Genomic DNA, 55582 nt, shown 5'->3' on the forward strand with positions numbered 1-55582 from the left:
GACGACTGCTTCGCTATTTACTGGTGATGACGACGCGTTCGGACGGCTTCAGCTGGTCGGGATTCGGGGGCGGCTGCAATTCGCTGCGGCTCGCCGGCCGGGAGACGACTCCGGCGTCGGCGGCCGGCGTCTGATGCGCCGCGGCCAGGTAGATCACGGCGGCCAGGGCCACCGCGGCAACTGCGGCTCCGACGCCGATCGCTGCTTTCTTCAGCACGGAAGACCTCCGGTTCCCGCCGTGGCACGGCATGCTTGAGAAACCCTCGAATGGACGAGGGCAAAGAAAAGGAATGACTGTGGTTCAGCGATTCATTGCTGCGCCTGAGGGCGCGTGGATACGCACACCGGTACTCCCGCGGTAGTCACCTGAAAACGGGTCCGGTTTCGCCACTGGCTCCCCACCGGACCAAACTGGCGACCAAGGACGCCCGGTGGATCATCGCTTTCCCCGCCAGCCCTGAATGGCTGGTCCACTTAAGGTAGCCGCCAGGGTGCGGTGAGGTTGTCAGCAACCGAGTGGCACCCTGCCGACCCGGTCGGATGACACCCGGCGTCGCACCGTGCCGGAGCGGTTACGGAACGTGGCCGGCTCTGGGCGTACCATAGCAAAACGCCACGCAGCGGGCGCCCAATGACCGCACAGCGGCGTGACAGCCGACGGGCGTCAGGTCGCTTCGGGGCGCACCGGTTGCGCGGTTTCCTGGAGCAGGGCGAGGCGGGTCGAGCCGAGGGCGACCGCGGCGACGGCGAGCCGCCACACGACGATGCCGAACTCGGTCACAGTGACGTGCCCGGCGCCGAAGCGCCCGCTCACACTCTCCAGGCCGGGGAAGCTGACGATCAGCATGATCACGGCCGTGGCGGCGGTCGCCGGCGCCAGCCACCGGCGCTGCGCCCGCTCGAACGCGACCCAGGCGGCGATCGCGACCAGCACGGTGCCGGCGATCAGGATCATCGCCACGGTCAGCGACACCGGCCGGTGACCGTCGAGGCGGCTCGCACCGTAGATGCCCCAGCCGGTCCACTCGACGCCACCGCTCAGCAGCAGCGTCTCGCCGCTCGTGGCGACGCCGGTCTTGTCCTCGCTGGCCCACGGCATGCTCATCGCGAGCACCGCGCCCAGGGCGCCCACGAGCGCGACGACACGGGCCCCCATGCCGGCCGAGGTGAAATCGGCGCGCTGTGGTGCGGTCATGGTCGTAGACCGTAATGGATACACCGGGCATCCGGTCCAGTCAGGGCCGCCCTGCGTCAGCGCTTCCGCCTGCCGCCGAGCTGACGGTATCCAGGGTGGACACCCGGAGTGAGACCCTGCTGGTCGGCGATGCGCTGCAGGAGCCCGGCGAGTTGCGTGCGCTCCTCGGCGTCCAGTGCCGCGCAGAGGTCGTCGTCGTGGGCCCGCGCGAGCTGCCGCATCTCCATGAGCACCTGCCGGCCGCCGTCGGTGAGGTGCAGCGCGTGGTGCCGCCGGTCGGTCGCGCCCTGCCGCCGCTCGACCAGACCCTTGTGATCGAGCATGTCGAGGATCGCGACGACCCGGCTCGGCACCACACCCATGTCGGCCGCGACCGCCTGCTGACTGCGCCCCGGCGCCCCGGCGATCATGCGCAGCAGCCCGACCTCCGGCGGCGTCAGGCCGAGATCTTCGACGCGCTCGGCGAACCGGCCGGCCGCGTGCGCACCGACCTGCGCGATCAGGAACGCCGCGCCCTGCGGGGGTTGCCCAGGACTACTCACCCCGCTAGTGTACTGAATCATTCATCCAAGTGAACCATTCATCCGACTGAAGGAACTTCCCATGGTCACCGCCCCCCGCACCACCACCCAGGGCGGCCCGCCGCTCGGCGTCCTCGGCATCGTCGTCACCGCCCTGTTCATCGCCGGCCTGGTGCTCGGCACGGCGCTCGCGGGCGGCACCCCGTTCCCGTCACCGTTCGGCGAGGCGGGCCCGATCGTCGCGTACTTCCAGGACCACGACCTTGCAGTCCGCGTCGGCGGGGCGCTCCAGTTCGCCGCCGCCATCCCCCTCGCCATCTACGCGGCGACCGCCTCGGCCCGCCTGCACCAGCTCGGCATCCGCGCACCCGGCGCCACCATCGCACTCGCCGGCGGCCTGCTCGCCGCCGCGTTCCTCGCCTGCTCCGGCCTGCTCAGCTGGGTCCTGTCCCAGCCCGCCGTGACCAGTACGCCGGACCTCATCCGCCCCCTGCAACTGCTCGCCTTCGCCACCGGCGGCCCCGGCCACGTGGTGCCACTGGGCCTGCTGCTCGCCGGGATCGCCGTGCCGGGACTCCTCGTCGGCCTGCTGCCCCGCTGGCTCGCCTGGGCAGGCCTGGCCGTCGCCGCCGTCGCCGAGCTCGCGACCCTGAGCCTGCTGCTCGAGGGCGCCGCCTATCTCCTGCCGGTTGCCAGGTTCGCCGGTCTTGCCTGGCTGATCGTGGCCGGTTTCAAGCTCCCCCTCCACCGAAACCAGGCCAACGCCTGACGCTCCCCACCACACCCCGGCGCTAGCGTGCCCGCCATGGCCATCCCCGACCGCGTGCCGATCGCGCACGTCCGCGGCTACCGCACCAGCCACATCGGCCACTACGCCGGCGGCCAGTTCTTCGGCTCCGTCACCGCCACCCTGGAGCCCGGCGCCGGCGCCGAGCCGGACTGGCGCCCGCACAAGCGCTGGTATGCCGTCCTGCACCGCTTCGACCCCACCGGCGCGCACACCGGTTCGCAGATCTGGTTCGCCGGCACCAGCGAGCAGGAACGCGCCGCCGTCAAACGCGCCAAGGCCCACCTCACCGAGCAGATCAAAGCCCTGCCCGACCACAGGTTCGGCAACATCGCGATCGGCCTCTTCCACGTGGAGGTGGACGGCCACGTGTTCGGCCTGGTCGACGGCTCAGACCTGTACGACGGCCACGACCACGCCGAGTTCCTCCCCGACACACTCGGCTTCGACCCACCCTGGGACGGCGCGTACGACACCTGACCCCATCTCCCCACCGACCACCCTGGCCACCACCGGCTCCGGGCCAGACGCCCACCACCACACCCGTCCCCGCTCGTCCCTGTCGCGCCAGACCCGCCCGGCCAATGGCGCCCCGCATCACCGCACCCGCGACGTATCCCATCGCCGCAACGGCCTCGCACACCTCCCGCATCAACACGCCACATCGCACCACCAGCCCCGCCGTGCCGCCGTGCCGCCGTGCCGCCGTGCCGCCGTGCCGCCGTGCCGCCGTGCCGCCGTGCCGCCGTGCCGCCGTGCCGCCGTGCCGCCGCCAGCATGACGATGCCGCACACCACCGCGCCGCACCACGCTGCACCGCATCAATGTGCCGCGCCGCATCACCGCGTCACGTCGCGCACTCACGCCCACCGCCCCGTAACACCGCGCCGCGCCCCGGCGCTGCCATTGCCGCATCACGACGCCACACCACATCACCGCACCGCGCCCGTATCACTGCGCCGCCTCGCGCACTCATGCCCGCCGCCGCATAACACCGCGCCGCGCGCCGCTACACCCACATCACGACGCCGCGCCACTCACCGCACCCGCCGCGCCACGCTGCCGGCATCACCGCGCCGCATCACCGGGCGTCCTGCCGACGCCGTGAGGGTCAGTGGGTGCCGCCCGCACCACATCACCGCACGTGGCCGCACCTGCATCACCACGCCGCATCGCCGCATCGCCGCCCCGGCAACCCGAAGGATCCCCGGTGCCCGGACCCCGGGGATCCTTCGGGTTGTTCGGCCATCGGCGCCGTGCGGGTCAGCGGGTGCCGCCACACCCGCATCATGGCGCCGCAGCACGTCACCGCGCCGCACGGCCGCGCCGCCGCAGCCGCATCACCGCGCCGCGGCGCATCTCCGTGTCGGTCCTGAGCGGTGCTCTCACGTTGCGCGTCGCGGCCGGGCTCCCGATGAGGATCCGTCGAACCTCGCGGTGACATGCGGTCGCGAGGCTGGGCAGAGCAGCCGCTGCTGGGTAGGGCTGTTGCACAGGCGTCGGCGCTGCCGGCCGTAGAGCGGCAGCGCCGAGCCGCTGGAACGTCCGGGGGCGATGCCACGTTGCAGAGATTCCGCGACGCCGGGTTGTCGAGCTGCACGGTCGGCATGAGCAGCCGCGGTCGCGCGACCGGTGAACGCGCGACGGCCGTGCGTTCAGCGTGAAAACGGAGGCCGCAGCGGGCGGCTGGAGAGCGAGTGAGACTGGAACTCCATGATCGAAGTCGTCCCGTGGTCGTCCGGGCAACCACAGGACGACTTCGATCACGACACCCGGCGACACCCGGCGACACCCCGCGACACGCGGCGGCACGCGGGCGGGGAGCGCGGGGTCAGCGGGGCGGGCGCTGGCTGCCGGTGGGGCGGGCCGTGGGCCTGCCGGCGCCGGGGCTGGTGGACGGGCGCAGCTTCGCGTCGGTGATCGAGGTTGCGGTCACCGTCGAGCCGGAGACGAGGCCGACGACGGTGACCTGGTCGCCGGTCTTCACATCGGCGATCTTCGAGTTGCCGCCGTTGACCTTCGTGGTGGCGTCAACGGTGAACGTGGTCTCGTGACCGTCCTCGCTCTTCGCGGTGATCGACGTGGCGCTGACGGCGGTGACGGTGCCGGACTGGAGGCGCTGGGTGACGTACTTGCCGTTGCTGTCCTTCACCACGTAGTCGCCGTGCAGGGCGCGCGACAGCTCCGCGCCCCCACGAACGCCGGCGGGACCCCCGCCGCCCGGGCCCCCGCCGCCCGGGCCCCCGCCGCCCGGGCCGCCGCCGCCGTAACCGCCCGGACGGCCGTAGCCGCCCGGGCTCTGCTGTTTTGCCGAGGACGTGGCGGCGTTGGCAACCGCCACGCCGCCGCCGACGACGATCACGGCCGAGACCGCGGCGACCACGCCGACCTTCCAGCGCGACGGGCGGGTGGTGAGTGGCGACGGAGGAGGCGACGGGTCCGCCCAGACGGGGGCACCGGAGGTAGGTTCGGTCATCGCTCGAGCGTCATGGCCACACCTGTGCGCAGCGTGCCATGAACATTCGGATTGCCTGTGAATCGTGCGGGTGGCATTGGCGCGGGGGTCAGTGCGACTCCCGGCTGACCCGCGGGCCGGACGAGCCGAGCAGGAAGTCGCAGTCTGCGCCCGTGTCGGCGCCGAGGACGGTGTCGACGTAGAGGCGTTCCCAGCCGCGGCGGGGGCGGGCGAGACTGTCGAGGAGCGCCTGCGACGGCGGGCGCGCGTCGAACTCGGCCTGCGGCACGTCCACGGTGAGCGAACGGCCGGCCACGTCCAGCACGACCGGGTCGCCGGTGCGGACGCGGTCGAGGGGACCGCCGGCCGCCGCCTCGGGCGCCACGTGCAGGACGACGGTGCCGTACGCGGTGCCGCTCATGCGGCCGTCGCAGATGCGGACCATGTCCCGGACGCCGGCGCGCAGGAGCTTCTCGGGCAGCGGCATGTTGGACACCTCCGGCATGCCCGGGTACCCCTTCGGGCCGCAGCCGCGCAGCACCAGTACCGAGGACTCGTCGACATCCAGAGCGGGGTCGTCGATGCGGGCGTGGAAGTCCTCGATGGAGTCGAAGACCACGGCCGGGCCGCGGTGCTGCAGCAGCGCGGGCGTCGCCGCGGCGGGCTTGATGATGGCGCCCGCGGGCGCGAGGTTGCCGCGCAGGACGGCGATCCCGGCATGCGGCTGCACCGGCGACGACCGCGACCGGATGACCGAATTATCCCAAATTTCGGCCGCCCCCAACGGCGACACGAACGGCTCGCCGGTGACGGTGATCGCCGACGGATCGAGCAGGTCCAGCACCTCGCGAAGCACGGCCGCCACGCCACCGGCGCGGTACAGGTCCTCCATCAGGTACCGGCCGGCCGGCTGCAGGTCCACCAGCAGCGGCACCGCGGCGCCGATCCGGTCGAAGTCGTCGAGGGTGAGCGGGACACCGAGCCGGCCCGCGATCGCCAGCAGGTGCACCACGGCGTTGGTCGAGCCACCCGTCGCCGCGAGGGTGACGATCGCGTTGTGCATCGACGCGGCCGTCATGACGGTGCTGGGACGGCGATCGGCACGGACCAGGTCGACGGCGAGCGCGCCGGTCGCGTGCGCGCGGGCCAGCAGGCGGCTGTCGGCGGCCGGGATGCCCGCGGTGCCGGGCAGCGTCATGCCGAGGGCCTCGGCGAGCAGGCCCATCGTCGAGGCGGTGCCCATCGTGTTGCAGTGCCCGCGGCTGCGGATCATCGAGGACTCCGAGTCCAGGAACCCCTGTGAGCTGAGGGTGCCCGCCCGTACCTCCTCCGACAGCCGCCACACGTCGGTGCCGCAGCCCAGCGGCACGCCCCGGAACGTGCCGGTGAGCATGGGGCCGCCGGGCACGACCACGGCGGGCAGGTCGACCGACGCGGCGGCCATGAGCAGCGCCGGGATCGTCTTGTCGCAGCCGCCGAGCAGGACGACGCCGTCGATCGGGTTGGCGCGCAGCATCTCCTCGATCGCCATCGCGGCCATGTTGCGCCACAGCATCGCGGTCGGGCGTACCTGTGTCTCGCCGAGCGACACGACCGGCAGGTTGTGCGGCACCCCGCCGGCCTCCCAGACACCGCGCTTGACGTGCTCGGCGACCTCGTCGAGGTGGCGGTTGCAGGGGGTCAGGTCCGAGGCGGTGTTGGCGATGGCGATCTGGGGGCGGCTGCCGTCCAGCGCGTCGTCGGGGAGTCCGCGACGCATCCAGGCACGGTGGATGTAGGCGTTGCGACCGTCGCCCGCGTACCACTCGGCACTGCGCAGTTCTGACATCTGACCTGCTTCCCGGAAGATGGAACCCGTGCGCGCATTCGTCATCATCGGCCCCCGGCGGGCTGAGGTCCAGGACGTCGCCGAACCGGCCGCCGGTCCGGGGCAGGTCGTCGTCGACGTGGAGCGGGCCGGCGTATGCGGCACGGACGTCGAGTTCTTCACCGGCGAGATGTCCTACCTGCACGACGGCCAGGCGCAATACCCGATCCGCATCGGCCACGAGTGGTCCGGCGTGGTCCGCGACGCGGGACCCGGCGTCGACGCGGGGTGGGTCGGGCGCCGGGTCACGGGCGACACGATGCTCGGGTGTGGCGGCTGCGGCAGGTGTACGTCCGGCCGCCAGCACCTGTGCAATGCGCGACACGAGATCGGCATCCGCCACGGGTGGCCCGGCGCACTCGCCGAGCGGCTCCTGGTGCCGGCCGGCGCGCTGCACGCCCTGCCGCCGACGGTCGACCCGACCCTCGGCGCGCTCGTCGAACCCGGTGGCAACGCGCTGCGCGCCGTCCGAGGTGCCGCGCTGCGCCCAGGTGAGCGGCTGCTCGTCCTCGGCCCGGGCACGATCGGGCTGCTCGTCGCGCAGATCGCCGCGGCCCAGGGCGTCGAGGTGCACCTGCTCGGCGTCACACCGGCGTCGGTCGGGTTCGCCCGCGGGCTCGGCTGCGGGGAGGTCTGGACGGCGGACACGCTGCCGCCGCTGCGCTGGGACGCGGTCGTCGACGCCTCGAACGCCGCCACGTCCCCGGCCACGGCCCTGGATCTCGTCGAGCCTGGCCGGCGGGTGGTGTTCATCGGGTTGTCGGGGACGCCGAGCCTGCTCGACTCGCGGACCCTGGCGCTCAAGGACGTGACCGCGGTCGGTGTGCTCAGCGCGTCGGGTGGTCTCGCCGGCACGGTCGAGCTGTACGCCTCCGGTGCCGTCGACCCGCGTCCCCTCGTCGCGGCGACGATCGGACTGTCGGAGGCGGCGTCGGCGCTGTCCGGTGCCCGCCCGGCCGTGTGGGGCGCCGCCCCGAAGGTGCACATCGACCCGTCGCTGCCGTGACCCGGCCCGCCGCGGGACAGGGCCGCGCGGGGCAGGGGCCGCGCGATACCCTGTCGCACGTGCGGCACATTCGACGGATCGGCGCTCAGGCGGTCGCCGGGCTGGTCGCCGCCTGCGCGGTGCTCGCGGTCCCAGGTCAGGCCGCCGCGGCGCCGTCGGCGTGCGGGCCGAGCTACACCGACAAGCTGACCGAGACGCCGTGGCCCCTGACCCGGCTGCACCCCGAGCTGGCGTGGCCGATGACGAAGGGCGACGGGGTCATCGTCGCCGTCATCGACTCCGGGGTGTCCACGATCCACCCGTCGCTGAAGGACCAGGTCCTGCCGGGCAAGGACTTCGTGCAGAGCACGGGTGTCGGCGACTGCGACCAGGCGGCGCACGGCACGTTCGTCGCCGGGATCATCGCCGGGCTGCGCCTGCCGGGTGCCGGGTTCTACGGTGTCGCCCCCGGCGCGAAGATCCTGCCGATCCGGGTCATGGAGAACGACCAGGAGTCGTTCGACCGGGACCTGCCGAACATCATCGCCACCGCCATCGACTACGCCGTCGACCATGGCGCGGGCGTCATCAACCTCTCGCTGGTGACGCAGCCGACCCCGAAGCTCGCCGCGTCGGTGAGCCGCGCGCTGAGCCAGAACGTCATCGTGGTCGCCGCGGCCGGCAACGACGGCACCGCGCAGAACGCCAACCAGCCGGCGTATCCGGCGGCGTACGACGGCGTGATCGCGGTCGCGGGCGTCGACGAGCAGGACAAGCACGTCGCCACCTCCACGTCCGGCGACTACGTCGACGTCGCCGCGCCCGGCGTGCGCATCCAGGGCCCGGCACCGCAGGGCGGCGGGTTCGGCCTGCGCTCCGGCGGCGGGACGAGCTTCGCCGCGCCCTACGTGGCCGGCACCGCCGCGCTGCTGCGCGCCTACTACCCGGACCTGACGCCGCAGCAGATCACGGACCGGATCACCGCCACCGCCGACCACCCACCGTCCGGCCGCGACCCGCAGGTCGGGTTCGGCACCGTCAACCCGTACCGCGCGGTCGCCGCGCTCCTCGACACCGGTGCCGCGGGCGCGGCTCCCCCGGTCGGCCTCGTCCGCGAAAGCGGCGTCAAGCGGCCGGAGTCGCAGCTGCCGGAGATCTGGACCGCGTTCGCCGCGGTGCTCATCGCGGCGCTCATCTGGGCCGGGCTGCTCGTGCAGCGGGCCCGTCGCAGGCAGCGCGGCGTGCCGGTCGCCGCACTCCCCCGCGGCGAGCGCAGGCCAGGGTCGCGGGGCCGCGACGACTTCGAGCCGACGCTCAACGGCCCCCTGAACGTTCGCCCCCCAACGGTGCACCGCAGCCCGTCGTCCCGCGGCCAGGCCAACGCGTCCCGCCGGATGACCATGCCGACGTCCAGCACCGGCGGCGGCAACCGCTGACCACCCCGCTCCAGGGCCGCGTGATTTCACCGTTCGCCGGTGTACACCGTCCGCCACTCCCCTGGTCGGCACCACCCACCGTTCCGCCCGCTCCGACCCCGCCGTGGGGTGATCGAAGGACGGTTGTGGTCATCGGCGCGACCAGCACGCACCTTCGATCAGGACGCGCCGACGCCCGGCCTCGCACCTTCGCCCGGCTGGCCTGACCGCGGCCGTGGGGCCTGCTGGTCAGCGCTGGTCCTGCTGGCCCGGCGGCGGCTCCCACCGCGGAGGCCTGGGTGCCGGCGGACCGGCCGCGGGCTGCGCCCCGGTCGCCGGGAAGGCACCCGTGCCCGCGGGCGGCTGACCGGTCGCCGGGAACGCGGCCGTCCCTGCCGGCGGATATCCGGGCGGCTGACCGGTTGCCGGGAACGCGGCCGTGCCCGCCGGCGGGTGCCCGGGCGGCGGCTGACCGGTCGCGGGGAACTGTGCGGTGCCGCCGGGGCGGAACCCGGCCGGGTTCGTCGGCGGGTTGCCACCCGGGAACTGCCCGACCGGCGGCTGCTGCCCCGTGACGGGTCCCGTGGGGTACCCGGGCGGCGGCGGATACCCGGCCGGCGGATAGCCCGGCGGCGGATACCCGGGACCACCTGGCGGGCCGAAGCCGGACCGGGCCGCGGCGGCGCGTTCGCGGCGGCGGTTCATCGCACGGATCGGCAGCACGATGGCGAGGATCACGATGGTGATGACCACCAGGCCGACACCGGCGACGATGGCCGTGCGGATCGCCGGGGTGCCGAAGTCGTCGTCGCCGGAGCCGGGCGCGGAGGTGGCACCGGGTGCGGCGCTGGCCGTGCCCGCCGCGACGGGGCCGAGCGGGTCGGCGGTGACGGCCGGCACGTCGGCGGTGACGGCGGCCAGAGGGTCGATGAGCCCCCAGCCGAACCGGTCGTCACGGCCGGCCGGGCCCTTGTCGACGGCGGTCTTGAACAGGCGGTTGATGACGTTGGCCCCGTCGAGCTGCGGGTACTTCGACCAGATCAGGGCAAGGGTGCCGGACACCATCGCGGTGGCGCTGCTCGTGCCAGATCCGGTGCCGAAGCCGGAGGCGGAGACCTTCTTGGGCATGGTGCTGATGACGTCCTGGGCCGGCGCCGCGATCTCCATGGTGTCGTCCTGCAGCGCGCCGCTCCACAGGTTGCCGTCGCGGTCGGTGCCGTTGACCGTGATGACGCCCTTGTAGCTGCCGGGGTGCGGGACGTGCTCGTCGCCCTGGGTGGTGTTGCCGCCGGCGGCGACGAGGATGACGCCCTTCGACCGGGCCCACGCGATCGCGTCGAGGTCGTCCTGGCGGACGACGTCGTCCTTGCCGCCGAACGACATGTTGATGATTTTCGCGCCGTTGTCCACCGCGTAGTGGATGGGTCCGCTGATGCTGCCCGCGAACGGGACCGGCAGCGCGATCGGCAGGATCTTCGCCTTCGGCGCGACGCCCAGCATCTGCATGTTGCTGCTGCCGCCCCGGGCCGCGATGATCCCCGCGATGATCGTGCCGTGGCCGTGCGGGTCGTCCCAGCCCTTGGCGCTGGTGCTGCCGAGCATGCCGGTGCCGGGCAGCACGGCACCCTTGAGGTCCGGGTGGGTCGCGTCGACCCCGGAGTCGATGACCGCGACGACGACGCCGTCGCCCTGCGCGATCTTCTGCGTCTGCGTCAGCTTCATCGGAGCGATCCACCATTGCCGCTCGCGGACCGAGTCGGCGTACGCGGCCCCCGGCGCGACGAGACCGGACGCGACGCCGCCGGAGAGGCCGAACAGGATCCCGGCGGCGACGACCGCGGTCATCCGCCGGACGAACCCGCCCACCGTCCGCCGCACACCGACGGCCGGCACCGAAACAGCCGCCACCGAAACGGATCGCGCCGCCACCGGAGCCGACCGCGCAGCGGCCGGAGCCGGCAGGGTCGGAGCCGGCAGGGTCGGAGCCGGCGCGGCCGGTCGTGCCACGAACGCCGCAATACGTCGTGCCAACGCCGGAGCCGACCGTGGCGTGGCCGGAGCGGGCGCGGTCGCCGACCGGCGGGGCCTTCCGGCCGCCGCCGGCATTTCAGGGTCGGGCACAGGGATCAGCCCAGCACCGAAGGCGGTGCTTCGCTGTCGGAGCCCCACGGGTCCTCGTCCTCCTGGAGCCACGTCGTGTGGTCCTCGCCCTCTCCACCGCCGTGGGCGCCACCGGCGCCCGGCATCATCCCGCCGCGGAGGCCGCCCGCGCCGCCTCTGCCCGCGCCCGCACCGGCGCCGCGGACGCCGCCCTTGCCCGCGCCCGCTCCGGTGACGCCGCGGCCGGCACCACGGCCGGCACCCGCGCCACCCATGCCCATGCCGGGCATCATGCCTGCGCCCATGCCACCGCCCATGCCACCGGCGCCGCGGCCGAGGCCGCTCGCACCGAGGCCGCCGGCGCCCAGGCCGCCGCTGCCGGGGCCGATGCCACCGGCGCCGGCGCCGAGGCCGCCCGCACCGGGGCCGGCGCCGACGAGGCCGCCGCCCGCACCGGCCAGGCCGGTGCCGGGCAGGTCGTCAGGGTCGTAGCCGCCGGGGTTGGTCAGGTTGGGGTCGGTGAGGTTGGTGCCGGGCGGGTTGGTCATGTCGTCAAGGTTTGGGTCGCCGCCGAGCTTGGGGTCCAGGCCGCCCGGAATCTTCGTCTTGGGCATGCCGCCGCCCCCACCGCCGGGCGGGCCGCCGAAGGTGTCCGGGATGGCGGGCTCGCGTGGATCGTTGAAGCCGACGGGGTCGCTGCCGGGGATCTGGGCCATCGTGTTGACGTGCTGCTTGGCCAGCTGGTGGTAGGCGTCCTTGGCCTTGTTGTCCTGGCTGGAGATCCAGTCACGCAGCTTGTTGGAGGCCCAGTCCCAGGTGAAGAACTCGCGTGCCTCGTCGAACCACTTGTTGCCGTACACCGGCAGCAGGTACTGGTAGATCGCGTTCGGGCCCCAGGTGTCGGAGATCATCCCGTGGTCGATGTAGCCCTGCTTGGCCGCCATCACCTCGGCGATCATGTCGTCCGGGATCGGGATCTTCGCGATCGCGCTCTCCAGGTCACCGGCCGCCAGGTGCAGGTAGTGCGGCAGGTTCGTGTTGTCGTCGATGACCTTCTGGATGCTGGTGGTCATCATGTCCAGATGGCTGCGGTACTGGTCACCGCCGGCGCCCTTCCACGTCTCCAGGTCCGACTTGACCGCCTTGAGCACCCGCTCGACTTCGGCGAGGCGGCTCAGCAGCGCCGTCCACTCGTCCGCGGCCTGCTTGATGCGCGCCGGGCTGCCGGGGATGACGACCATCGCGATGACGTCTTCCCAGGAGGGGTCGCCCTCGTTGGCGTAGGAGTCGCCGAACCAGCCGCCGTCCTGGGACTTCGTCGGCTCCGTGTACTGCTTGTCGGTGAAGCTGCTGGGATCGGTCTCGTCGCCCATGTCCTAGACCACCTCCGTGGACCCGGTGCCGGAGCCCGGCTGCTGGCCGTCGAACGACGCGGGCGCGAGGGTCGTCGTGTCGTGCTTGGTGATCGTGTGAGGATCCTGCGCCGCTGGGTCCGTGTCATTGCGGTTGTCCACCGCGGTCTGGTCGATCGCCGTGTACTTGCCCTCGTCGAGCAGCTTCTTGATGTCGGCCATGCTGGCGCGGTTGCGCTCCTCGGAGGTGCGGTAGTTCTGCGCGATCTTCTCCGTCGGGCCGATCATCTTGCCGAGGTGCTTCGCGAGCTCGTGCAGTGACTTGTTCACCGACTTGTACGCCCCGTCGGCCTTCGCCTGGATGCCGAACGCGCTGTAGAAACCGCCGAAGGGTGTCGCCTGCCCGTTGAGCTTCATGTCGACGGCCTCCATGTCGAGGCCGGACATGTCCAGGTGCTCGCGGATGTTCGTCATCTGCCCGATGCAGTACGTCTCCACGTAGCCCTGCAACGTCTTGAGCAATGCGGGCAGCTTCTCGATCTGCTCGACATTGACGTCGGAGTCCTTGGGCAGTGCAGGTGGCTCCCCCATGGCGGCCTTCCTCTCATGCGTGCGGACCGCGACGGCACGCGGCCCGCGAGACGGGACCGGCGTGGCACCGATGGTGCCACGCCGATCCGTTCAGCCGAACCGACCAGCGAAGCGGTCGAGGCTACGAACTACCAGACCCGAGCGTTTTCCATCTCGGTCGTGATGTAGTTGGTCCGGGCGATACCCACGGCCCCACCGATCTCGTTGAGCAGGTTGTTCATGTCCTTGACGGCGGCGTCCCACTGGGCCTGGTGCTGGTTGTAGGCCTCGCGGTCCTTACCGTCCCAGGTCATGTTCTGCAGCCGCAGGCGCAGCGTGTCCAGCTCGGTGTCGATCGCCTTGGAGATGCCCTTGATGGTGTGCGAGGCAGTTTCCATCTGGGCGTAGTTCGTCTGGAAGTACGACATCGCTATCCCCTCCGCTCTCAGCTGCCGTAGTTGAGTGAGTTGCCGTACTTGTTCATCATCGCGGTCTGCTGTTCCTCGTTGGCCTGGTGCGTGTTGGCACCCTTGTCGAGGAGGTCCGCGATGTCGGTGAGGGCGGTGAGCAGCTTCGCCGAGTCCTGGTCCCAGCGCGTCATCACCTGCGTGAAGCCTGCGGAGGCGTCACCCTTCCACGCGGCGACGAGATCATCGATCGCGCCCCGCAGTTCTGTCAGCTTGCCGTTGACGGTGCCGTGCGTGGCACGAACGTCCTTCGCGGCAGCGTGCATGGTCGCTGCATCGACTCTCGTCGGCTGCGTCACGCTCATTCACCCCTTCTCAGTCCGTCCCGCGGGACAAGGCACTTGGAAAGCCCCCGTACGGTCGCACCGCGGTCATCGACGATGGTGTTTCTCCATGTGACGGTATCGGAGTTGTGCAAGTTTGCGCAGCCCTGAACCGCCAACATCATGGCACAGGATCGATCCAGGCGGTCTGCACGAGCTGCCGGCCATCGCTTCTGCGAACGAGCGTACCGCGCCCCGGCGGCTGCGGGCTGGGGCGGAGGTCGCCGAACAGCGGGCCCTCCTCGCGGCTGCCGGACATCAGGAAACCGGGCGAATCCAGCTCGCGCAGGCGCTGGATGACGGGCTCGAACAGGGCGCGTGAGGCACCACCGACACGGCGGGTCAGGATCAGGTGCAGGCCCACGTCCCGCGCCTGCGGCAGCAGCTCCATGAGCTGGGTCAGCGGGTTGTTGCCCGGCAGCGCGACCAGGTCGTAGTCGTCGACCATGATGTACAGGTCGGGTCCCCGCCACCAGCTGCGGTTGCGAAGCTGGTCGGCGGTGACGTCGGGGCCCGGGAGCCGGTCGTTGATGGCGCCCCGGATGTTGGGCATCATCTCGTTGAGCGCCGAGTGGGACGGGGCGTAGTCCAGCAGGTACTCGGGGTCCACGACGCCGAGCAGGCCGCGCCGGAAGTCCGCGACGAACAGCCGCGCCTCGTGCGGGGTCTTCGTCTCGATGATGCTGCGGGCGATGAGCCGCAGCAGCCCGGTCTTGCCCGACTCGGCGTCGCCGAGTATGAGCAGGTGCGGCTCGGCGGCGAAGTCCAGGTGCACCGGGGCGAGGTGCGTCTCGTTGATGCCGATCGGCACCCCCTGGCGCGCCGGGCGCTGCTCGACGAGCTTCATCAGCTCGACCCGCGGCAGCATCTTCGGCAGCAGCCGTACCGGCGGCGCAGGCTGGAAGGGCCAGGCCTCCCGGACCTGACGGACCAGGTCGGCGGCGCCGGCGGCCAGGTCCTCGACGCCGTTGCCACCCTCGATGCGTGGCAGCGCCGCGAGGAAGTGCAGCTTGTCGTGGGTGAGGCCGCGGCCGGGCGAGCGCTCGGGCACGTTCACCGCGGCCCGGCGGTCGACCTCGGACTCCGTCGGGTCGCCCAGCCGCAGCTCGACGCGGGTGCCGAGCAGGTCGCGCAGGTTGGTGCGGACCTCGCCCCAGCGGTTCGCGGCGAGCACGACGTGGATGCCGAAGCCGAGGCCGCGGGCCGCGAGGGACGTGATGCGCGGCTCGAGCTCCTCGTAGTGCTCCCGGATCGTGCTCCAGCCGTCGATGACGAGGAACACGTCGCCGAAGGGGTCGTCGGTGACCTCGCCGGCGTTGCGGGCCCGCCGGTACGTGGCGATCGAGTCGACGGCCAGCTCGGTGAACCGGGCCTCCCGCTCGTCGAGCAGCGCTGTGACCTCGGCCACCGTGCGCCGGACCGCCTCGCCCTCGCGCCGGGCGGCGACGCCGCTGACGTGCGGCAGCCCGGCCAGGGAGCGCAGGGCCCCGCCGCCGAAGTCGAGGCAGAAGAACTGGACCTGCCACGGGCTGTGGGTCAGCGCGAGGGAGCTGATCAGCGTGCGCAGCGCGGTGCTCTTGCCCGACTGGGGGCCGCCGACGAGGACCACGTTGCCGGCGGCGCCGTCGAGCTCGACGACGAGCGGGTCGCGGCGCTGCTCGAAGGGCCGGTCGACCAGGCCGATCGGGGCGGTGAGCCGGCCGGTGCCGGGCCAGCCGGTGGCGACCAGGCCGCGGCGCTCGTCGACGGTCAGCGCGCCGAGCAGCTCGCCGAGGGTCGCGGACTCGCCGAGCGGCGGCAGCCACACCTGGTGCGCGGGCGTGCCGCGGCCGCGCAGCTTGCCGACGATCACGTCGAGCATGGTCTCGCCGCGGCCGGACTCGGCCTCCGGGACCTCTTCCGGCTCCTCCTCGGGCAGGTCCGGCACCGGGATGTGCTGGGTACCGTAGGGCACGATCTGCATCCGTACCGTCGCCTGCGAGCGCGGCACCAGGCCGGCCTGGCGGTAGGTGCCGGACACGTAGGCGGCCCGGAAGCGGGTCATCGTCGTGGTGTCGGTCTTCAGGTAGCCGTGGCCGGGGGCGCTGGGCAGCTCGTAGGCGTCGGGCACGCCGAGGACGACGCGGCTCTCCACGGCGGAGAAGGTCCGCAGGCCCACCCGGTAGGACAGGTGCGTATCGAGGCCGCGCAGGCGGCCCTCCTCGAGGCGCTGGCTGGCCAGCAGCAGGTGCACACCGAGGGACCGGCCGAGCCGCCCGATCATCACGAACAGGTCGATGAACTCCGACTTCGCGGCGAGCAGCTCGCTGAACTCGTCGCAGATGATGAGCAGGCTCGGCAGCGGCGCCAGCTGCTCGCCGGCCAGCCGCGCCTTCTCGTACTCGAAGCGTGACACGTAGTTGCCGGCGGCCCGCAGCAGCTCCTGCCGGCGCACCATCTCGCCGTTGAGCGCGGCCTGCATGCGGTCGACCAGCGGCAGCTCGTCGGACAGGTTTGTGATGACGGCGCTGGTGTGCGGCAGCACGTCCAGCGACGCGAACGTGGCGCCGCCCTTGAAGTCGACGAGGACGAAGTTGAGGTCCTCCGAGGAGTGCGTGATCGCGAGCGACACCACGATGGTGCGCAGCAGCTCGCTCTTGCCGGAGCCGGTCGCGCCGATGATCAGGCCGTGCGGGCCCATGCCGTCCTGCGCCGACTCCTTGAAGTCCAGGTCCACCGGCTGGCCGTCGGGGCCGACGCCGATCGGCACCCGCAGCTTCTCCCGGTTGGGCCGGGGCCGCCAGGTCAGCAGCGGGTCGACCGCGGCGGCGTCACCGATGCCGAGCAGGTCCGGCAGCTCGATGCTGCGCGACAGCGGCTCCTCCGACGTCGTCTGCTGCGACAGCCGGTACGGCGCGAGCTGCCGGGCGAGGCCTTCGGCGGCGATCACGCTGACCCGGTCCGGGACGCCCAGCGGCGTGAGCCGCTTGCCCTGGTCGGCGGCGATGCCGTCGGCGGTCACCTGCAGTGACAGCAGCCAGCGACCGGAGTCACGCGGTACCGTGCCGGAAAGATCGACGACGGTGGTGCCGTGCAGGCCGATGCCGAGCAGCTGGCAGGTGGGTGCCACCTCGCCGCCGTCGACCACCACGACCAGGTGGGGTGCCGTGGTGAGCGGCCGCAGCTCCGGCGCGAACCGGGACCTGCTGTGCAGCTCGTCCTCGAGGACGTCCTCGAGATCGGTCATCGAGTCGAACATCAGGCGCACCGCGCCCGCCGCGTCGGTCTGCCGGTCGTGCTGGGCGTGCGGCAGCCACTTGACCCACTCCCACTCCCCGCGCCGCTCGGGCGCGGCGACGACGGCGATCTTCACGTCGTCGGGCGAGTGCAGCGTCGCCAGCTCGCACAGCATCGAGCGGACCAGGTCGGTCACGACGGGCCGGTCACCGCGCGGCACGATCCGGCTGAACGAGCGGGCCGACACCGCGATCGGCAGGTCCGGCACCGTCTGCCGGGCGCGGATGAAGCGCCGCAGCGCGATCGCGGTCATCGGCTCGAGGTCCTCGACCGGCTTCGTCTCCGGCGGGATGATCGCGACCGCGAGCCGCTGGGCGCCCAGCGCGATGCGGACCTGGCCGAAGTCGTCGTCGGTGGTGCGCCGCTCCCACCGGCGCTTCGACGCCGCGACGGACCACAGCACGTCCGGCGCCGGGTGCTGCCACAGCAGCGCGGCCCGCTGCTGCGACGCGGCGCGCCGGGCCTGCCGGCGCACCTGGGCGAGGTAGCGCATGTAGTCGCGCCGCTCGGCGTCCAGCTCGGCCTTCGAGTCGCCGCCGCCGGAATTCATCGAGCCGATCGCCATGCCGATCATCGACACGCCGAAGAGACCACCGACGATCCACATCATGGGGCCCGCGCCGCGACCACCGCCGGTGTACAGGAACGCCATCGCCCCCACGCCGCAGATCATCGGCAGGATCATCAGCAGTTGCCCGAAGCCCTTCGGCAGCCGCTCCGGAAGCTCCGGGGGCGACTCCAGCAGCAGCTCACCACGGGGCAGCTGGGGCCCTGGGCGGCGGGGCGGCCTGCGGAAGACGACGGTGCTCACGTGTCTCCTCCTGTGCGTCGCGGTGCCTGGGGTCCGCCACTTCGAAGGAGACGGGGCACCGCGTGATGCGGTCATCGTATGTAGTCTGCCCAGGACGTGATGCCCCGGCGGGCCTCACAGGATCTGGCTGGACCGATGGAAGGGAGCTGTGACGTGGCCACTACCACCGGCGGCGGGATGAGCCGGGTGACGATCGTCGCACCCAAGACCCGGGTCGATCTCGCGCTGCCCTCGGACGTGCCACTGGCGGACCTGCTGCCCACCGTCCTGCGCTACGCCGGCGACGGGCTCGCCGACGACCCCGCCGGCCGCGACGGCTGGGTCCTGTCCCGCCTCGGCGGCGCGCCCCTCTCGATCGACCGCTCGCCGATGCAGCTGGACGTCGAGGACGGCGAGATGCTGTACCTGCGACCCCGCGGCGACGAGTTCACCGAGCCGATCTTCGACGACGTCGTCGACGCGGTCGCGACCTCCACCCAGGACCGTGCCGGCCGGTGGCGGCCCGCCTCGACCCGCCGCTTCGGTCTCACCGTCGGCGTGGCGACCCTGGCCATCGGGGCCGTCATGGTCCTGTTCTCCGGCCCACCGCAGCTGCCCGCCGGGATCGTCGGCATCGGCGTCGCCGCCCTGCTCCTGGCCGCCGCCGCGGTGCTGTCCCGCGCCCTGCGCAACAGCCGCACCGGCGTCGTGTTCGGGGTCGTCGCGCTGGCGTACGCGGGCGTCGGCGGCCTGCTGCTCCTCGCCGGCGACCACAGCCTCACCGAGCTCGACGCCGCCAACGTCCTGGTCGCCGGGACCGCGGTCCTGCTCGCCTCGGCGGTCGCCACGGTCGGCGTGGCCAGCGCGGTCGCGGTCTTCCTCGGCACCAGCATGACCGCGGTCGCGCTGTGCGCCGCAGCGCTCGTCTGCATGATCTGGGACGCGTCGCCGGCCGCCGCGGCCGCCGTCGTCGCCGCTCTCACCTTCTCCACGCTGCCGCTGATGCCGATGCTGTCCTACCGCATGGCCGGCCTGCCGATCCCGTCGGTGCCCACGGACGCGGCGGACATCCGCACCGACACCGAGATGGTGTCGAGCCGCCAGGTCCTCGCCCTCAGCGAGCGGGCCGACGAGATCCTCGCCGGCATGCTCGGCGCGCTCGCCGTCGTCGGCGGCCTGGCGTCGCTGACCCTGGCCTGGGACGGCGGCGTGCCCGGCGCCTCACTCGCCGCGGTGTTCGGGCTGGTCATGGTCGCCCGCGCCCGCTGGTTCATCAGCCGCCGCCAGCGCATCCCGCTGCTGGTGTCGGGGCTGGTCGCCCTGGGCGTGGTCGCGGTCGGCGCCTACTACGCCGCCGACCAGGTCCTGCGCCTCGCGGTCGGGGTCACCGGCACGCTCGCGGTCGCGGCGGCGGTCATCGCGTACGCGGTGGTCGGCTCGGAGAAGCGACGCTCGCCGATGTGGGGCCGGACCCTCGACATCTTCGAGACGATCCTGATCCTCGGGATCATCCCGCTCGCGTTCTGGGTCAGTGGCCTGTACGGCTGGATCCGCACCATCCGCGAAGGCTGACCCGCTGGGCGGGGCGTTGATCCTGGCCGGCTTGATCGAAGTCGCCCCCGTGGTCGCGCGGACGACCACCACGCGGCGTCGATCACGACACTCCGACGCGTGCTGGCCCACGCTCGGAGCGGTGCCTGTCCGGCGACGACCTTGCGACCGTGATCCAAGGACACCGCTGGTCGCCCCAACGGCCAGCAGCATCCTTCGATCAAGCAGCGAGGCGAAGGTCACCACCCGGAGCACCCACTGGCCGAACCCTGCACTGATCGAAGTCGCCCCATGGCCGCGTGGACGACCAGTGCACGACGTTGATCACGGCAGTGCTGCGCGCGGCGATCCGCGCGCCGGAGTGCTTTCTCGGTCGGCGGTCGCCCAGTCGGCGGTTGCGCGGTCGGCGGTCGCGCCGTCGGCAGTCGCGCCGTCGGCAGTCGCGCCGTCGGCAGTCGCGCCGTCGGCAGTCGCGCCGTCGGCAGTCGCGCCGTCGGCAGTCGCGCCGTCGGCAGTCGCGCCGTCGGCAGTCGCGCCGTCGGCAGTCGCGCCGTCGGCAGTCGCGCCGTCGGCAGTCGCGCCGTCGGCAGTCGCGCCGTCGGCAGTCGCGCCGTCGGCAGTCGCGCCGTCGGCGGAGCAGGCGCCGGGCGTGATCGGCGTTTCTTGTTGCCGGTGTCGCGACAGGCGGCCGGGGCGGGCGATCCTGCGGCCGTCGTCGAAGGACAGGGGTGGTCGCCCCGACGGCCACGGGCGGCCTTCGATCACGCACGCGGGGCGAAGACCGCCGACGACCGGTAGCCGGGGTGCAGGGGTCAGCGGCGGTCGAAGGACAGGGGTGGTCGCCCAGACGGCCACGGGCGGCCTTCGATCACGCACGCGGGGCGAAGACCGCCGACGACCGGTAGCCGGGGTCAGCGGCGGCGGAGGAGGAGCCAGCCGCCGAGTGCGGCCACCAGCAGCACCAGGAATCCGGCGCCGGCCACCACCACCAGGAGGTTCACGCGATCGCCGAGGCCCTTTCCCGCCTCAACAGGCGTGGCGGTCGGGGACGCTGCCAGCAGTGGGTTGGTCGCGACCGGTGCCACGTCAGCGGTGAGCGCCTTGACCAGGTTGAGCCGGCCGTAGCCGTAGTCAGGGTCGCGGCCGGGCGGGCCGGCGTCGTCGGCGGTGCTGATCAGGCGCTGGATCACGTCCTTCGCCGGCAGCTGCGGATACTTCGCGCGGATCAGCGCCGCGGCGCCGGACACGACCGCGGTGGCGATGCTGGTGCCGTTGGCGGTCGGGTAGTAGCCGACGACGCGGTTGCCGCCGGACGCGGAGACCAGCGGGATCGCCACGCCCGGCGCGGACAGCACCACCTCCGGGCCGCGGATCGCGCCGTCCCAGGCCTTGCCGTCGCGGTCGATGGCGGAGACCGCGACCACGCCGGGGAAGCGGGCGGGGGCGATCACGCCGCTGCCGGCCGGGAACTGTGAGGTGTTGCCGCTGCCGGCGACGATGACGACGTCGTGGTCCAGGGCGTAGCGGACCGCGTCCTCGGCGGTGCGGTCGATGACGGTGCCGCCGGTGGAGAGATTGATCACTTTCGCGCCGTGGTCGACGGACCAGCGGATGCCCTCGGGGATGTTGGTCGGGCCCATCTGCGAGCGGCTCGACGCGATGCGTACCGGCAGGATCTTCGACTTCGGCGCGATGCCGAGCAGATGGTCGGCGTTGCCGCCCTTGGCCGCGATGACACCGGCCATGGAGGAGCCGTGGCCGTCGTTGTCGGTGCGGAAGGAGCCGGGCTCGCCGATGTAGGACGTGCCGTCCAGGATCTGGCCGTCGAGGTCGGGGTGGGCGCCGACGCCGGTGTCCAGGACCGCGACCACGACCCCGTCGCCCGCCGTGATCTTCTGCGCGGCGGCGACGTCGAGGGTCTGCAGATACCACTGCTTGTCGCGCATCGTCTCGGCCCACGCCGGTGACACTGCGACCACCGGTGCGGCAGCCGCGAGGACGAACACGACGGCTGCGAACTTCCGGGAAGGCAGCGTCATTGCGGGCCGCCGAAGAGCTGCGTCTCGATCTGGGTGGTCGCCAGGCGCAGGTACCGCCAGGTCCCGGCCTGGTAGACGACGAGGCCGTCGGGCGGTGTGGCCTGCAGTGTCGCGGCCTGCATCGCGTCGAGGCGCATGAGCGTCGCCGCCGCCGCGAGCTGCCGCTCCGTCAACCGGCGCAGGATGACGACGTCGGCCTCGAACAGCGACTGCGCCACGTATTCGCCGAACCAGCCGGCGACCGTCAGCAGCGCCTGCCACGGGCCGAGGTCCGGCAGGCTCAGGGGGTGCCGTTCGGCCACGAACAGGACCGGGGCGGCGACGGTGCCGGGCAGCTCGACCTTCTGGTACGGCGGCGCGGCGTGGAACAGGTCGGGCCTTCCGGTGACGGACTCGCCGAATCCGGACCACAGCGGCTCGTCGGGGGTGTGCACGACGACCCGCGCGCCGAGGGCGAGGGCCCGCAGCATCAGCAGCCGCTCGACCCAGCCGCGGTCGATGAGCAGCACCCGGGTCGGCTGCGCGCGGAACAGCTGCAGGGTGACCGGATTCTGGTGCTGGTCGAAGCCGAGCAGCACCCCGCCCGGTTCGGTGCCGAGGGCGAGTCCGCCGACGCTGCCCTGGTCGCCGGTGAACTCCAGGCCCGCGTGCCGTCTCACGCCGCCACCTCCGCTGCGCTCCGGCGCCGGCTGGAACTGTCACATGGTGAGCGGCCCGAGCCGCTTCGCTGGTCGCTCACAGCATCCCCCCGCCGGTCGGCGCCGACGCGTAGACGGCGGGCTGATGCTGGCCGTGCATCGGTCGCAGCCGGATGCCGAGGGTCTTGGTGTATTCACGGACGGTGCCCACCGCGGCGGCGAGGCGCTCCGGTGTGGCGATGACCCGCACGACGGTGCGCAGCCCGATCTCGGTGCCGCGGCGGGCGGCGACGACGGACACGACGAGCTGCCCGGCGGGGATGGTCATCAGCGCCTGCACGGCCGCGGGGTCGAACGGCACGGGCCAGTGCTCGACCTCGAACGCGATCTGCTGGCGGCCGGCGGCGAGCCAGCCCTGCCACCGCTCGCGGGCGGTGAGGGGCGCGCCGGCGGGCAGCCCGTCCAGGCCGCAGGCCGCGTGCACGGCGCCGGTCAGCGCGGCCGGGTCGAGGATCTGGTACGTCACGCCGGCGGTGTTGAGTGCCTTGCCGAGGCGGCCCGCCATCGCGGCGAGGGCCCGGTGGACGCCGTCGACGCCGCCGCCCCGGTCCGCGGCCGCCTCGATTGCGTCGGCGGCGTCGAGCCGGGCCGCGACCCACGTCAGGTGCGCGGCAGGGCCCGTCTGCCGGCCGGTGGTCAGCGCGAGCAGCTCACGGTAGGAGGCCGCGGCGGGGCTGTTGGGTGCGGGCCCGCCGGCGGGTGCGGCGGTGCGCAGGCTGACCAGCTGCAGCGCCGACGGCCGGGCGGTGCCCTCGTCGAGCAGCCGCAGCAGGCGGTCCAGGCGCAGTGCCGGGCGCCGGTGGCCGAGGATCTCCTCGGCGCCGCCGACGGCGATCGCGATGAACCAGCCGTCGCGGTCCTGCCCGACGCCGAGCTGCGTGCCGCGGTCGTCGTAGCCGTACACCTTGAACGCGGGGGCGGGCAGCGCGGCGGGGCCGGCGTTGCGGCGGCGGCGCATGGCCGCGCGCAGGCCCAGCGTCTGATATGCCCATCGGCCGCCGGACCGGCTGAGGCCCACCGCGAGCGCGCCCGCGGCGACCGCGGCGCCGACGCCGAACGCGACCGGGCCGCCGGCGAACACCGCGGCGCCGACAGCGACGGCGGAGACCTCGATCGCGACGAGCTGTGCGGTGCCGAACTCGCCGGGGCCGCCCGGGGCGGGACGCAGCCGCCGCACCGGGGTGGTGCGGTCCGGTGGACGACCACCGGGGGTGGGGCGGGGGCCGGTCGCGGGTGGCCTGCCCTGAGCCGTTGCCGATGTCACCTGTTCCCCTGCTCCCTCCGCTGCGCTGCGACGCTCGATGAGATCCGGTCCGAGCCGAGGCGCCCACAGTGTACGGGCGGGACCGCCGCCGCGCGGTCCTCGGTCCCGCGGCGCGGACGCGGTCACCGGCGCGGAGCTGGACCGGCTACGATCGCCAATCGGTGAAGTGAGGCAGCCGCGCGCCGCTGTGTGAACGGCCGCGCACGGCACGGCGGCAAGGCGGGAGGCGCCAAGCATGGTCGCGCGCTACGAACAGGTGCGGGCGTACCGGTTCGTCACGCGCCGGATCGTCTCGGCGATGCTGTCCGGCGAGCCCGAGAGCAACGAGCTGCCGGTGCGGCGGCTCGGGATGTCGTTGTTCGGCAGCCTGCTCGTCGGCATGATTGTGCTCGCGGTCGTCGGGGTCTACGGGTTCATCAACCCCTCCGGCGGCAAGCCCGCGGAGAACGACATCGTGATCGAGCGGGAGAGCGGCGCGCGGTACGTCTTCATCGAGGGCCGGCTGCATCCAGTGCTCAACTTCACCTCGGCCCGGCTGATCGTCGGCAGCCCCAGCCCCAAGGTGCGCACGATGTCGCACAAGTCGCTGGTGAACCTGCCCGTCGGCCCGCCCGTCGGCATCCGTGACGCGCCCGACCCGCCGCCGCCGAAGAACACGCTGCTCGGCCTGCCGTGGAATGTCTGCGGGGTTCGGGTCACCGGCGCCGGTGCCGCCGCGACGCAGCTCGTCATCGGCCGCACCCCGTCCGGTGGTGTCCCGCTCGGCGAGGAGGCGCTGTTGGTGTCGACCTCCGCTGGCAACGATCTGCCGCTGTACCTGCTGTGGCACGACCACCGGCTGCGCATCGCCGACCGCACGACGCTCACGGCGCTGGAGCTCGCGTCGGTCACGCCGACGCAGATCGACCGGGCGCTGCTGGACGCGGTCGCCGCCGGGCCGGACCTCACAGCCCTGCGGATTCCCGGCGCCGGCCAGCCGAGCCCGAAGAAGATCGCCGGCGCGAGCCCGGAGATCGGCGCCGTGTACCGCTCCGGCCAGCAGTTCTACGTGGTGACCCGCAGCGGCCTGAACGCGATCGGCGCGGTCTCGGCGGCGCTGCTCACGGCCAACGGCAAGCCCGCGGTGGAGATCTCCGCCACGCAGGCCGGGGAGGTATACAACAACACCCCCGTCGAGCCGGAGGGCTTCCCGAAGGCGAAGCCGCCGGTGCGCTCGGCCGGCACCGACACGACCTTCTGCGCGCAGTTCGGCACGGCCGGGATCAGCGGGCAGCAGGCGCCCGCGCTGTCGGTGTACCCACCCGGCTCGGAGCAGCTGCAACTGGACCCGGACCGTTCCGCGGTGAGCGGCGGGACGACCGCCGACCAGGTCACCCTGCCCGAAGGTCGCGGGGCGCTCGCGCAGGCACTGCCGGGCACGGAGTCGCAGCCGACCGGCACCGTGTACCTCATCACCGACCAGGGCATCCGCTACCCGCTGCAGGACTCCGGCCAGGTGAAGGCGATGGCCGCGCTGGGCTATGAAGGTGTCACGCCAGTCGGGGTGCCCTCCAGCCTGTTGGCGCTGGTGCCGACCGGCCCGACGCTGGACCCGGAGGTGGCCCGCAAGTTCGTGGGCTCGGTGACGCCGGCCGCCACCCCGACGAAGGCACCGGCGCCGGCGAGCAGCACGTCCAAGCCGCCGTCGTCGGCGCCGCCGACCCCGACCAAGGCACCGTCGAGCCCGGCCGGATCACGGTCCGGACGGCGGGCTCCGCAGGCCAGACGGGGCACGCGGCCATAGCGTCGATCGGATAGGGTCGATTTCACTGGTATCGACCAAGTAGCCTGAAAGAGCGGCATCGAAGACGAGGACCGAGACGGGGATCTGATGGGCGACGGCACGAACAGAGTCGACCTCCTCACCCTTGAGGAGTTCCGGAGCCGGCTCAACAGCCGGCTGACCGACGCCAAGGCGCTGGTGCAGACGCTCAACACCATGAGCCGGCCCGCGCTGGGCACCTTCCAGGACGCGAACACCACGACCAGCGACTACGACCGCGTGCACCGCCAGCACGTGCAGCGGGCCAACCGCCTGGTCTCCGCGATCGAGGCGGCGCAGAGCGCGACGGACAGCATCATCCGCAACTACAAGACCACCGAGGCGCGCAACGCAGCCAGTCAGGCCGAGATCCGCCAGGCGCTGGGCGACGTGACCCAGAAGCTGGAGGGCGTGAGCAATGAGCAATGAGTACACGGCGCACTACGCGGGCAAGAGCCACCGTGAGCTCTACGACCAGCTCATGGCCGGCAACCCCGACCAGGTCGACCTCGTCTCCGTCGACTGGCGCACCGCGGAGTCCACGGCCCGGCACATCGCCAGCGAGATCGACAAGGACCTGCTGAAGCTGGACTGGGCCGGCGACGCCGGCACCGAATACCGGCTCCGCCTCGGCGTCGTGAGCGGCTTCTCCGGCAACCTCGCCGACGACCAGGGCGTGGTGAAGACGACGCTGACCACGATCGCCGGCGCGCTGCGCACCGCGCAGAAGCACGCCGACAACCCGGAGGACACCGACGACAACGACAGCATGTGGGGCGGTGCCGCGACCGGTGGCGCCGTCGCCGGGCTGCCCGGTGCCATCGTCGGCGGCTTCCTCGGCCACGAGCGCGACGAACAGCAGAAGAAGGAAGCCCAGGAGCGGATGGTGAAGCTGCTGGCCGACCTCGCCGTCGACTACGTGGTCAACCAGAACATGGTCGTGGAGCCGGTGGTGCCGCCGATCGCGCTGCCGGGCGGCAACCCTGGCAGCGACGTCGACCCGCAGGGCGGCCCGAGCGTCACGACGCCACGCAAGGCGTCCGGCACCAACGCGTTCGGCAACATCAAGACCGAGACCACGGCCGTCGTGGCCCCGGTGTCGACCGGCCCCGGCAGCAACGCCGGCGCCGACCCGTCGACGCTGGTCGGGCAGCCCCCGGCGGGCACGTCACTGCTCGGCGCCGAGACCGGCGTCGTCGGCGCCGGCGCCCTGGTCGCGGGCACGGCCCTCGCCGGGCAGCTCGTCACGCTCGGCGGCGGCGGTCCCGGCATCGGCGCCAGCACCAGCCTCACCAGCAGCGTGCCGGCCGGTGGCGTCCTCGGCCAGCCCGGCGCGGGCCGCGGCGACGGCAGTTCGCTGACGGGCCAGCGCGGCTCGACCGGCAATCTCCGGGAGAGCACCGGCCGCGCCGCCGGCGCCCGCCCGGCCGGTGAGCGCGGCCCCGGCGCGAACCGCATGGGCCGCATGGGTGTCCCGGGACGCGACGGCATGTTCGGCCCGCAGCGCGGCCCCGCCGCCCGTGGCAACGGCGACGGTGACGAGGAAGAGCAGTACGACACCTGGCTCACCGAGGACGACATGGTGTGGAGCGACGACGACGCCGCCCCGCCGCCGGTCCTCGGCGGCAGCGAACCGCCGCCGCCACCGCCGGCCAACTGAACGATCGACAACCTGTGCGGCGCCCGGTTCTCCGGGCGCCGCACAGTGTTGTGCGGGTCCGACGCTATGCGGGTCCGACGCGGTGATGCAGCGAAGGGCGCAGCTCCCGGCCGCGCAGAGACGACGCGCAGCCCCGGCTGCGGGACGACGCGAGACGCGGCCCGGCTACGCCGGGACGGCTCGTAGCGCACCCGGCCGGCGCCCCGCCAGCCGGTCCAGGGCGGCGGTCGCGGCGGCGTCGGCGGGCAGGTGCACGACGAGGCGCTGGTCGTCGTCGGCCGGCAGGTCGAGCGTCTCGTACGCCAGACGCAGCTCCCCCACCCCCGGGTGGACCATCCGCAGCACCCCGTGCGCCAGCGGCAGCCCCGGCAGCGTCGCCACCCGGCGGGTGAACGGCTCGCCCGCCGTCACGCTCAGCTCGTCGGCGAGCGCCGCCACCGCGCCGTCGGCGCGGAACGGCCCCTGCTTCAGCGCCGCGACCTGCTCATCGGCGACGTGCTCCCAGTCGGGGAACACCGTGCGGGCCCGCGGGTCGGTGAACACGAACCGCGGCAGACTCGGCGGGTCCCCGTCGGCCGAGGCGTCGAGGAGTCCGGCGGGCGCGGCGAGCCGCTCGAACGCGGGCGTGTGCGCGAGGATCTCGCCGAGCCGGTTGAGCAGCACCGCGGGCGCCGGCTCCAGCCGGTCCAGCAGCGCCCGCGCCCCGGCCCGCACCGTCCTGGCCGCGGCCGCCGCACCCCGGCACCGGAACGCGCCGTCGGCGGCCTTGGTCAGGATCAGCAGATGGTTGCGCTCCGCCGGGGTGAGCCGTAACGCGTCCGCAAGCGCCGCGAGCACCTGCGGCGACGGGCGGCGGTCGCGGCCCTGCTCGAGGCGGATCACGTATTCGACGCTGACCCCGGCCAGCGCCGCGACCTCCGACCGGCGCAGCCCCGGCGTCCGCCGCCGCGGGCCGGCCGGGAGCCCCACGACCGCCGGGTCCAGCGCCTCACGCCGCGCCCGCAGCAGCACCCCCAGCTCGTTGTCGCTCACGATTCCGACGGTACCGCGCGGCGCCGGGCGGATCGTGTCCCCGCCGCTACCAGCCTCCGCCCGGGCTCCCTGCGCGGCCCGCGGCGGGCGACGGTGGGCGGCATGACCACACACGACACACCTTCCGTGCTCGTCGTCGGCGGCGGGTACGGCGGCATCATCGTCGCCAAGGCCCTCGACGACGCCGCCGACGTGACCGTCGTCGAACCCCGCGACACGTTCGTGCATCACGTAGCGGCGCTGCGCGCGGTCGTCGACCCCGATTGGGTCGAGCGCATCTTCCTGCCGTACGACCGGCTGCTGACCCGCGGCAGGTTCGTGCGGGACCGGGCGGAGCGGATCGACGGGACCCGGGTGCGGCTCGCCTCCGGTGCCACGCTCACCGGCAACCATGTCGTCGTCGCGACGGGGAGCGGCTACCCGTACCCCGCGAAACTCGACATCCCCGACGGCGTCACCGCGAAGGCAAGGCTGCGGGCGACGCACGCCGAGCTCACGGCCGCCGACCGGGTGCTGCTGCTGGGTGCCGGTCCGGTCGGCCTGGAGTTCGCGGGCGAGATCGCCGCGGCCTGGCCCACGAAGCAGGTGACCGTCGCCGACCCGTCGCCGGTGCTGCTGCCGGGCGGCTACCCGGACGAGTTCCGTGCGGAGGTGCACCGCCAGCTCGACGAGCTCGGGGTGCGGCTCCTGCTGGGCACCCGTGTCCCGCAGCCGCCGACGGCGCCGGGGCAGGCCGGCGGGTTCAGCGTGGCAGGCATCGATGCTGACATCTGGTTCCGCTGCCACGGTACGCAGCCACGCACGGCCCTCCCGGTCGACGCGCACCTGCGGGTGCGCGGCGTGCCCGGGCAGTGGGCGGTCGGCGACGTCACCGACGTGCCGGAGCTGAAGATGGCCCGCCTCGCGCAGGCGCACGGCGAGGTCGTCGCGGCCAACATCCGCGCGCTGCTGACCGGCGCCGACCTGACGGTCCACGAGCCGTCCCCGGACATGCTGGTGCTGCCGCTCGGCCCGAAGGGCGGCGCCGGCTACGGCCCCGACTTCGGTGTCCTCGGCGCCGCGCAGACCGCCGACATCAAGGGCGGCGACCTGTTCGTCGGCTACTACCGCGACGTGCTCAACCTGGATCCGGAGGGCACGCCGCCCGGCCGCGCCGCGTAACACCGGGGTCACCTGGGCCGCTACTTGCTTGTACTACAGCAAACGCTGTACCGGACCTCGCAAGGAAGGGTTCGCATGTGAAAAGTCTCCGCCGCACCCTTGCCGCCGTCCTGGCGGCGGCCGCACTCGTGCTCGCCGGGGCGCTCCCGGCGCAGGCGATCACCGGCGGCCTGCCGGACGGTGACCTGCACCCCAACGTGGGCATCATCCTGTTCTACGACGGCGACGGGCGGTTCCGCTGCTCGGCGACGTTGATCTCGCCGACCGTGCTCATCACCGCGGCGCACTGCACCAGCGGCACGCTCGGTTCGACGCTCGTCTCCTTCGATTCGGTGATCGCGGAAGCGCCGCCGAGCCCGTTCCCGGTCGCCGCCGACCCCGGCGCCGGCTACACCCCTGAGGAGATCGCCGCGGCCGGGTACCTGTCCGGGACGGCGCTGACCCACCCGGAGTACTCCGACTTCACGGACCTCGACAACTGGAACGACGTCGGGGTCATCGTGCTGGACGAGCCGGTCACCGGCATCACGCCGGCGGTGCTGGCGCCGGGCGGCTACCTCGACCGGTTCGCCCAGCCGGTGCTGAACGACACCGTCTTCACCGCCGTCGGGTACGGCACCGAGGTGCGCAAGCCCGAGTCGGGGCCGCAGAAGCCGCAGCCGATGAGCTACCCGTTGATCCGGCGGTACACCACGGCACCCGGGCAGAAGCTCACGCCGCAGATCCTCCAGCTCAACGGCAACCCCAACGACACCAGGGGCGGCGGCGGGACCTGCTTCGGCGACTCCGGCGGGCCGATCTTCCTCAACGGTTACCTGGTGGCGGTGACCAGCTACGGGTACACCCAGAACTGCCGCTACCTCGGCGGCTACCAGCGGGTCGACATCCCGGTGGTGCAGGACTGGCTCGGCTCGGTGCTCTGAGCACCGGCAGGGCCCGGGAACACCGCGGCCCGGCGGCTGGACCGTTGCGGTCCGGCCGCCGGGCCGGTTTCTTGCCCGCGCCTTACCGCACGGCGTTGTAGGCGTCGACCTCACCGGCGCCGTAGAAGCCGTTGCGGTTGCCGCCGGTGCAGGTGGCCTCGTACCCGGTCAGCGCGGGCACGGGGTTGTAGACGCCGTCCGGGCACGGCAGCGCCTCGGCGGTGCGCTCCAGGGTCGAGGCGAGCGCGGCCGGGGTGAGACCGGGATGGGCGGACAGTGCCAGCGCGGCGACGCCGGCGGCGTGCGGGCCCGCCATCGACGTGCCCTGCTTGTAGCCCCAGCCGTTGGTCTTCGTCACCGTGTTGAACGTCGTGGACAGCACCGCGTCGGTGGTCGTCGACACGGCGCCGCCGGTGCGGAAGCGGGTGTCGCCGCCGGGTGCGGTCACGTCCACGACGCCCTGCCCGTAGGACGAGTAGTAGCTCTTCAGCCGGGTCGGGCCGACCGCGGAGACGGTCACCACGCCCGGGGCCTCCGCCGGCAGGTCCAGGCAGGCACCGGTGATCGTGCGGTCCTCCACGGGGAAGCTGCCGTCGTTGGGGCTGCCGCTGTCGACGAACTTGTGCTGCAGGTCCACGTTGGAGTTGCCCGCCGAGGCGACGGTCAGCACGCCCTTGCTCTGCGAGTACCGCAGCGCGCGCTGCACCGCGATCCAGACGGGGCGCTGCCGCTCGTCGTTGCGGCAGTTGAACTCCCACGGGTCGATGAAGTAGCTGTTGTTGGTGACCTGCATCCCGTGCTCGGCGGACCAGATGTAGCCGCAGACGGCCGCCTCCGGGTAGATGAACCCGTCGTCGTTGACGACCTTGACCGAGGCGACCTTGACGCCGGGCGCGACACCCGCGACACCGACGCCGTTGATGGCCGCGGCGATCGTGCCGGCGACGTGGGTGCCGTGGTCGGACGTGGTCGGGTTCCACGCCGCCTCGGTGGTGTCGACCACCCCGCCGAGACATGACGCGCTCTTGTCCTTGGCGATCTGCGTCGCGAGGTCGGGGTGGGTGCTGGAGATGCCGCTGTCCAGCACGCCGACGACCACGTCCGGGCTGCCGGTGGTCACCGCGTGGGCCTGCGGCACGTCGATCTGGGTCATGTCCCACTGCCGGCTGAACAGCGGCTCGCCGGTCGGGTCGCTGGTCGCCTGCAGCACCGCGGACTCGACGGTCGCCACGGTGGTGTCGTCGTCCACAGGGGTGCCGAGACCGGTCGTGGAGGCGACCGAGTCGACCCCGGCGCCGGCGACGGCGGTCTGGAACTCGGGGTTGGTGGAGCGGGCCACCAGGACCCCGATCTGGTCGTACTTCGCCACGACCGTTCCACCGGCCGCGCTGACCCGCGCGACCGCCTTCGCGGTCGAATGCCCCTGCGGTGCGAGGACGATGAAGGTCGTCTGCGGCCCCACGGCCCACGCGCGTGCTGGTGACACGGCGCTGACCAGGGCGCCGGCGGCGAGCGTCGCGATCGACGCGGCCGCCAGTGCCCTGCGACGAGAAAGTCTCACGGTGTTCCTTCCGTCGGACTGTCCTGAGACGGGCGTTGCTGAAGACACGCCCGTCGACGGAACCAGCGGGGCAGCCTCCCGCCGCGTTACGCGCGCGGTTCGCGGCCCTTAGGGGCAGGCTCAGTGGTGACCCGCATGTGTCGCGCACCGATCCGGGGCAGGCTGTGCACCTGGACACCTTGGAGGACGAGGATGCGAGCTGTACCCGCCGCCGTCGCGGCGCTGCTGGTGGTTTCCGTCGCCGGATGCGGTCTGGGCCCGCGGGAGACGGCGTCGCAGCAGTACCGCGTCGAGGAGCCGGTCACGACGCTCGTCGTCACGGGCGACACGATGAACGTCACCGTGAAGCCGGGCGACGGCCCGGTCACGGTCGTGGAGCACCGCCGCTGGCCGAGCGGTCGCGCCGCGCCGTCCACCGCGCACAGCACGTCGTCGGGGCGGCTCGAGCTGACGTCGACCGGTTGCCGCCGCTGCGACGTCACCCTGACCATCACGGTGCCCGCCGCGACCCGCACCGAGATCCGCGTCGACACCGGCAGGCTGACGCTGCGCGACCTGTCCGGCGACGCCTCGGCCGCCGTCGGCACCGGCGACGTCACCGGTTCGGGCCTGCGCGGCGCGACGTACCGCATGGTGGTGGACACCGGCCGGGTCGAGCTGACCCACGCCACCTCACCCACCGACGTCGTGGCCACGGTCGACACCGGCGAGGTCGACGTGCGGGTGCCGGGCGGCGCCTCGTACGCGGTCCGCAGCGACCGTGGACTGTCCGATGTGGACGTCACCCGGGACCCGTCGTCGCCGCACACGATCACCGTCAACGTCGACACCGGCCACGCCGTCGTCCACCGCACCTGACCGTCCCGCCGGCCGGCGGCACATAGAATCCTGCGGATGCGGATCGCGCTGGTGACGTCGGGCGGGTTTCCTGAGCCGCACTGGCACGACTCGGACCTGCCGCTGGTCGCGGCGCAGCTGCGCAGGCTCGGGGCCGAGGTGGAGGCGCCGGCGTGGGACGGCGACGAGGCCGTGCGGTGGGACCGGTTCGACGCCCTCGTGGTGCAGTCGCCGTGGAGCATGTGGCGGCGGCTGGACGCGTTCCCGGAGTGGTGGACCGGGCAGCAGCGAGCGGTGGTCGAGGAGGCGTACGCGGCGCTGTGCGGGCTGCTGCCGGAGGCCGCACCGACGCCGTTGTCGGTGCGGCTGGACTTCATCGTCGACCCGGCGGCGGCGCGGGGGTTGCTGCTGCTGGAGGTGGAGATGGTCGCGCCGGTGAAGTTCTTCGGGTTGTTCCCCGAGCAGTGCGCGCGGTACGCGGAGGCGGTCGTCAGCCGCGCTTCGTGACGGCCTTGCGGTAGTCGGAGTTGAGGCGGCCGATGAGGGTCAGCGGGATGCCCTTGGGGCACACGGTGGTGCACTCGCCGGCGTTGGTGCAGCCGCCGAAGCCCGCCTCGTCGTGCGCCTCGAGCATGCTGACGACGCGGGAGTCGCGCTCCGGCTGGCCCTGCGGCAGCAGGCCGAGGTGGCCGACCTTCGCCGCGGTGAAGAGCATCGCGGAGCCGTTGGGGCAGGCGGCGACGCAGGCGCCGCAGCCGATGCAGGTGGCGGCCTCGAAGGCGGCGTCGGCGTCGGCCTTCGGCACGGGGGTGGCGTGGGCGTCGGGGGCGGCGCCGGTGGGTGCGCTGATGTAGCCGCCGGCCTGGATGATGCTGTCGAAGGCGCCGCGGTCGACGACGAGGTCCTTCACAACGGGGAACGCGGCGGCCCGCCACGGCTCGACGTCGATGGTCTCGCCGTCCTTGAAGTGCCGCATGTGCAGCTGGCAGGTGGTGGTGGCGCGGGACGGGCCGTGCGCCACCCCGTTGATCATCATGCCGCACATGCCGCAGATGCCTTCGCGGCAGTCGTGGTCGAAGGCGATGGGCTCGTCGCCGGACAGGATGAGGCGCTCGTTGAGGACGTCGAGCATCTCCAGGAACGAGGCGTCGGGCGAGATGTCCGTCACCTCGTACGTGACCATCGTTCCAGCGGAAGCAGGACCGCTCTGGCGCCAGACGCGCAGCTTGAGGTTCATTACTTGTAGCTCCGCTGGCTCGGGTGGACGTATTCGAAGTCGAGCGCTTCCTTGCGCAGCACGGGCGGCTCGCCGGTGCCGGTGAACTGCCAGGCGGCGACGTAGGAGAACTCGTCGTGGCGCAGCGCCTCGCCGTCGGGGGTCTGGCTCTCGGCGCGGAAGTGCCCGCCGCAGGATTCGGCGCGGTGCAGGGCGTCGACGCACATGAGCTCGGCGAGCTCGAAGAAGTCGGCGACGCGACCGGCGCGCTCCAGGTTCTGGTTGAGCGTCTCGCCGGTGCCGGGGACCTTGACCCGGGTCCAGAACTCCTCGCGCAGCGACCGGATGAGGCTGATCGCCTTGGTGAGGCCCTCCTCGGTGCGTTCCATCCCGCAGTACTCCCACATGATGTGGCCGAGTTCCCGGTGGAACGAGTCGACGGTGCGATCGCCGTCGATCGACAGGAGCTTCGACAGGCGCTCCTCGACGGCCGTCCGGGCCGCAACGACCTCCGCATCGCCGGCCGACACGGCGGGGAACGGGCCGGCGGCGAGGTAGTCGTTGATGGTGTTGGGCAGCACGAAGTAGCCGTCGGCGAGGCCCTGCATGAGCGCCGACGCGCCGAGCCGGTTGGCACCGTGGTCGGAGAAGTTGGCCTCCCCCACGACGAACAGGCCGGGGATCGTGGACTGCAGGTCGTAGTCGACCCACAGCCCGCCCATGGTGTAGTGCACCGCCGGGTAGATGCGCATCGGGGTGACGTACGGGTCGTCGCCGGTGATCCGCTCGTACATCTCGAAGAGGTTGCCGTACTTGGCTTCCACCGCGTCGCGGCCGAGGCGGGCGATCGCGTCGGCGAAGTCGAGGTAGACGCCGAGCCCGCCGGGGCCGACGCCGCGGCCCTCGTCGCAGACGTTCTTCGCGGCGCGGGAGGCGATGTCGCGCGGGACGAGGTTGCCGAACGACGGGTAGATCCGCTCGAGGTAGTAGTCGCGCTCCGCCTCCGGGATCTCGGCGGGGACGCGGTCGTCGCCGGCGCGGACCGGCACCCACACCCGGCCGTCGTTGCGCAGCGACTCGCTCATCAGCGTGAGCTTGCTCTGGTGCGTGCCGGACTCGGGGATGCACGTCGGGTGGATCTGCGTGTAGCAGGGGTTGGCGAACAGGGCGCCCTTGCGGTGGGCGCGCCAGGACGCGGTGACGTTGCAGCCCTTGGCGTTGGTGGACAGGAAGAAGACGTTGCCGTAGCCGCCGGAGGCGAGCACGACGGCGTCGGCGAACTCGGTCGAGATGGCGCCGGTGACGAGGTCGCGCACGACGATGCCGCGGGCCTTGCCGTCCACGACGACCAGTTCGAGCATCTCGTGGCGGGCGTGCATCTCGACGTTGCCGAGCGCGATCTGCCGCTCCAGGGCCTGGTACGCGCCGAGCAGCAGCTGCTGCCCCGTCTGGCCGCGGGCGTAGAACGTCCGGGACACCTGGGTGCCGCCGAAGGAGCGGTTGTCCAGCAGGCCGCCGTACTCGCGGGCGAAGGGCACGCCCTGCGCGACGCACTGGTCGATGATGTTCACCGAGACCTGCGCCAGCCGGTACACGTTGGACTCCCGGGCGCGGAAGTCGCCGCCCTTGACGGTGTCGTAGAAGAGCCGGTAGACGGAGTCGCCGTCGTTGCGGTAGTTCTTCGCGGCGTTGATGCCGCCCTGCGCCGCGATCGAGTGCGCGCGGCGCGGGCTGTCCTGGTAGCAGTAGGAGCGCACCTTGTAGCCGGCCTCGGCGAGGGTCGCGGCCGCGGAGCCGCCAGCGAGGCCGGTGCCGACGACGATGACGGTGAGCTTGCGCCGGTTGGCCGGGTTGACCAGCTTGGCGCCGAACTGGCGGCGCTCCCAGCGGGTCTCGATCGGGCCGTCGGGCGCGGCCTGGTCGGCGATGGGCTCGCCGTCGGTCCAGTAGTTCACTTGATCGCTCCGATCGTGACGGCGAACGGCACCGACAGGTAGCCGACGACCAGGACGAGGGACAGCACCAGGGCGATCGCGCGGGCGCGGCGCTCACCGCGCGGCGTCTGCTGGCCGAGGGTCCGCAGCGCGCTGAAGATCCCGTGCCGCAGGTGGAAGCCGACGGCGACGATCGCGAGGGTGTAGAAGAGCGTGACGTACCAGCGTGACGGCGCGAAGTCCGCGACGACGTTGGCGTAGGGGTGCTGGGCGTCCCCGACCGGGTTCACGGTGCCCGTGGTCAGGTCCAGGATGTGGAAGATCACGAACAGCAGGATGATGACGCCGCCCCAGCGCATCGTGCGGGCCGCGTAGCTGCCCTGGACCTTGGGGCGGTGCGCGTAGCGGACCGGGCGGGCGAGCCTGGCGCGCCGCGCGAGGATCACCGCGGCGACGATGTGGCCCACGACCGCGACGGTGAGCCCGCCGCGCTGGATCCACAGGTACCAGGTGTGCGGCAGCAGCGGGGTGCCGATGTCGCGCAGCCAGTGCGCGTAGTGGTCGAAGGCGTCCGCGCCGACGAAGATCTTCAGGTTGCCGGCCATGTGTGCGAACAGGAACAGCACGAGCAGCAGGCCGGTGCCCGCCATGAGGAGCTTCAGGCCGACCGACGACCGGCGCGTCCTCGGCCGGGCCGGTGCCTTGATGGGCTTGACCGCTGTATCTACCGCCACGCAATCGACGCTAGGGACCGGTTCTTTCATTCGTCCAATGCATCGTGTACGCAGTGTCGATAGCCGTAGGCTATGAAGGTGCAGCTCCAACAGCTTCGATACTTCGTGTCCGTGGCCGAATCAGGACATTTCACGCGGTCGGCCGAGGCGCTCGGAGTGAGCCAACCGACACTGAGTAAACAAATTCACACTCTCGAGGCGACGCTCGGTGCGCCCCTGTTCGACCGTTCCCGTGGCGGCGTCATGCTCACCACGGCCGGCGAGACCCTGCTCCCCCTGGCCCGCAGGATGGTCGCCGACGCCGACGCCGCCCGCGACGCCGTGCAGGAGGTCGTCGGGCTGCGGCGCGGCCGGGTCCGCCTCGGCGCCACGCCCAGCCTCTGCACGTCGCTCGTGCCGGTGGTGCTGCGCCGCTTCCACGCCGCCCACCCGGACATCGCCCTGCACGTGGACGAGGGCGGCTCGCAGGACCTCGTCGCCGGTCTCGTCGCCCACCAGCTCGACCTGGCGCTCATCGTCGCCTCCGCGCACGGCACCGACCCGGCCCTCGAGGTCGTGCCGATCCTGCGCGAGGACCTGGTGGTCGCCTCCGTGCACCCGCTGCCGGACTCGCTGACCCTCACCGATCTGCGTGACACTCCGATGGTCATGTTCCGCACCGGCTACGACCTGCGCGACGTCACCATCGAGGCGTGCCGCCGGGCCGGGTTCACGCCGCGGTACGCGGTCGAGGGCGGCGAGCTGGACGCCGTGCTCGCATTCGTCGAGGCCGGTCTCGGCGTCGCGCTGGTGCCCAGCATGGCTCTGGTGAACCGGCCGCTGCTGCGCGCCACACCCCTCGCCGCGCCCGGCGTCCACCGGACGATCGCCCTGGCGAACCCGCGCGGCGCGGTGCTGTCCCACGCGGCGCGGGCACTGCGCGCGATGCTGCTGGAACAGACCGTGCAGACCCCCGGAGTGCGCCGCGTGCAAGCGCTAGAGTCCCCGGCAACCGAGGTCAGGGGGAGGCCGGGGTGAACGATTTCTTCGTCGATCCGAGCGGGTTGCGGGCGCTCAGCGGGCAGCTCACACGGGCGGGCGGCGACGCCCGCGACACGCTGGACTACACACGGCGGCACTGCGCGCTCAGCTGGGACCGGCGCGGGCTGCTGATGCTCGTCGCCGACCCGCACGGCAAGGCCTACGACCGGGTCACGACCGCGCTGGGCCGCCTGCGGGACCTCAGCGACGGCGCCGCGGTCCAGGTCGACCGGGCCGCCGGGCATTACACGACCGCCGACCTGGCCGCCGCGACGGCCCTGGACGCCACCTACCGTGGCGCCGCCGACCCGGGCGAGCTGCGCGGCACGCTGCACCAGTCCCGGCCCGACCTGCTGCCCGCGCGGGCGCCGTTCACCGACGTCCACGGCGTGGTGCTGCAGCCGCCGAGCTACGTCCCGCAATCCGACGCCTTCACGCTCAACCCGCTCACCGACCTGCTCAGCCCCGCCGCCTGGATCCGCCAGGTCGCGGTCTGGCTGTTCGGCGTCGACCCGTTCGAGCCGTGGCTGACGGCATACAGCGGCGACTGGCGCGCCTATGAGCACTGCATGCACGCGTGGCCGCACATCGGCGCCGCCGCCACAGCACTCGGCGGCAACCTCGTCACCGGCGCCGCCGACGTCCCGGCCGCCTGGCGCGGCAACGCCGCCGAGGCGGAGCAGGAGTTCCAGCTCACGCTCGGCGGCGCCGCGACCGCGCTCGGCCCGGCCTGCGAGGAATACGCGCGGCTCTACCCGAAGGCCGTCGACGCCTGCCGGCAGCTCTACGAGGCGACCGGCGGCCTCGTCGGCCAGCTCATCGACACGCTCATCATCGTCAACGTCGCCGGGATCCTCGGCACCGCCACCATCGAGACCGGCATCGGCGCCGTCACCGGCTACGCCACCGCCGCCTACTACACGTGGCAGGCCTACCAGCTGTATCAGGAGATCTCCCGGCTGTATGGCGCGGCCGAGATCACGATCCGCCTCCTCGCCGCCCAGATCGAGGCGGTGCAGGCGGGCGCCGAGGTGACCCGCCTGCCGTCCGTGCAGCCGTATCAGCACCCGGCGGTGCCCCGATGACGGCCGACCCGGTCGCGCTCGCGCTGCTGCGCCGCCTGTCCGAGCTGCGCCCGCCCGGCGACCCGCTGCACGCGTTCGCCGCGACGGTCCTGTCGGGCGAGGCGACGCTGCGCGCCGCGGCCGGCCACCTGGCGTTCTGCGGCGCCCTGGAGCGCCTGGAAGCAGCGCGGCGCGCGGAAGCCGGCCCGGTGGCGCCGCCGGGCGGGCAGCACGTGCCTCTCGGCCGGCCCGGTGTCGAGTCGAGCGGGACCTCCAGGTCGTCGAGGTTGTGACGGGAGCGGGGCACCGGCGCCGGTCGCCCCGCAGCTCCACCGGTCAGGACGGGTCGGCGAGGACCCGGTTGCGGCCGCTGCGCTTCGCGGCGCACAGGTTGCGGTCGGCCTGGCTGAGCAGCGCCGCCGAGGTGATCCGGCCGTCGGGGGTGCTGGACACGCCGATGCTCACCGTCACCGGCAGCTCGCCGGTCAGCTCCGACCAGGGGTTGGACTGGACCGCGGCCCTGATCCGCTCGCCGCGGGCCACGGCCTCCTGCGCGCCGGCGCCGGGCAGCACGACCACGAACTCCTCGCCGCCGAGCCTGGCCACCGTGGCGGGCTCGTCGACGGCGCCCGCCATGACGGTCGCGACCCGCTGCAGGACCAGGTCGCCGACCTCGTGCGACAGGGTGTCGTTGACCCGTTTGAAGAAGTCGATGTCGACCAGCGCGGCGGACACCGCCTCGCCCCGCTGCTCGGCGCGGCTGAGCAACGCCGGCAGCTGCGCATCGACGTCGACCATGCCGCGCTGCCCGCTCAGCGCCTGGCACCGCTCGACGGTGGCCCCGGCGCGGTCCAGCGCGCCGCCGAGCCGCTGGGCCTCGGCGAGGGTGAGCAGCACCTCGGGCAGCATGTTGCCCTCCGCGTCGCGCCGGGCGACGCTCGCGTCGACCAGCGGCAGCAGCGTGCGCTCGGCCTCCTCGAAGCGGCCCTGCAGCAGCTCGACCCGGGCGATCGTGTCCAGGTCCGGGGGGGCGCAGCTGCACGCCGGTCCGCTCGACCAGGCGGCGCATCCGCCCGACGAGCTTGCCGGCGGCGTCCGCGTCACCGTCCTGATACGCGGCGTACGCCATGTTGGGCAGCACCGAACGGCTCAGCTCGTGGTCGCCGGCGGCCGCGGCGATGTCGAGGGCCTCGGCGTGGTACGGCGGCGCGTCCGCCCGTGACGCCACGTCCACCGACAGGGCGAGGATCACCAGGTGTGCGCCGCGGACGCCGCGAGGTTCCCGCCGCGGGCCAGGGCGTCGGCGATGACGAGCCGGGCGCGGGCGGCCAGGTCGTCGCGGCCGAGTTCGACGGCGACGCGTTCGGCGGCCTCGGCCTGCTCGCGGTCGGCGGTGCGCCGGTCGACCTCCATGCCGAGCACCACGGCGGCGACCCTGTCGGCGCTGATCACTGCTGTGCCACTCATGACCCGAACCATCGGCACGCCGAGCAGGTACCTGAGCGCAATGCCACACGGGTGCCGCCTAGGATCGTGCGGGCGGCGCAGGCACGAGAGGGGATCCCGTGGAGATCTGGCAAGCGGTCGTGCTCGGCATCGTGGAGGGCGTGACCGAGTTCCTGCCGGTCTCCTCGACGGGTCACCTGACCATCACCGAGAAGCTGATGGGCATCCCGATCGACGACAAGGGCGTCACCGCGTTCACGGCGGTCATCCAGGTCGGTGCGATCATCGCCGCGATCATCTACTTCCGCAACGACATCGCGCGGTTCATCGCCGGGTTCGTGAAGGGTCTGCGCAGCAAGGAGGCGCGCCAGGAGACCGGCTGGAAGATGGCCATCAACGTGATCATCGGGTCGCTGCCGATCGCGGTCGTCGGGCTGCTGTTCAAGGACATCATCGAGGGTGAGCTGCGCAGCCTGTGGTTCGTCGCCGGGGCCCTGGTCGTGTGGAGTCTCGTCATGGTCCTCGCCGAGCATCTCGCCACGCAGAAGGTCGGCGAGGCCGACCTCACGTGGAAGGACGCGCTGATCATCGGGCTGGCCCAGTGCATCGCCCTGATCCCCGGCGTGTCCCGGTCGGGCGCCACGATCAGCGTCGGGCTGCTGCGGCACCTGGACCGGGTCACCGCCACCCGGCTGTCGTTCTTCCTCGGCATCCCCGCCCTGGCCGCGGCCGGGGTCCTGGAGGGCGTGCAGCGCGCCGGTGAGGTCAGCGACACGGTCGGCTGGGTGCCGGTCGCGGTCGGCACCGTCGTGAGCTTCGTGGTCGCATACGCGTCGATCGCCTGGCTGTTGAAGTTCGTCGCCAGCCACTCCATCGCCACGTTCGTGTACTACCGGGCCGCGCTCGGCGGCGTCATCGTCGCCCTGCTGTGGGGCGGCGTCATCAGCGCCACATAGTCAGGGCGTCATCATCGCCACGTAATGCGGGCGACGCCGGGCGCCGCGGTCGCGATACTGCTGCGATGCGGCACCTGGCGTATCCGAAGATCCCGACGGCGAAGCAGCTCGGCAGCGGCCGTGCCGCCGGCGGCACCTGGGTCGCCACCGAGAAGGTCCACGGCGCGCAGCTCGTGATCGCGGCCGACGGCGGCGGGACGAGGGTCGGCAAGCGCAAGGCGTGGCTGGACGGCGACGAGCCGTTCTTCGGCTGGCAGCTGCTGCGCGGCGCGTTCGAGCGGGCCGCCGCCGTCGCCCTGCAGGACGGTGCCGCGGCGGTACGCATCTACGGCGAGCTGCACGGCGGCCACTACCCGCACCCGGACGTGCCGCCGGTGCCGGGCGCCTCGGCGGTCCAGACCGGTGTCTGGTACTGCCCCGATGTCCGGTTCACGCTGTTCGACGTGCTGGACCATCAGCACCCCGACGACCCCGGGGTCTACCGGACGTATGCGCAGGTTGCGCGGGTCGCCGACGCCGCCGGGCTGGACATCGTGCCGCTGCTGGGCCGCGGCACCCGGGCGTCGCTGGACGCGGTGCCCGTCCGGTTCGAGACGCGGGTGCCGCGGCAGCACCACCTGCCGCCGCTGCCGGACAACCTCGCCGAGGGCGTCGTGCTGCGACCGGACGCCGCGCTCACGCCGCAGGACCGCACCGTCGTCAAGGCGAAGATCGACGAGTTCGACGAGCAGCGGTTCGGTGAGAGCCGGCCGTGGGACCCGTACACCAGGATCCCCGTTGACGACCTGCGCCTGCTCGCCGCCGGGCTGGTCAACGCGCCACGCATCGCCGGCGCCCGGTCGAAGGTCGGCGAGGCGCCGGCGGCGGAGCTGCTCGACGAGGTCGTGCTCGACGTCATGGTCGACCTGTCCGAGGCGTACCCGGCGGCCGTCGCGGCCCTCGACGCCGCCGGGCAGGCCGCGGTCGAGGACGCGGTGCGGGAGGCGGCGGGCAATCACCGCTGAGGCCGCTATCGTCGCGGTATGTCGTTCGACGTCGCACGGGCCCGGCGGGCCTACCCCGCCCTGGCCGAGGGATTCGTCCACTTCGACGGTGCCGCCGGCACACTCGTCGCGGAGCCGGTGGCGCGGGCCGTCGCCGGGGTCCTCGGCGGTGCCGTGAGCAACCGGACCACCGCGTTCGAGCCGGGGCGGCGGGCGCTGCGCATCGTCGAGCAGGCCCGCGCCGCCGTCGGTGACCTGCTCGGCGCCGACCCGGCGGGGGTGGTGTTCGGGCCGAGCGCCACGGCACTGACGTACACCGTGGCCCGCGGGCTCGCCGAGCAGTGGCAGCCCGGCGACAACGTCGTGGTGACCCGGCTCGACCACGACGCCAACGTGCGGCCGTGGGTGCAGCTGGCGGCGCGGGCCGGGGTGGAGGTGCGGTGGGCGGCGTTCGACCCCGCCACCGGGGCGCTGCCCACGGACGTGTTCGGGCCGCTCGTCGACGGCCGGACCCGGGTGGTGGCGGTGACGGCGGCGAGCAACGCGATCGGGACGAGACCCGACGTGGCCGCGATCGCCGGGATCGCGCACGAGGCCGGCGCGGTCGTCTACGTCGACGGCGTGCACGCGACCGCGCACCTGCCGGTCGACGTGGCCGCGCTGGGCGCCGACTACTACGTCACCAGCGCCTACAAGTGGTCCGGGCCGCACCTGGCGGCGTGCGCCGCGACGCCGCAGCAGTGGGAGCGCACGGCGATGCTGAAGCTGCTGCCGTCCCCGGACGCGGTGCCGGAGCGGTTCGAGCTGGGCACGCCGAGCTTCGAGCTGCTCGCCGGGGTCGAGGCGGCGGTCGATTTCATCGCGACCCTCGACGACGAAGCGTCCGGTTCGCGCCGCGACCGGGTCCTGCGGTCGATGGCCGCGGTCGACGCGTACGAGATGGACCTGTTCGACCGGCTGCTGAAGGGTCTGCGCGCGGTGCCGTCGGTGCGGGTGCTGCCGGCGCCGGAGGGTGGCTGCCCGACGGTGTCGTTCCGGGTCGGCGACCAGAACCCGGCGCGGACCGCCGGGCTCCTGGGCGAGCAGGGGATCTGCGTGTTCTCCGGCGACTACTACGCCGCGGAGTACTTCATCGCGATGGGGCTGCGGGAGTCCGGCGGCGCGGTGCGGGCCGGGCTCTACCACTACACGACCGCCGAGGAGGTGGACCGGCTCGTCGCCGCCGTGGCTCAGGTGCTGTAGCCGTCGGCGTATTCGGCGTGCCGGCCCTCGGTCCGAAGTGGACGGTCGGTGAGCACGGCGGCGCCGGCGAGGGGCCACCACCGCCCGACCTGTTGCATGGCGGCCAGGAGCGCGTCGAGCTCCGGGAACCCGGGCAGCGGCACGGTCCGCGCGGCGCTCTCGAACGCCGCGATGACCGACGCGGTGGCCCGCGGGTCGAGGTAGCCGCCGAACTCGTGCCAGAGGACCACGCCCTCGGGGTCCGGTGACGTGCCGACGACGTCGCCGACCCGGAACCCGGTCACGTCGCCCGGCGCGGGTGCGGACAGGTGCGTGCTGAGCCGGTCCGCCAGCTGCCAGACCGGGCCGAGGAACGCCTCGCCGCGCAGCTCGGTCAGCAGCGCCTGCAACGCCTCCCAGTAGTCGGCGGCGGGGATCTCCACGTCCATGTCGTCCCACATCGTGTAGGACAGGCGGTCGCCGCCGAGCGCGGTCAGCAGCGCCGACTCGAGCCGCCGGCCGAGCGGGTGCCACAGCGCCTCGCGCTGCCGGGCGGTGCCGTAGTAGGCGTCGGACACCAGGCGGCGCACGGCGTCATGATCCGCCCACGGGTCGATGGGCCCGTCCGGGTCGCCCCAGCCGGCGGGTAGCTGCGCGGCGATCGCCGCGACCGCGTCCGCGGCGACGTCGGCGACGTCCGCGGTGCCGGGCCTGGCGGCGAGCAGCGCCTCGCGGGCCGAGCCGCCCGCGCACCGCCCGGGCGGCGAGCGCACCACCGTAGGGCGAGTCCATCCACACGATGAACGCCGGTGCCGGCTGGCCCGCGGCCGTGTACGCCGCGCAGACGGCGGCCTCGGCGGCGCCGCGGTCGCACCGCTGCACGGACGTGCCGGTGCGCAGCCAGCGCTCGACGACTCCGGCCACGGTCGCCGCCTGCGCGTCGGTCAGCATGCGTTGACGGTACCCGCCGGCAGGCGCACCGTGACCCGCAGTCCGCCGCCCGGGTTGGGCACGGCGCTGGCGCGTCCACCGTGGACGGTAGCGATCGACGCGACGATGGCGAGGCCGAGCCCGAAACCGTCGGTGCCGGTGCGGGTGTGCCGGTGGAACGGCCTGAACAGCCCTTCGGCGTCGGCGGGGTCGATGACGGGTCCGGTGTTGGCGACGGTGAGCAGCGCCCCGCTGTCGTCGGCGGCCGTGGTGATCCAGACGTCGCCGCCGTCGACGTTGTAGCGGGTGGCGTTGTCGACCAGGTTCGCGGCGAGCCGCTCCAGCAGGATCGGGTCGCCGGACGTCGGGGTGGCCTGCAGCGACAGGTGCAGCCGGCGGTCGCCGGTGTCCTTGCCGTCCAGGACGTCCTCGACGCAGGTGGCGAGGTCGACGGGCTCCCGCACGGCCAGGCCGGCATCGGTGCGGGCCAGGGTCAGCAGGGCCTCGATGAGCGCCTCGGCGTGCCCGACCGCGGCGCGGACGTCGTCGGCCATGCGCAGCAGCTCGTCCCGCGACGGCGCCGGTTTCGCCAGGACCACGTCGATGGTGGCCCGCATGACGGTCAGCGGGGTCCGCAGCTCGTGGCTGGCGTTGGCGATGAACCGGCGCTGCCCGGTGAACGCGGCCTCCAGGCGGTCCAGCATCGCGTCGAACGTGTCGGCGAGCTGCCGCAGCTCGTCGCGGGGGCCGCCGAGGGACACCCGGGCCGCGAGGTTGTGCTCGGAGGCGGCGCGGGCGGCGGCGGTGATGCGGTGCACCGGGCGCAGCACCCGGCCGGCGACCAGCCAGCCGGCCGCCGCGGACAGCACGGTGACGACAGCGAGCGTGGTCACCGAGTAGCGCAGCAGGTTGTCCAGCGTCTCCTGGCGCTGGGTCCTCGCGCCGGCGACGACCCCCTCGTCGAAGGCCCGCTGGCACTTGTTGCGCATGCCGGGCTCCAGCTCCGGTGCGCCCTTGAGCACCGCCTTGCAGTCCTCGGAGAACTGCGCCGGCACCGGTTCCACGCCCTTGCCGGACGCCTTGTCCTCGGCCAGGCTCGCGGCGACGAGGGCGTAGATGATCGCGACGACGACCGCGCCGCCGGCCGCGAACAGCACCGTGTACAGCAGGGTCAGGCGGACCCGGACGGTCAACCTCACATCCGGTACCCCTTGCCCACGACCGTCTCGATGAGCGCCGGCGGGCCGAGCTTGCGCCGCAGCCGGGTCAGCGTCACCGACACGATGTTGCTGAACGGGTCGGCGTTGGCGTCCCACACGTGCTCCAGGAGGTCCTCGGCGCTGACCACCGCGCCGTCGGCGGCGACGAGCATCTCCAGGACGCCGAACTCCTTGCGGGTCAGCTGCAGCGGCCGGTCGGCGCGGCTGGCGCGGTGCCGGGCCCGGTCGACGGTCAGGTCGCCGCGGCGCACCACCGGCGGCGCCGACGGTGCCCGGCGGGCCAGGGCGCGGACCCGGGCGACGAGCTCGTGGAAGGCGAACGGCTTGCCGAGGTAGTCGTCGGCGCCGAGCTCCAGGCCGTCGACCCGGTCGTCCACGGCGGAGGCGGCGGTGAGCATGAGGATGCGGGCCGCGCCGCCGGCCAGGGACCGGCACACCTGGTCGCCGTGCACGACCGGCAGGTCACGGTCCAGCACGACGACGTCGTAGCCGGTCTCGGCGGCCCGGGTCAGCGCGGCGGCGCCGTCGGTGACGACGTCGACCGCCATGCCCGCGTCACGCAGCCCTTCGCCGATCCGCGCGGCGAGGGTCGCGTGATCCTCGACGACCAGCACCCGCATGGCGACCATTGTGCCGCGCCGGGCATGACATCCGTCCGACATGCGCGGTAGCGCCCGTGTCACCGGCGGCCCGGTACACCGGCAGCATGAGAATCGTCATCGCCTCCGCCGCGGTGCTCGTGCTCGCCCTCGCCGGCTGCAGCGGGTCGCCGGCCTCACCCGGCGTCCCCCGGCTGTCCGGCGCTGCCACGGCCGGCAACCCGCAGCAGCGCAAGGCCGCGTTGCACGCCGCCGCCGAATGCATCCGGCAGCACGGCATCACCGGCTACCAGGACCCTGTGCTGACGGCCGACGGCCACGTCTACACCGACTCCCGCAGCTACCGCGACGCCGAGAACGCCACCATCCAGGCGGTCGAGGACGCTTGCAAGAGCCTGCTGGACGCGGCGCAGTTCCAGCCGACCGAGCAGGCCCCGGCACCGCCGGCACTGGTGCAGGCCGGGGTCCGGTCGCGGCAGTGCCTGCGCGAGCACGGGCTGGTGAACCTCACGGACCCGACCGCCACGACGGAGTTCACGCCCGGGCACGGCTTCGGCGTCAACCCCGAGGAGATGCCAGGCGAGAAGACCGACCCGGTCGTGCAGCGGGCGCTCGACGCGTGCCGGCCGATCCTCGACGAGGAGGCCCGCCTGTCGAGCCTCGGAAGCCTCGGCGATGCGTAGGCGGGCCGTGGTCGCCGGTGCGGCCGTCGTCGTCGCGGCGACCGCCACCGGCGGCGGATGGTGGCTGCGCGCCCGGCCTGCGCCCGGCGCGGCGGCAAGCTCGGCGCAGGCGGCGACGGGCACCGTGCCGGTCGTGCGCACCGACCTGTCCACGACCACGCACGTGACCGGGGCACTCGGGTTCCGCGACGCCTACACGGTGTTCGCGCAGGGCCCCGGCGGCACGGTCACCGGGCTCCCCCGGCCCGGCCAGGTGATCGGCCGGGGCGAGCCGGTGTTCGAGCTGGACGGCCTGCCCGTGCGGCTGCTCTACGGTGCCCGCCCGGCGTGGCGGCCGTTCGCCGCCGGCATGACCGCGGGCGCCGACGTGCGCGCCCTGGAGGAGAACCTGGTGGCGCTGGGCCACGGGCGGTCGCTGACCGTCGACGACCGGTTCACCGCGGCGACGGCGGCCGCGGTACGCCGCTGGCAGCAGGCGACCGGGCAGACCGCGACGGGGCGGGTGGAGCTCGGCGCGGTCACGTTCCAGCCGGGCCCGGTGCGGGTCACCGAGCTCACCGCGAAGCTCGGCGCCACCAACCGCGGCGAGGAGCCGGTGCTGTCGGGGACGTCGACGGCGGCGGCGGTCACGATCTCGGTCCCGGCGGGCCGGAGCTACTTCGTGCACGCCGGTGACCCGGTCACCGTCACCATGCCCGACGGCGCCGAGGTCAAGGGCACGGTGGCGTACCTGTCCGCGGTCGCCGAGACGGCACCGTCCATGGACGGGCGCGCACCCCAGCCGATGATCACCGGGCTCGTCACCCTCGACGACCCGTCGGCCGCCGGCGACCTCGACCGCGCGCCGGTGCAGGTGAACGTCACCGGCAAGTCCGTCCGCGGGGTGCTCGCGGTGCCGGTCACCGCGCTCGTCGCGCTCGCCGGCGGCGGCTACGGCGTGTGGATCCGCGCGGGCGCGCAGCGGCGGCTCGCCGGGGTCACCACCGGGCTGTTCGCCGAGACGCTCGTCGAGGTGCGCGGCGACCTGCGTGAGGGCGACCTGGTGGAGGTACCGGTCGGATGAACGCGGCGCTGGAGCTCCACCTCGTCAACAAGATCTACCCGCCGCCGACCACCGTGACCGCGCTGCGCGACGTGTCACTGGTCGTGCGGGCCGGCGAGACCGTCGCGGTGACCGGCCCGTCGGGCGCCGGCAAGACGACCCTGCTCAGCATCCTGGGCACCCTGGAACGGCCGACGTCGGGGGTGGTCCGCATCGCCGGCACCGACACCACCGACATGTCCGACCATGAGCTGTCCGGGGTACGGGCGTGGCACCTCGGCTTCGTGTTCCAGCAGTTCTTCCTCCTGGAGCACCTCTCGGTGCTGGACAACGTGGCGACCGGCCTGCTGTATCGGGGGGTGCCCGCCGCGACGCGACGGGCGCGGGCCGGCGAGGTCCTCGAACAGGTCGGGCTCGCCGGGCGGCTCCGGCACCGCCCGGCGCAACTGTCCGGGGGCGAACGGCAGCGGGTCGCGATCGCGCGGGCGCTGGTCGGGCGGCCGGCGGTGCTCCTCGCGGACGAGCCGACCGGCAACCTCGACTCCGCCACCGGCGGCGAGATCGCGGCCCTGCTGGCCGGCCTGGCCGGCACGACGACGGTCGTGCTCATCACCCACAACGCGGAGGTGGCCTCGACCATGGCCCGTCAGGTACGGCTGCGCGACGGCCGGATCGTCGACGACCCGGGTGCGTCATGAAGCCGGTGACGCGGCTGCGGCCCGGCGACGCGGTCGCGGTGTCGACGGCGGGCCTGCGGGCGCGGCGGCTGCGGGCGGCGCTGTCGGCACTGGGCATCGCGATCGCGATCGCCGCGCTCGTCGCGGTCCTCGGCGTCGCGGAGTCCTCGAAGGCCGAGCTGCTCGACCAGCTCGGCCAGCAGGGCAACCTGCTCACCGTCGCCTCCGGCAAGACGTTCAACGGCGACCCGACACCCCTGCCGGTGACCGCGCCGGCGATGATCCGGCGCATCCCGCCGGTCCGGTCGGTCGCGACCGTCGGCGACGTCCGCGGCGTCACGGTCCGCCGCTCCGCCGCCGTGCCGGCGCAGCAGACCGGCGGCATCGCCGTCCTCGCCGCCCAGCCGTCCCTTGTGGACGTGCTCGGGGTGCCGCTGGCCCGCGGCGCGTTCCTGCCCCACCCGGCGTTCCCGGAGACGGTGCTGGGCGACGCGACCGCGCGGATCCTCGGCATCGGCGCCCTGGACGCGCAGACCCAGGTGTACCTCGGTGGCACGTACTTCACCGTCGTGGGGGTCCTGGCCCCGGCGCCGATCGCCCCCGAGATCGACACCGCCGCGCTGATCGGCTTCGACGTGGCCGACACGCTGTTCCACCTGGAGGGGCTGGCCAGCCGGGTGTACCTGCGGGTCGACCCCGACCAGGTCGCCGACGTCGCGTCGGTCCTCGCGTTCACCGCCGCGCCCTCGGATCCCCGCTCCGTCGAGGTCCGCCGACCCTCGGACCTGCTGCTGGCCCGGATCGCGGCGAAGGGCGCCTTCGTCGGGCTGTTCCTCGGCCTCGGCGGCGTCGCCCTGCTGGTCGCCGGGGTCGGCATCGCCAACATCATGGTGATCTCTGTCCTGGAGCGCCGCGCCGAGATCGGCCTGCGCCGGGCGCTGGGCGCCCGCCGCCGTGACGTCGCCGCGCAGTTCCTGCTCGAGTCGGCGCTGCTCGCGGGCGCCGGCGGGGTGCTCGGCGTCGGCCTGGGCTGCCTCGCCACGGCCGTCGTGGCGCACCTGGCCGGCAACCCGACCGCGATCCCGCCGGTGGCGCCGCTGGCCGGGCTCGCCGCGGCGGTCGCCGTCGGTGCGCTCGCCGGCGGCTACCCGGCGGTGCGGGCGGCCCGCCTCCCACCGGCGGACGCCCTCAGAACGTTGTGACCTCGCGGCGATTCCACTATAGTGGAATACGTGACAACCTTCGATCTGGGGGCGCTGGGCGCCCGCGTGCGGCGGGAACGGCACGCACGCGGGCTGACCCTCGACGACCTTGCCGCGGCCAGCGGGGTCAGCCGCAGCATGCTGTCGGAGGTGGAGCGGGGCAGCCGGACGCCGACCGTGCTCACCGTCGACCGGATCGCGACCGGGCTCGGCACCAGCCTCGCGCGGTTGCTGCGCGACGAGCTGGCCGACCCGGTCGTGGTGCTGCGCCACGGCGAGCAGGACGTCGTGCGGGACCCGGCCGGCTGGGAGCGGCGGGTCCTGAGCCCGGTGCGCACCGGCGTCGAGTTCGAGTTCATGCGCACGACGATCGGCCCGGGCGTCGACGCCGGCACGTTCGACCCGCACGCCCCCGGATCCCGGGAGCATCTCGCCGTCGAGTCCGGCCGGCTGCTGCTGACGCTCGACGGCACGCCGGTCCAGCTGGGCCGCGGCGACAGCATCGCCTATGCGGGCGACGTGCACCACGGGTTCGCCAACCCCGGCACCGAGCCGTGCGTGTATTACCTCGTCATGGACCTGACCCCATGAGCGCGCCGCTGCCTCCCTCCTGGCGGTGGCGGGAGGACGAGGTCCGCGCGCTCGGCGAGCGGGTCGCCGCGATCGTCGCCGCCCACCTGGCAGGGTTGCCGTCCGATCCCGTGTTCCGGCCGGTACCCCCGGCCGCCGCCTCGGCGTTCGCGACCGCGCCGCTGCCGCTGGACGGCGCTCCCGCCGGCGACGTGCTGGCCCGCTTCGTGGCGGACGTGCTGCCGTATCCGTTCGGCAACGGCCACCCCCGCTTCCACGCATGGGTCAACTCGCCGCCGCACGCCCTCGGCGTGTTCGCCGAGGCCCTCGCCGCCGCGATGAACCCGAGCGTCGCCGGCGGCAACCACGCCGCCGTGCACGTGGAGCGGCAGGTGGTGCGCTGGTTCGCCGACCTCGCCGGGTTCCCTTCCGGCTCCCCCGGCGGCACCGGCCTGCTGGTCAGCGGCGGGTCAATGGCGACCCTGACGGCGTTCACGGTCGCCCGCCACCGCGCCACCCGCGCCGCCGGCATCGACGTGCGCGCCGACGGGCTGCAGGGCCTCGGCCGGCGCTGCACGCTGTACGTGGGCGCCGAGGGCCACGGCTCCGCGCACAAGGCCGCCGAGCTGCTCGGGATCGGATCGTCCAACGTGCGGGTCATTCCTTCCGACGCCGCGCACCGGATGCGGCCCGGCCTGCTCCGCTCGGCACTCGACCGGGACGTCGCCGACGGGTGTGTGCCGCTGGCCGTCATGGCCACCGCCGGCACCGTCAACACCGGCGCGATCGACCCCCTGGACGAGATCGCGGACGTCTGCGCCGCGCACGGCGTCTGGCTGCACGTCGACGGCTCCTACGGCGGCCCGGCCGTCCTGCTGCTCGACCGGTACCGGCGGACCCGTGCCGCCCTGGCCCGCGCCGACAGCATCGCCATGGACCCGCACAAGTGGCTGTACGCGCCGGTGGACGCCGGGCTCGTCCTGCTCCGCGACGCCACGGCGGCCAGGGACGCGTTCAGCCTCGTCCCGGCGTACCTGCGCACCGACGGCGACCCGTCCGGCGTCGGCGGGCCGGTGTGGTTCAGCGAGTTCGGCTTCGACCAGACCCGGCCGTTCCGCGCGCTCAAGGTGTGGATGCTGCTGCAGCACCTCGGCGTCACCGGGTACCGCGACCTGATCGCGCACGACATCGCCGTCGCCGACCGGCTCGCCGCCGGGATCGAGGCCGCCGCGGACCTGCGGCTGCTGGCCCGCGGCCTCAGCGTCGTGTGCTTCCGCGCCGCACCGCCGGGGTGTCCGGCCGACGCGCTCGACGAGCTCAACCGCCGCGTGCTCACCGACGTCCAGCTCGGCGGCCGCGCGTTCCTCGCCGGCACCACCGTCGACGGCGTCTTCGCGTTGCGCGCCTGCGTGGTCAACCCGGGCAGCGGCGGCGCCGACGCCGACGCGGTCGTCGCCGAGGTGCTGGCGGCACTGTCCCGGCAGCGCTGAGGCCGACGACCGTCTGTTCACCGCAGTTGCGGTCGTCGTTCGCGTGGGCGTCCCCGCCGACATCGACCGCCGACGTGAGATGGCTGCGACATCCATCGACACGGCGTGGTGGGGCCGGCGGTGCCGGCGCGCAGGACGTCGGCGCCGTTCTGCAGGACGCGCTGCGCACCGGCGACGGCATCCATCAGCGCAAGTGGGCAGCGCACCGGCGGGGCGGCTCCGGGCGGCTCTGGGCGGCTCCACCCGTGCCGACTGCGCCGCGCGGCGGGATCCGGTCCGGCATACTGGCGCGGACCGGCGAACGGATGGAGGAGTCATGGCGACCTTCGGCAACGCCGACGACCTGCGGGGAGCGCGATTCTCCGACGTGGACCTCCGCGGCGCCCGGTTCGCCGGCGGCGACCTGTCCGGCGTCACGATCCGGGGTGTCGAGCTGCGCGGCGCGGAAATCGACTCACCCTGGCTGTTCGACGGCGACAACGCCCTGCGCGTCAACGGTGTCGACGTGCTCCCGTTCGTCGACGCCGAGCTGAACCGCCGCTTCCCCGGCCGGGCCTACCGGCGCGCCACGGACCCGGCCGGTCTGCGCACGGCCTGGGCGACGGTCGAGGACACGTGGGCGGCGGCGCTCGCCCGGGTCGAGGCGATGCCGGACGGCACGGTCGACGTGTCCGTGGACGATGAGTGGTCCTTCGCGCAGACGTTGCGGCACCTGGTCTTCGCCACCGACATTTGGCTAGGCCAAGCGGTCCTGCGGGCCGAGCGGCCGTTCCACCCCATCGGTCGGCTGGACTCGGGCACCAAGGCCGACGGCACGGAGCCACTCGCGCCGCGGGCCGAAGCACCGCCGTTCGCGGAGGTGCTGGCCGTGCGGGCGGGTCGCGTCGCGATGGTGCGAGACTTCCTCGCCGCCGTCACGCCGGACGTGCTGGCCGAGCCTCGCGCCAACCCCCACTCGCCCGAGCACCAGGAGACGGTGCTGTCCTGCCTGCACGTGATCCTCGACGAGGAGTGGGAGCACCACCGCTACGCGGTGCGGGACCTCGACGCGATCGAGGCGCGGCCGGCCGGTTCCTGACACAGGGCTGAGGCCGGTCACCGTGTTGGTGACCGGCCTCACGCCAGGGGTCGTGCTGTGGGTGTGGTGGTTGGTGCTCAGTTGGAGGCGACGCCGAGTTCGGCGGTGCCGCCACCGCTGTTGATCTCGGTGGCTGAGGCGAACGCGCTGTCCAGGCGGGCCTGGAGGGCGTCGAGCTGGGAGTACTCGGCGGTGTGCGAGGACTCGCTGCCCTCGGCGGCGAAGACGTGGTCGGTCTCGGCGGCGGAGTGGTCGTAGCTGGTGTAGTCGGACTCCTCGTAGTGCTCGCCCGACGGGTTGGAGTACTCGACGTGGTGGCCCTGGTCGAAGCTGGTGTTCTCGGCCGCGGCGTGGTCCTGCTCGTAGACGTTGAACTGGTTGTTGTAGTCGGCCTCGCTGGCGTTGACCTGGTGCAGCTGGTCGAGGGCCTCGTGCTGTTCACCCGCCTCGTAGTTGGCGTAGGTGTCGTTGCCGCCGTCGTAGCCCGCGTCGCCGGTCTCGTAGTCGCTCATCGCAGTATCCCCTGATTCGGTGGGTGTCCGGTGTGTGTTGCCGTCTCGGTGCTGAGACATACGTTAGGCACCCCGGCACCGGTTCAAATCCCGGAAACGTGCCACCGCCCGCAGGTCAGCGGGGCAGTGCGTTGCGCAGGCGGATGCCGCTGAACATCAGCGTGCTCACCGTGACCTCGTCCCAGAACCGCCACAGGTTCGGCAGCACCCGCAGCTGGATGCCGGCCTCGGCGTGCAGTGCGAAGAGGTCTCCGACGGGCTCGGGCGGCCCCAGCGGCACGACCGGCTCGACGGCGACGTGCGCGTGGTGCACCGGCGTGCCGATCGGTGCGAATGTCGCGGCCGGCAGCCGGTACGCGAACACCCGCGCCGTGCGCATCGCCTCCAGCCAGCCGAACTCCACGGCGTGCACCCGCTCGCCGCAGCCGGCGCCGACGATCCGGTCGCGGTCCTCGGCGGTGGTGTCCGGGCCGGTCCAGGCCATCGCCCGCGGGCACTGGCGCGGGAACCAGTAGTCCGGCGACCGCCCGTGGTCGACGGCCCAGACATACGCCTCGGGCTCCTGCGCGGTCGCCGCGACGTGCGGCACGAACCTGGTGATCGTCGGGTCCTCGGAGAAGTGCAGCACCTGCCCCGGCTCCGGTCGCATCAGTCGCTCTCCCTGCTTCCGCCGTGGTGGCGCTGGTAGTGCCGGGCGACGCGGGCGCGGTTGCCGCAGCCGTCGGAGCACCACTCACGGCGCGGATGGTTGCGCACGAAGTACAGCACGCAGCCGGGCGCGCGGCAGGCCCGCAGCAGCAGCCGGTCCGGCCCGGCGAACAGCGCCACGGCCTCCTCGGCGATGGCGGCGACGGCCGCGAGCGCCGGGTCGTGCGCCGTGCGCACCACCCGCCGGGGTCCGGTCTCGCCGGCCGGCCCGGCCTCGTCCGCAGCCCCGGTCTCGTGCTCCGTCGCGGCCGGGTCGTCGTCGCCGGGCCAGTGCAACTCGGACCAGGACGGCGCACGGGCGCACGCACGGTTGAGGGCGCCGACGGCCGCTTCCAGATCGGCCGCCGTCGGGTCCGCGGTGGGTTCCTGGTCGGCGATGGCTGCCACGGCCGCCTCCCGGTCGTCGCCGGTGGCGGCGGCGGCCAGGTGGCGCAGTGCGTCGCGGAGGTCCTGCAGCCCGGCGACCGCCTCCCGGCCGGCGATCCCGACCTCGGGGCGCACCGCGCGCAGCCAGCGGGCGGCGGCGGCCGGGGCGGCGATCGTGTCCTGCACGCCGTCGCGGTCGGCCCGCACGGTGTTCATCAGCTCAACCGGCAACGGCTCCACGGACCTAATGGTAAAGCATTGCGAAAACCATTTGGTCGTGTACTAATGGAAGCAGCACACTCCATCCGTTAGGAAGTGAGGCGGCCGTGTTTCACGAGGGGGAACTGGCGATCCAGGAGCGGGCCGGCGTCCGGCTCGAGGCGGCCCGGCTGTCCGGCATGCTGGCGCCCGGCGGACTGAGCCGCGGCGCGGGCGGGTGGCTGGCCGAGCGGACCCTGGCCGTGCTCGCCGGCCGCGACCGGGCCGGGCGGCTGTGGACCTCGGCGCTGACCGGCCCGCCCGGCTTCCTCGACGGCGCGGGGCAGCGGCTGCGGGTGGACGCGGCGTTCGCGCCCGGCGACCCGTTGCACGACCTGCCGGCGGGCCAGCGGGTCGGCCTGATCGCGATCGACTTCGCGACCCGGCGCCGGATGCGGGTCAACGGCACGCTGCTCACCGATGAGGCCGGGCACGCCGGGCGCGGTGGTCTCACCGTCGAGGTGACGGAGGCGTTCGGCAACTGCCCGCAGTACATCCGGCCGCGGCGGCTCGTCCGGGGCGCGACGGCGGCGCCGCCGGCGTTCGCGACGGTGCCCGCGCTCACCGCCGCCGATGCGGCGATCGTCGCCGGCGCGGACACGTTCTTCCTCGGCACCACCCACCTGGGCCGCGGCGCCGACGCCTCACACCGCGGCGGCCCGCGCGGGTTCCTCCGCGTCGACGGCGGCGACCTGTGGTGGCCGGACTACCCGGGCAACAACATGTTCAACAGCCTCGGCAACCTCGCCACCGACCCGTCCGCGGCGCTGCTCGTGCCCGACTTCGGCACCGGCCGCACGCTGCACCTGTCCGGCACCGCGACGGTCGAGTGGACCGAGGCGGGCACCGGCGCCGCCGACGAGCTGACGGGCCGCCGGGTCCGCTTCCACCCGACCGCCGTCGTCACCGGCGAACACCCCGCCCTCGTCGCCGCCTCCGGCTGACCGCGCCGCGTCCCGCACCGAGAGACGGCGCCGACCGGCCCGTGTTTCGGCTGGAGCGCACTCGGGAATCCGTCAGCTCAACTGGTCCCCCCACGGAGG

At 73.3% G+C, this 55582-nt stretch carries 55 protein-coding genes; 27 read left to right on the plus strand and 28 right to left on the minus strand.

Annotated elements, in window-relative coordinates; translation table 11 throughout:
• Positions 1 to 13: 13 nt before the first annotated feature.
• From OHA72_RS55615 to OHA72_RS55625, 3 genes are all read right to left on the minus strand, one after another.
• On the minus strand, positions 14 to 217 hold the full coding sequence (locus tag OHA72_RS55615; RefSeq protein WP_327004195.1) for a hypothetical protein: 204 nt from the start codon (positions 215 to 217) through the stop codon (positions 14 to 16).
• Positions 218 to 664: 447 nt separating this feature from the next.
• Positions 665 to 1195, minus strand: a complete 531-nt coding sequence (locus OHA72_RS55620) for a hypothetical protein (RefSeq protein ID WP_327004196.1) — start codon at positions 1193 to 1195, stop codon at positions 665 to 667.
• A 56-nt stretch (positions 1196 to 1251) separates the two neighbouring features.
• A complete protein-coding gene (locus OHA72_RS55625) occupies positions 1252 to 1737 on the minus strand; it encodes a MarR family winged helix-turn-helix transcriptional regulator (protein WP_327004197.1) in 486 nt (161 codons plus the stop codon).
• Positions 1738 to 1798: 61 nt separating this feature from the next.
• Here OHA72_RS55625 and OHA72_RS55630 point away from each other — a divergent pair, with 61 nt between their 5' ends.
• Together OHA72_RS55630 and OHA72_RS55635 are read left to right on the plus strand one after the other, a co-directional pair.
• The gene (locus OHA72_RS55630) at positions 1799 to 2485 is read left to right on the plus strand and encodes a DUF4386 domain-containing protein (protein ID WP_327004198.1); all 687 of its coding nucleotides are present in this window, start codon (positions 1799 to 1801) and stop codon (positions 2483 to 2485) included.
• A 36-nt stretch (positions 2486 to 2521) separates the two neighbouring features.
• Entirely contained in the window at positions 2522 to 2983 is a 462-nt protein-coding gene (locus OHA72_RS55635) for a hypothetical protein (RefSeq protein WP_327004199.1), read from the plus strand.
• 1351 nt (positions 2984 to 4334) lie between these two features.
• On the opposite strand, the gene OHA72_RS55640 is transcribed toward OHA72_RS55635, so the two are convergent.
• Positions 4335 to 4979 carry a DUF5666 domain-containing protein gene (locus OHA72_RS55640; RefSeq protein WP_327004200.1) on the minus strand — a complete coding sequence of 215 codons (645 nt, stop codon included), beginning with the start codon at positions 4977 to 4979 and terminating at the stop codon, positions 4335 to 4337.
• Between the two features lie 88 nt (positions 4980 to 5067).
• Positions 5068 to 6786 (minus strand): IlvD/Edd family dehydratase, encoded by a 1719-nt coding sequence (locus OHA72_RS55645; protein ID WP_327004201.1) that lies wholly within the window; start codon positions 6784 to 6786, stop codon positions 5068 to 5070.
• Between the two features lie 28 nt (positions 6787 to 6814).
• Between OHA72_RS55645 and OHA72_RS55650 the strand changes: the two genes are divergently transcribed.
• Positions 6815 to 7831, plus strand: coding sequence for a zinc-dependent alcohol dehydrogenase (locus OHA72_RS55650; RefSeq protein ID WP_327004202.1), 1017 nt, complete (start codon positions 6815 to 6817; stop codon positions 7829 to 7831).
• A gap of 59 nt (positions 7832 to 7890) precedes the next feature.
• Positions 7891 to 9246 (plus strand): type VII secretion-associated serine protease mycosin, encoded by a 1356-nt coding sequence (gene mycP / locus OHA72_RS55655; protein ID WP_327004203.1) that lies wholly within the window; start codon positions 7891 to 7893, stop codon positions 9244 to 9246.
• A 228-nt stretch (positions 9247 to 9474) separates the two neighbouring features.
• Here mycP and OHA72_RS55660 read toward each other — a convergent pair whose 3' ends face one another.
• The 6 genes from OHA72_RS55660 to eccCa all read right to left on the minus strand — a co-directional run bounded on the left by OHA72_RS55660 (position 9475) and on the right by eccCa (position 18124).
• Entirely contained in the window at positions 9475 to 11070 is a 1596-nt protein-coding gene (locus OHA72_RS55660; RefSeq protein WP_327004204.1) for a S8 family serine peptidase, read from the minus strand.
• Positions 11071 to 11351: 281 nt separating this feature from the next.
• Complete coding sequence (locus OHA72_RS55665; protein WP_327004205.1) at positions 11352 to 12698, minus strand: WXG100 family type VII secretion target; 1347 nt, start codon at positions 12696 to 12698, stop codon at positions 11352 to 11354.
• Positions 12699 to 12701: 3 nt separating this feature from the next.
• On the minus strand, positions 12702 to 13268 hold the full coding sequence (locus OHA72_RS55670) for a hypothetical protein (RefSeq protein WP_327004206.1): 567 nt from the start codon (positions 13266 to 13268) through the stop codon (positions 12702 to 12704).
• A 128-nt stretch (positions 13269 to 13396) separates the two neighbouring features.
• Complete coding sequence (locus tag OHA72_RS55675; RefSeq protein ID WP_327004207.1) at positions 13397 to 13675, minus strand: WXG100 family type VII secretion target; 279 nt, start codon at positions 13673 to 13675, stop codon at positions 13397 to 13399.
• A gap of 17 nt (positions 13676 to 13692) precedes the next feature.
• Positions 13693 to 13980, minus strand: a complete 288-nt coding sequence (locus OHA72_RS55680) for a WXG100 family type VII secretion target (protein ID WP_327004208.1) — start codon at positions 13978 to 13980, stop codon at positions 13693 to 13695.
• 178 nt (positions 13981 to 14158) lie between these two features.
• Positions 14159 to 18124 (minus strand): type VII secretion protein EccCa, encoded by a 3966-nt coding sequence (gene eccCa / locus OHA72_RS55685; protein ID WP_327004209.1) that lies wholly within the window; start codon positions 18122 to 18124, stop codon positions 14159 to 14161.
• Between the two features lie 153 nt (positions 18125 to 18277).
• Between eccCa and eccD the strand changes: the two genes are divergently transcribed.
• Positions 18278 to 19675: a type VII secretion integral membrane protein EccD gene (gene eccD, locus OHA72_RS55690; RefSeq protein WP_327004210.1), complete on the plus strand. Its 1398-nt coding sequence runs from the start codon at positions 18278 to 18280 to the stop codon at positions 19673 to 19675.
• Between the two features lie 303 nt (positions 19676 to 19978).
• On the opposite strand, the gene OHA72_RS55695 is transcribed toward eccD, so the two are convergent.
• From OHA72_RS55695 to OHA72_RS55710, 4 genes are all read right to left on the minus strand, one after another.
• Positions 19979 to 20419: a hypothetical protein gene (locus OHA72_RS55695; protein WP_327004211.1), complete on the minus strand. Its 441-nt coding sequence runs from the start codon at positions 20417 to 20419 to the stop codon at positions 19979 to 19981.
• Positions 20420 to 20565: 146 nt separating this feature from the next.
• Positions 20566 to 21693, minus strand: a complete 1128-nt coding sequence (locus OHA72_RS55700) for a S8 family serine peptidase (RefSeq protein ID WP_327004212.1) — start codon at positions 21691 to 21693, stop codon at positions 20566 to 20568.
• Positions 21690 to 22352: a hypothetical protein gene (locus OHA72_RS55705; RefSeq protein ID WP_327004213.1), complete on the minus strand. Its 663-nt coding sequence runs from the start codon at positions 22350 to 22352 to the stop codon at positions 21690 to 21692. The genes OHA72_RS55700 and OHA72_RS55705 overlap by 4 nt, the downstream gene beginning before the upstream one ends.
• Before the next feature lie 76 nt (positions 22353 to 22428).
• The gene (locus OHA72_RS55710) at positions 22429 to 23655 is read right to left on the minus strand and encodes a type VII secretion protein EccE (RefSeq protein WP_327004214.1); all 1227 of its coding nucleotides are present in this window, start codon (positions 23653 to 23655) and stop codon (positions 22429 to 22431) included.
• 235 nt (positions 23656 to 23890) lie between these two features.
• Here OHA72_RS55710 and eccB point away from each other — a divergent pair, with 235 nt between their 5' ends.
• The 3 genes from eccB to OHA72_RS55725 all read left to right on the plus strand — a co-directional run bounded on the left by eccB (position 23891) and on the right by OHA72_RS55725 (position 27116).
• Positions 23891 to 25438 carry a type VII secretion protein EccB gene (eccB, locus tag OHA72_RS55715; protein WP_327004215.1) on the plus strand — a complete coding sequence of 516 codons (1548 nt, stop codon included), beginning with the start codon at positions 23891 to 23893 and terminating at the stop codon, positions 25436 to 25438.
• An 87-nt stretch (positions 25439 to 25525) separates the two neighbouring features.
• Complete coding sequence (locus OHA72_RS55720) at positions 25526 to 25885, plus strand: DUF2563 family protein (RefSeq protein ID WP_327004216.1); 360 nt, start codon at positions 25526 to 25528, stop codon at positions 25883 to 25885.
• A complete protein-coding gene (locus OHA72_RS55725; RefSeq protein WP_327004217.1) occupies positions 25875 to 27116 on the plus strand; it encodes a hypothetical protein in 1242 nt (413 codons plus the stop codon). Before OHA72_RS55720 ends, OHA72_RS55725 begins: the two co-directional genes overlap by 11 nt.
• 165 nt (positions 27117 to 27281) lie before the next feature.
• Here OHA72_RS55725 and OHA72_RS55730 read toward each other — a convergent pair whose 3' ends face one another.
• Positions 27282 to 28148, minus strand: coding sequence for a helix-turn-helix transcriptional regulator (locus tag OHA72_RS55730; RefSeq protein WP_327004218.1), 867 nt, complete (start codon positions 28146 to 28148; stop codon positions 27282 to 27284).
• A 102-nt stretch (positions 28149 to 28250) separates the two neighbouring features.
• Between OHA72_RS55730 and OHA72_RS55735 the strand changes: the two genes are divergently transcribed.
• On the plus strand, positions 28251 to 29309 hold the full coding sequence (locus tag OHA72_RS55735; RefSeq protein ID WP_327004219.1) for an FAD-dependent oxidoreductase: 1059 nt from the start codon (positions 28251 to 28253) through the stop codon (positions 29307 to 29309).
• A 77-nt stretch (positions 29310 to 29386) separates the two neighbouring features.
• Positions 29387 to 30232 carry a S1 family peptidase gene (locus OHA72_RS55740; protein WP_327004220.1) on the plus strand — a complete coding sequence of 282 codons (846 nt, stop codon included), beginning with the start codon at positions 29387 to 29389 and terminating at the stop codon, positions 30230 to 30232.
• 82 nt (positions 30233 to 30314) lie between these two features.
• Here OHA72_RS55740 and OHA72_RS55745 read toward each other — a convergent pair whose 3' ends face one another.
• A complete protein-coding gene (locus OHA72_RS55745; RefSeq protein ID WP_327004221.1) occupies positions 30315 to 31793 on the minus strand; it encodes a S8 family peptidase in 1479 nt (492 codons plus the stop codon).
• Positions 31794 to 31985: 192 nt separating this feature from the next.
• On the opposite strand from OHA72_RS55745, the gene OHA72_RS55750 reads away from it, so the two are divergent.
• Positions 31986 to 32651: a DUF4097 family beta strand repeat-containing protein gene (locus OHA72_RS55750; RefSeq protein WP_327004222.1), complete on the plus strand. Its 666-nt coding sequence runs from the start codon at positions 31986 to 31988 to the stop codon at positions 32649 to 32651.
• Between the two features lie 36 nt (positions 32652 to 32687).
• Positions 32688 to 33137: a DcsG N-terminal domain-containing protein gene (locus tag OHA72_RS55755; RefSeq protein WP_327004223.1), complete on the plus strand. Its 450-nt coding sequence runs from the start codon at positions 32688 to 32690 to the stop codon at positions 33135 to 33137.
• Here the strand turns inward: OHA72_RS55755 and OHA72_RS55760 are convergent.
• From OHA72_RS55760 to OHA72_RS55770, 3 genes are read right to left on the minus strand one after another with little or no spacing between them, the layout of a single operon-like run.
• A complete protein-coding gene (locus tag OHA72_RS55760) occupies positions 33121 to 33867 on the minus strand; it encodes a succinate dehydrogenase/fumarate reductase iron-sulfur subunit (RefSeq protein WP_327004224.1) in 747 nt (248 codons plus the stop codon). The genes OHA72_RS55755 and OHA72_RS55760 overlap by 17 nt on opposite strands.
• Entirely contained in the window at positions 33867 to 35801 is a 1935-nt protein-coding gene (locus OHA72_RS55765; RefSeq protein ID WP_327004225.1) for a fumarate reductase/succinate dehydrogenase flavoprotein subunit, read from the minus strand. The genes OHA72_RS55760 and OHA72_RS55765 overlap by 1 nt, the downstream gene beginning before the upstream one ends.
• A complete protein-coding gene (locus OHA72_RS55770; RefSeq protein WP_327011855.1) occupies positions 35798 to 36430 on the minus strand; it encodes a succinate dehydrogenase cytochrome b subunit in 633 nt (210 codons plus the stop codon). The genes OHA72_RS55765 and OHA72_RS55770 overlap by 4 nt, the downstream gene beginning before the upstream one ends.
• 156 nt (positions 36431 to 36586) lie before the next feature.
• Between OHA72_RS55770 and OHA72_RS55775 the strand changes: the two genes are divergently transcribed.
• The 3 genes from OHA72_RS55775 to OHA72_RS55785 are packed head-to-tail and all read left to right on the plus strand — an operon-like array spanning position 36587 to position 38891.
• The gene (locus OHA72_RS55775; protein WP_327004226.1) at positions 36587 to 37531 is read left to right on the plus strand and encodes a LysR substrate-binding domain-containing protein; all 945 of its coding nucleotides are present in this window, start codon (positions 36587 to 36589) and stop codon (positions 37529 to 37531) included.
• The gene (locus OHA72_RS55780; RefSeq protein WP_327004227.1) at positions 37528 to 38619 is read left to right on the plus strand and encodes a type VII secretion target; all 1092 of its coding nucleotides are present in this window, start codon (positions 37528 to 37530) and stop codon (positions 38617 to 38619) included. Before OHA72_RS55775 ends, OHA72_RS55780 begins: the two co-directional genes overlap by 4 nt.
• The gene (locus OHA72_RS55785; protein WP_327004228.1) at positions 38616 to 38891 is read left to right on the plus strand and encodes a hypothetical protein; all 276 of its coding nucleotides are present in this window, start codon (positions 38616 to 38618) and stop codon (positions 38889 to 38891) included. The genes OHA72_RS55780 and OHA72_RS55785 overlap by 4 nt, the downstream gene beginning before the upstream one ends.
• A gap of 43 nt (positions 38892 to 38934) precedes the next feature.
• Here OHA72_RS55785 and OHA72_RS55790 read toward each other — a convergent pair whose 3' ends face one another.
• Positions 38935 to 39702, minus strand: coding sequence for a diguanylate cyclase (locus OHA72_RS55790; protein WP_327004229.1), 768 nt, complete (start codon positions 39700 to 39702; stop codon positions 38935 to 38937).
• 144 nt (positions 39703 to 39846) lie between these two features.
• Positions 39847 to 40065 (minus strand): hypothetical protein, encoded by a 219-nt coding sequence (locus OHA72_RS55795; protein ID WP_327004230.1) that lies wholly within the window; start codon positions 40063 to 40065, stop codon positions 39847 to 39849.
• Between the two features lie 98 nt (positions 40066 to 40163).
• Here OHA72_RS55795 and OHA72_RS55800 point away from each other — a divergent pair, with 98 nt between their 5' ends.
• From OHA72_RS55800 to OHA72_RS55810, 3 genes are all read left to right on the plus strand, one after another.
• Positions 40164 to 41000: an undecaprenyl-diphosphate phosphatase gene (locus OHA72_RS55800; protein WP_327004231.1), complete on the plus strand. Its 837-nt coding sequence runs from the start codon at positions 40164 to 40166 to the stop codon at positions 40998 to 41000.
• 65 nt (positions 41001 to 41065) lie between these two features.
• Complete coding sequence (locus OHA72_RS55805; RefSeq protein ID WP_327004232.1) at positions 41066 to 42004, plus strand: RNA ligase family protein; 939 nt, start codon at positions 41066 to 41068, stop codon at positions 42002 to 42004.
• Between the two features lie 18 nt (positions 42005 to 42022).
• A complete protein-coding gene (locus tag OHA72_RS55810) occupies positions 42023 to 43225 on the plus strand; it encodes a cysteine desulfurase-like protein (RefSeq protein WP_327004233.1) in 1203 nt (400 codons plus the stop codon).
• Here the strand turns inward: OHA72_RS55810 and OHA72_RS55815 are convergent.
• Positions 43213 to 43977 carry a hypothetical protein gene (locus OHA72_RS55815; protein ID WP_327004234.1) on the minus strand — a complete coding sequence of 255 codons (765 nt, stop codon included), beginning with the start codon at positions 43975 to 43977 and terminating at the stop codon, positions 43213 to 43215. The two genes, OHA72_RS55810 and OHA72_RS55815, sit on opposite strands and share 13 nt — an antisense overlap.
• Before the next feature lie 26 nt (positions 43978 to 44003).
• Here OHA72_RS55815 and OHA72_RS55820 point away from each other — a divergent pair, with 26 nt between their 5' ends.
• The gene (locus tag OHA72_RS55820; protein ID WP_327004235.1) at positions 44004 to 44162 is read left to right on the plus strand and encodes a hypothetical protein; all 159 of its coding nucleotides are present in this window, start codon (positions 44004 to 44006) and stop codon (positions 44160 to 44162) included.
• Here the strand turns inward: OHA72_RS55820 and OHA72_RS55825 are convergent.
• Together OHA72_RS55825 and OHA72_RS55830 are read right to left on the minus strand one after the other, a co-directional pair.
• Positions 44149 to 45333, minus strand: a complete 1185-nt coding sequence (locus OHA72_RS55825; RefSeq protein WP_327004236.1) for a sensor histidine kinase — start codon at positions 45331 to 45333, stop codon at positions 44149 to 44151. The genes OHA72_RS55820 and OHA72_RS55825 overlap by 14 nt on opposite strands.
• The gene (locus OHA72_RS55830; RefSeq protein ID WP_327004237.1) at positions 45330 to 45974 is read right to left on the minus strand and encodes a response regulator transcription factor; all 645 of its coding nucleotides are present in this window, start codon (positions 45972 to 45974) and stop codon (positions 45330 to 45332) included. Before OHA72_RS55830 ends, OHA72_RS55825 begins: the two co-directional genes overlap by 4 nt.
• A gap of 86 nt (positions 45975 to 46060) precedes the next feature.
• On the opposite strand from OHA72_RS55830, the gene OHA72_RS55835 reads away from it, so the two are divergent.
• From OHA72_RS55835 to OHA72_RS55865, 7 genes are all read left to right on the plus strand, one after another.
• Complete coding sequence (locus OHA72_RS55835; RefSeq protein ID WP_327004238.1) at positions 46061 to 46636, plus strand: hypothetical protein; 576 nt, start codon at positions 46061 to 46063, stop codon at positions 46634 to 46636.
• Positions 46629 to 47699, plus strand: coding sequence for a peptidoglycan-binding protein (locus OHA72_RS55840; protein WP_327004239.1), 1071 nt, complete (start codon positions 46629 to 46631; stop codon positions 47697 to 47699). The genes OHA72_RS55835 and OHA72_RS55840 overlap by 8 nt, the downstream gene beginning before the upstream one ends.
• Positions 47696 to 48376 (plus strand): ABC transporter ATP-binding protein, encoded by a 681-nt coding sequence (locus OHA72_RS55845; RefSeq protein WP_327004240.1) that lies wholly within the window; start codon positions 47696 to 47698, stop codon positions 48374 to 48376. Before OHA72_RS55840 ends, OHA72_RS55845 begins: the two co-directional genes overlap by 4 nt.
• Positions 48373 to 49557: an FtsX-like permease family protein gene (locus tag OHA72_RS55850; RefSeq protein WP_327004241.1), complete on the plus strand. Its 1185-nt coding sequence runs from the start codon at positions 48373 to 48375 to the stop codon at positions 49555 to 49557. Before OHA72_RS55845 ends, OHA72_RS55850 begins: the two co-directional genes overlap by 4 nt.
• A gap of 30 nt (positions 49558 to 49587) precedes the next feature.
• The gene (locus OHA72_RS55855; protein WP_327004242.1) at positions 49588 to 50148 is read left to right on the plus strand and encodes a helix-turn-helix domain-containing protein; all 561 of its coding nucleotides are present in this window, start codon (positions 49588 to 49590) and stop codon (positions 50146 to 50148) included.
• A complete protein-coding gene (locus OHA72_RS55860; RefSeq protein ID WP_327004243.1) occupies positions 50145 to 51617 on the plus strand; it encodes a pyridoxal phosphate-dependent decarboxylase family protein in 1473 nt (490 codons plus the stop codon). The genes OHA72_RS55855 and OHA72_RS55860 overlap by 4 nt, the downstream gene beginning before the upstream one ends.
• 316 nt (positions 51618 to 51933) lie before the next feature.
• Positions 51934 to 52695, plus strand: a complete 762-nt coding sequence (locus tag OHA72_RS55865) for a DinB family protein (protein WP_327004244.1) — start codon at positions 51934 to 51936, stop codon at positions 52693 to 52695.
• Positions 52696 to 52772: 77 nt separating this feature from the next.
• Here OHA72_RS55865 and OHA72_RS55870 read toward each other — a convergent pair whose 3' ends face one another.
• The 3 genes from OHA72_RS55870 to OHA72_RS55880 all read right to left on the minus strand — a co-directional run bounded on the left by OHA72_RS55870 (position 52773) and on the right by OHA72_RS55880 (position 54521).
• Complete coding sequence (locus OHA72_RS55870) at positions 52773 to 53207, minus strand: hypothetical protein (protein WP_327004245.1); 435 nt, start codon at positions 53205 to 53207, stop codon at positions 52773 to 52775.
• Between the two features lie 115 nt (positions 53208 to 53322).
• Positions 53323 to 53856, minus strand: coding sequence for a DUF6886 family protein (locus tag OHA72_RS55875; RefSeq protein ID WP_327004246.1), 534 nt, complete (start codon positions 53854 to 53856; stop codon positions 53323 to 53325).
• Positions 53856 to 54521 carry a CGNR zinc finger domain-containing protein gene (locus OHA72_RS55880; RefSeq protein WP_327004247.1) on the minus strand — a complete coding sequence of 222 codons (666 nt, stop codon included), beginning with the start codon at positions 54519 to 54521 and terminating at the stop codon, positions 53856 to 53858. Before OHA72_RS55880 ends, OHA72_RS55875 begins: the two co-directional genes overlap by 1 nt.
• An 86-nt stretch (positions 54522 to 54607) precedes the next feature.
• On the opposite strand from OHA72_RS55880, the gene OHA72_RS55885 reads away from it, so the two are divergent.
• Complete coding sequence (locus OHA72_RS55885) at positions 54608 to 55483, plus strand: pyridoxamine 5'-phosphate oxidase family protein (RefSeq protein ID WP_327004248.1); 876 nt, start codon at positions 54608 to 54610, stop codon at positions 55481 to 55483.
• The last annotated feature ends 99 nt before the right edge of the window (positions 55484 to 55582 follow it).

Source organism: Dactylosporangium sp. NBC_01737 (assembly GCF_035963215.1).
Classification (GTDB): domain Bacteria; phylum Actinomycetota; class Actinomycetes; order Mycobacteriales; family Micromonosporaceae; genus Dactylosporangium.

Excerpts from the sequence above, each read along its gene's own strand:
- OHA72_RS55620 (WP_327004196.1), bottom strand. The coding sequence starts at position 1,195 with ATGACCGCACCACAGCGCGCCGATTTCACCTCGGCCGGCATGGGGGCC.
- OHA72_RS55630 (WP_327004198.1), top strand. The coding sequence starts at position 1,799 with ATGGTCACCGCCCCCCGCACCACCACCCAGGGCGGCCCGCCGCTCGGC.
- OHA72_RS55635 (WP_327004199.1), top strand. The coding sequence starts at position 2,522 with ATGGCCATCCCCGACCGCGTGCCGATCGCGCACGTCCGCGGCTACCGC.
- OHA72_RS55640 (WP_327004200.1), bottom strand. The coding sequence starts at position 4,979 with ATGACCGAACCTACCTCCGGTGCCCCCGTCTGGGCGGACCCGTCGCCT.
- OHA72_RS55645 (WP_327004201.1), bottom strand. The coding sequence starts at position 6,786 with ATGTCAGAACTGCGCAGTGCCGAGTGGTACGCGGGCGACGGTCGCAAC.
- OHA72_RS55660 (WP_327004204.1), bottom strand. The coding sequence starts at position 11,070 with ATGACCGCGGTCGTCGCCGCCGGGATCCTGTTCGGCCTCTCCGGCGGC.
- OHA72_RS55665 (WP_327004205.1), bottom strand. The coding sequence starts at position 12,698 with ATGGGCGACGAGACCGATCCCAGCAGCTTCACCGACAAGCAGTACACG.
- OHA72_RS55670 (WP_327004206.1), bottom strand. The coding sequence starts at position 13,268 with ATGGGGGAGCCACCTGCACTGCCCAAGGACTCCGACGTCAATGTCGAG.
- OHA72_RS55675 (WP_327004207.1), bottom strand. The coding sequence starts at position 13,675 with ATGTCGTACTTCCAGACGAACTACGCCCAGATGGAAACTGCCTCGCAC.
- OHA72_RS55680 (WP_327004208.1), bottom strand. The coding sequence starts at position 13,980 with ATGCACGCTGCCGCGAAGGACGTTCGTGCCACGCACGGCACCGTCAAC.
- OHA72_RS55700 (WP_327004212.1), bottom strand. The coding sequence starts at position 21,693 with ATGACGCTGCCTTCCCGGAAGTTCGCAGCCGTCGTGTTCGTCCTCGCG.
- eccB (WP_327004215.1), top strand. The coding sequence starts at position 23,891 with ATGGTCGCGCGCTACGAACAGGTGCGGGCGTACCGGTTCGTCACGCGC.
- OHA72_RS55720 (WP_327004216.1), top strand. The coding sequence starts at position 25,526 with ATGGGCGACGGCACGAACAGAGTCGACCTCCTCACCCTTGAGGAGTTC.
- OHA72_RS55725 (WP_327004217.1), top strand. The coding sequence starts at position 25,875 with ATGAGCAATGAGTACACGGCGCACTACGCGGGCAAGAGCCACCGTGAG.
- OHA72_RS55735 (WP_327004219.1), top strand. The coding sequence starts at position 28,251 with ATGACCACACACGACACACCTTCCGTGCTCGTCGTCGGCGGCGGGTAC.
- OHA72_RS55750 (WP_327004222.1), top strand. The coding sequence starts at position 31,986 with ATGCGAGCTGTACCCGCCGCCGTCGCGGCGCTGCTGGTGGTTTCCGTC.
- OHA72_RS55755 (WP_327004223.1), top strand. The coding sequence starts at position 32,688 with ATGCGGATCGCGCTGGTGACGTCGGGCGGGTTTCCTGAGCCGCACTGG.
- OHA72_RS55760 (WP_327004224.1), bottom strand. The coding sequence starts at position 33,867 with ATGAACCTCAAGCTGCGCGTCTGGCGCCAGAGCGGTCCTGCTTCCGCT.
- OHA72_RS55770 (WP_327011855.1), bottom strand. The coding sequence starts at position 36,430 with ATGGCGGGCACCGGCCTGCTGCTCGTGCTGTTCCTGTTCGCACACATG.
- OHA72_RS55775 (WP_327004226.1), top strand. The coding sequence starts at position 36,587 with ATGAAGGTGCAGCTCCAACAGCTTCGATACTTCGTGTCCGTGGCCGAA.
- OHA72_RS55785 (WP_327004228.1), top strand. The coding sequence starts at position 38,616 with ATGACGGCCGACCCGGTCGCGCTCGCGCTGCTGCGCCGCCTGTCCGAG.
- OHA72_RS55795 (WP_327004230.1), bottom strand. The coding sequence starts at position 40,065 with ATGAGTGGCACAGCAGTGATCAGCGCCGACAGGGTCGCCGCCGTGGTG.
- OHA72_RS55805 (WP_327004232.1), top strand. The coding sequence starts at position 41,066 with ATGCGGCACCTGGCGTATCCGAAGATCCCGACGGCGAAGCAGCTCGGC.
- OHA72_RS55810 (WP_327004233.1), top strand. The coding sequence starts at position 42,023 with ATGTCGTTCGACGTCGCACGGGCCCGGCGGGCCTACCCCGCCCTGGCC.
- OHA72_RS55820 (WP_327004235.1), top strand. The coding sequence starts at position 44,004 with ATGAACGCCGGTGCCGGCTGGCCCGCGGCCGTGTACGCCGCGCAGACG.
- OHA72_RS55830 (WP_327004237.1), bottom strand. The coding sequence starts at position 45,974 with ATGCGGGTGCTGGTCGTCGAGGATCACGCGACCCTCGCCGCGCGGATC.
- OHA72_RS55835 (WP_327004238.1), top strand. The coding sequence starts at position 46,061 with ATGAGAATCGTCATCGCCTCCGCCGCGGTGCTCGTGCTCGCCCTCGCC.
- OHA72_RS55840 (WP_327004239.1), top strand. The coding sequence starts at position 46,629 with ATGCGTAGGCGGGCCGTGGTCGCCGGTGCGGCCGTCGTCGTCGCGGCG.
- OHA72_RS55845 (WP_327004240.1), top strand. The coding sequence starts at position 47,696 with ATGAACGCGGCGCTGGAGCTCCACCTCGTCAACAAGATCTACCCGCCG.
- OHA72_RS55850 (WP_327004241.1), top strand. The coding sequence starts at position 48,373 with ATGAAGCCGGTGACGCGGCTGCGGCCCGGCGACGCGGTCGCGGTGTCG.
- OHA72_RS55860 (WP_327004243.1), top strand. The coding sequence starts at position 50,145 with ATGAGCGCGCCGCTGCCTCCCTCCTGGCGGTGGCGGGAGGACGAGGTC.
- OHA72_RS55865 (WP_327004244.1), top strand. The coding sequence starts at position 51,934 with ATGGCGACCTTCGGCAACGCCGACGACCTGCGGGGAGCGCGATTCTCC.
- OHA72_RS55870 (WP_327004245.1), bottom strand. The coding sequence starts at position 53,207 with ATGAGCGACTACGAGACCGGCGACGCGGGCTACGACGGCGGCAACGAC.
- OHA72_RS55875 (WP_327004246.1), bottom strand. The coding sequence starts at position 53,856 with ATGCGACCGGAGCCGGGGCAGGTGCTGCACTTCTCCGAGGACCCGACG.